Source organism: Pantoea sp. RIT413 (assembly GCF_003057675.2).
GTDB classification, from domain to species: domain Bacteria; phylum Pseudomonadota; class Gammaproteobacteria; order Enterobacterales; family Enterobacteriaceae; genus Pantoea; species Pantoea eucrina.
Genome location: NZ_QBJB02000002.1, coordinates 340,494 through 394,933 on the forward strand (window position 1 = coordinate 340,494; position 54,440 = coordinate 394,933).

Here is a 54,440-nt window from a genome sequence, read left to right on the forward strand (position 1 = left end):
ACGACCAATTGCGACAGGAGAAAGGCTGACATCATGCGTCAACATTCCATTGAGCTTCTACCCATAACTGTTGCGGGTGTTGAGGCTGTAAACGCTAACAGCGATATCTCATTCGGGCGGCATACTCACGACCAGTTCGGTATTGGTTTGATGGACAGCGGCGGGCAAAAATCCTTGAGTGGGCGCGGATATGTCGAGTCGAATGCGGGAGATGTCATCACTGTTAACCCGGGAGAAGTTCATGATGGGGCGCCTCTCGATGGCTCGCGAGCCTGGCGGATGCTTTATTTTGACACTGAGCTAATTAATCGATGCTTTATCGATATTTCCGAAGGTAAATTTGCCAGCGGCGAATTTGCGCTGCCTGTATCAACGAATGCCGGCATAGCAAAAATTTTTAATCAATTACATCAGGCAATTATCAGTGGTAATGGTGATATAAAAAAGCTGGCTGCGGATGAGGCATTGTTAATTCTGACTAACGCATTGGCCCAAATGCCCCGGTCTCAGATGAAAATGCCCATAAAAGGCGTGCTGTACGCGAAGGAAAAAATGGATGACGCACCGGGGAGTGCCATATCTCTTACTGAGCTGGCGTCAATTGCCGGACTCGGGCAGTTTACGTTTTTACGCGCTTTTGCGCGTTACTGTGGAATGACCCCGCATGCCTATCTTTTGCAGCGACGCCTGTCACTGGTTCGAAAGCTTATCAGGGGCGGCATGAACCTTGTTGATGCCGCCATTGCGGGCGGGTTTGCGGATCAAAGCCACATGACCCGTCTGTTTGTTCGCAGTTATGGCTATACGCCGGGCCTCTACGCGCAACAAAATCCGAAAATTTAGCCGCCTCTGCGTTGCAATTTTATTCAAGACAGAAAAAGCCTCTTAATCAAATACTGCAGCAATTAGTTCAGCTGCCGGTGAGGGGTAAAATTTTGATGCTTTATAATGATTTTCTAATGACATCTCTGCTGATTGTTATATCACCCGGTACTGGTGCCATCATTACGCTTTCTGCCGGCCTCAGGCAGGGAAAGCGTAGCGCAATAGTGGCTGCTGCCGGATGCACTCTCGGTGTGTTGCCTCATATGCTGGCTGCAATTACAGGCCTTGCTACCCTGCTACATGCCAGTCCGATACTATTTTCCATTGTGAAGTATACCGGCGTGGCTTACCTGCTCTTTATGGCGTGGCAAACGCTACGGGATAAGACACTTTTATCTGCAGAGTCTTCCAGGCCGGATTTATCTCATAGAGCCCTGATAATCCAGACGGTAGTTGCCAATATTCTCAATCCCAAACTTTCGCTATTTTTCTTAGCATTCCTTCCGCAGTTTATCGCTACCGGGGATGCACATCCCACACAGAGCATGTTGATTCTCTCAGCTATTTTTGCGGCCATGACTTTTGCTGTATTTGCTCTGTATGGCGCTTTTGCTTCGTCTGTTAGTCATTATGTATTAGGAAATCACAGAGTGGTGATCGGCATTCGTTTGGGCGTAGCACTGGCCTTTGGTGCAGTTGGGGTTCGACTGGCGATGGCGGTGCAATAGTAAAGACTCGTGTTAAATAACACCTGAAAGAAGAAGTATTGAACGTCCGCTTTTGGCACAAAGCGGGCCGATACTGGAGCAACGTCCGCTTTGAGCGAAAAACGGTCGCACTTTAGTCTTGTCTGGACGGAATTGTAACCGGCACTTTTATTACCCATTGTATCCATCCCTTTACGCTCTAACCCATTATGATAAATCTGTTTCTAAACCTGGAATGTTTCTCGTTTATCACGGGAAAAGATAATAAGGATCTTCCTCATGGCAATAAGTATACAAACCCCTCTTATACATTCACTGCCCTTAAGCCAGCATTGTGGATGCCTTGTCTGGCTTAAAATGGAATCTTCCCAGCCGACGGGATCGTTCAAGCTCAGAAGTGCAGAGAACATTTGTCGCCATTATGCGGAAAGGGGCGCAACAGCTTTCATCAGTTCATCGGGCGGCAATGCAGGCATAGCGGTGGCACATTGCGGCCGCAAACTGGGGCTGCCGGTCACTGTGGTTGTGCCGGAAACCACGTCTGACAGGGCAAAACAGCTTATTGAACAGGAGGGTGCAAGAGTTGTTGTGCACGGAAAAGTATGGAGTGAGGCGAACGACTACGCCCTGTCACTGGCGACGGATGACATTATCTGTGTACATCCCTTTGATCATCCACTTTTGTGGGAAGGTATCAGCACAATCGTGGATGAGGTCATCAGCGAAGGGGTAACGCCTGATGCGGTAATTCTTTCTGTTGGCGGCGGGAGCATGCTGTCCGGTATCGCTCAGGGACTGGTGAAACATCAGCTTGGTCATATTCCGGTTTACGCCGCAGAAACCCAGGGTACGGCCTCTCTTCGCGCCTCGCTTAATGCCGGCAGGCTGGTACGTCTTGATAAGGTCAGCGGCATAGCCACGACGCTGGCCGCAAGCCAGGTGTGCGAAAATGTTTTCAATGTGGCCAGCCGTATGGACGTCAGAAGTATGCTGGTTTCAGACCAGGAAGCGCTGAATGCCTGCCGGTGCTTTCTCGATGACCATCGGGTGCTCACTGAGCCTGCATGCGGTGTATCACTCTCACTTTTGTACGACAAAAAAGTCTTATTCAAGCCGGCTGATAATGTACTGGTCATCGTATGCGGCGGGGCCTCTGTCACGCTGGAAGGGATCGCGAGCTGACAGAAGAGCGTATTTATCCTGCCAAAGTTTATGAGCAAAAGGATGGGCGAACTGCCCGGTTAATTAACTTGTTTTAAAGTGAGTTATGCCCTCTTTGGCACAAACAGACTGGCGCGTGGGTCAGGTCCGCTATGAGCGAGCAGCGGACATTTCACTTATGACAGCTGAGTGGTTCTAATACGTTGAACATAACTGACCTATTGCGCTCTTGAAGTCAGGCCAGTGAAGTGTTCCCTCACCATATCCGTTAACTCGAAAATACAATCGAGATGTGTACTATCTGCCACAACCCGACTGCTTACATTCGGATTGCCGCAGTTCCTGAAAAATTCTTCCATACGGCTTACATCAAACAGTTCATCATGCTCAGCAAGCATGATTGTTACTGGAATAGAGATTTCTTTAAGTTGCCTTTCAGGATTACGAGGGGTAAGGGCGTTAGCCATATTAACGCTGTATGTCTGAACAAAGTCAGGCCTTGCATTAATAACCTCACAGGGGAAATTAAGCCTTACTCCTGCACGACGTCCACATAGAAAACCTGCACTCATAGCATTGATTATGAAGCTCAAACGGTTTATCGATGTAAAGGGAGAGGAAAACTCGCGGTTCAGAGCAGGAGGTGAAAAAGGACCTAATGCTGGGGCTAGCAAGATCAGGCTTTCAACAACCCTCGATAGAGAGTATCGGGTAAAGTAATTTATCAGCATACCGCCTCCACTGGAGTGCCCAAGCAAGTGAATTCTGGCATCAGGAAAAGAGGTTCGGACATAATCAATGACGACATCCACATCACGCCAGATTTGAACAGGACTGGAAGCTTCTCCCCGGACACCTACCGAACGACCGTGCCCACGGATATCGACGAGACAAACACAGACGGGCAGATCGTAACTCAACTGTCGTGCAAGAATGTCGTAGCCAGCGTCAGAGTTGACCCCGCCACCATGGTAGACAATAAGAACCTCATCAAGGGCTGCCATTGGCCTGTATACCCGGATATATAAATCATTGATCCGGCTTTCGGTGATGTTATCAGAAGGGAGTAATGAAGCGTTAAATTGCTCATAGCGTTCGACAAAACGGGTGAAGTCAATCACGTCCTGAATTCCTTATTCAATCGGATTCACTACCTGTGAATTTGTGTCATGAAGCATGCACGATTTACTGTATGTATGAGAGTCTTTTTTATATAAAAGTGCCTGATGCACCGCCTGAAAAGCCCTCAGCGCGGTTCTGCAGCCCGAAGGCTGTTTTCGGTATTTTTCCTGTCCGAAATACTGACAAATGCCCCTGATAATTCCTGTATATCTGTATGGTTATGCAGTGAAAGCTATTCTCCACGGCTTAGTGCATGCAGATGCCGGAAACGTCCACTTCTGGCACAAAGCGGACAGTATTTCCTGCCTCACGTATCGTGTTCCGATCAGCCAGAAATATCAGTTTCATTTTCCGGTACGCCAGCTCTGACACGGGTTGCCACCAGACTGGCCGCGAGTATAAAGACGAGGCATAACAGCGCCTGCACCCGAAGGGCAATATGGTTATCAATCAGAACGCCCATGATGACCGGAGAGGCACCACTGGCAAGCACGGTACCCGCCTCAACAGCCGAGCGCACCTTTGCCAGTTGCGCGGGGCCAAACAGCTGTACCCATAGCGCAGTCGCCAGTGTGGACGCAATGGCTGACGATATACCGGTCATGATGAGATAAAACGGCGTGACCCACACGCTGTTACTGAGCCACAGCGCCAGCATGCCAGCGCCCTGCGGCAGCAGAAACCACGGTAACAGACGGCGTGGCGTCAGCCGGTCTATCAGCGGACCAAATGATAACAGGGAAACCGCCTGCGTTATCGCGTAAGCAATAAACCACCCTGCAACCCACGACAGCGCCCATCCTTTCTCCTCTGCCAGACGCGCCTGATGGAAAAAGAACCCTGTGGTGATGAAAGGTGACGCCAGCACTGCGGGCAGAGCAAAAAGCAGATTCCGGTTCTTCCATACTGACGCTTCGCGAACCTTCTCTGCGCCCCGCTTTCTGAACGTCCGCAGCGGCTTTTCGGCAGCGCGCGGAAGGCAGCTGACAGCCAGCGCAACGCCGGCCACCAGAACCGCAGCGTTTATCAGCCAGGCAGTGCGCCATCCCGTCAGAGCGTTAATCTGCACGGCAGCCAACGGAAACAGCGCCTGTGCGAGCGACAGGCCCAGTGCGATAGCACCCAGTGCCTTGCCAGCATCAAGCGGAAACTGGCGCGCAGTCGCCGTCAGGGCGGTATGCACCATCAGGCCTTGTCCGCCGAGGCGAAGCAGGTAAAAGCCTGCACAGAGCGTCCATGCCGCCTGCGCACCGGAGACGAGCAGGCACGCCGTTATCAGCAGCAGGGTAACGGTCAGGGTGAATCGACGGGTAGTGGTGTAGTCAATCAGCCGGCCCGCCCATGTCAGGGTGACGGCACTCATCACGGTGCCCGCGGCATAAAGGCCGCCCAGTCCGCCGTCGCTGAGCCCGAATGCCTGACGCAGGTCCTGCCCGTAAAGCGATACGAAGTAAGTCTGTCCAAAACTCGACATGGCCATCAGTATCGCGCCAAAGGCGAGATGACTGCCGTGCTGATACATAAAGCGAAACAGCTGACGCATGGTATTCCCTGAGCACGGCTGACAAAGGCGCCGCACAAATGAACTGCTCCGGGACTTGTGTTCCGGAGGCTCGTTATGAAAAGGGTCTGCGATTGCAGGCCCGTAACGTTTACCGCAGCATCAGCAGCGGATAACGGCTTTCAGCCAGCATCGCCGTGGTGTGACTGCCGATAAAGAAGCGGCGCAGCCGGGAGTGTCCCCAGGCTCCCATCACGATCAGGTCCGTTCCGTTCTCCTGCGCGTAACGGCACAGCCCGCGCGAGACGGATTCATCCTGTATCAGCCGTGACTCTGCATCAATGCCGGCTGCCTGCAGGATGTGCTGCGCATCATGGAGTGAAGCATCGTCGCCGTTCACCATCACAACATGGCAGGCCAGGCCGCGAAGCAGCGGGCTCACGGTCAGCCGGGTCAGGTTTCGGCGGCTGGCCTCGCTGCCATCCCAGGCAAAAAGTACCCGGGATGGCGCAATAAACGTTTCCGGCACAACCAGCACGGGCGCTTTCTGCAGGCGGATGACGCTTTCCAGCTGGCTGCCCACCGTATGTTCTGCGCCCCGTCGTCCGAGCACCATCAGCCTGACGTCATCCAGCCCGGCAAGGATTTCGTCCAGTGCGCCGTGCATCTGCAGCTGGCGTACCTCCGGGCGTCCCGCCCGGGCCAGCCGTTCAGCACAGCCAGCCAGAATAGTTTTCCCCTGCGCCATAAGCAGGCGGCTGCGCTCACCCTCCACGCGCACAAGCGCTTCGGTCAGCAGCTCTTTGCTGTCGATGCCAATGCTGCCGCTCAGGTCAGAGACGGCCGGATGACCGTCTTTTTCCAGCACGTGCAGCAGGGCCAGCGGCGCGGAAAGGCCGGCGGCGGCCCACGCCGCGTAGTCACAGACTGGCCCGGTTGACGGCGAACCATCCACGCAGGCCACAACGGTATTGTTCATAGCTGTAACTCCTGTCAGTTAGTGACCGCCCATCAGTTTTTCCGCTTCTTCCGGCTTGTCATGCACGCCGAAGCGGTCAACGAGGGTACGGGTGGCGTCGTTCATGCCCGGTATTTCTACCTCAGCGCCTTCGCGGCGGAACTTAATTACCGCCCTGTCCAGTGCGCTAACGGCGGTGATGTCCCAGAAGTGGGCGTGCGTGACGTCAATGACCACGCGCTCTGCCGCTTCCCTGAAGTCAAAGTGGCTCATAAAGCGATCGGCGGAGGCAAAAAATACCTGGCCGGTCACGGTATAGATCCGTGTCTCACCCTCCCGTGACGATCTGACCGTCATAAAGCGCGCTACCTTAGTGGCAAAGTTCAGCGAAGCAATCAGCACCCCGGTCAGCACGCCGAAGGCCAGGTTGTCGGTGGCCACCACCACGACCACGGTTGCCAGCATGACCACGCTGGTCGAGAGCGGATGGCGGCGCAGGTCGGTGATGGATCGCCAGGAGAAGGTGCCGATGGAGACCATGATCATCACCGCGACCAGCGCCGCCATCGGGATCTGCGACACCTGATCGCGGAGGAAAATAATCAGACAGAGCAGCACCAGCCCGGCCGTCAGGGTGGAGAGACGCCCGCGCCCGCCGGATTTTACGTTAATCACCGACTGACCAATCATGGCGCAGCCCGCCATGCCGCCGATAAACGCCGTGCAGACGTTGGCGATGCCCTGCGCCTTGCACTCGCGGTTTTTATCGCTCGGGGTGTCGGTCATGTCGTCCACGATAGTGGCGGTCATCATCGACTCCAGCAGTCCCACCACGGCAAGGCCGGCGGAGTAAGGCAGGATAATCAGCAGCGTATCCAGGTTCAGCGGAATGTCCGGAATGAGGAACACCGGCAGGCTGTCGGGCAGCTTGCCCATGTCGCCCACGGTGCGCACGTCCAGATGCAGCCACATGGAGATGGCGGTCAGCACCACGATGCAGACCAGCGGGGAGGGAATAGTTTTATTGAGGTACGGAAAGAGGTAGATGATTGCCAGGCCTGCGGCGGTGAGCGCATACACGTGCCAGGTCACGTTGGTCAGCTCCGGCAACTGTGCCATAAAAATCAGAATGGCCAGCGCGTTGACGAAGCCCGTCACGACCGAGCGCGACACGTAGCGCATCAGGCTGCCAAGCTTCAGGTAGCCGGCGACCAGCTGCAGCAGGCCGGTTAGCACTGATGCCGCCAGCAGATACTGCAGGCCGTGATCTTTCACCAGCGTTATCATCAGCAGCGCCATGGCGCCGGTAGCCGATGAAATCATGGCGGGACGTCCGCCAAAGATGGCCATAACCACGGGAATACAGAAGGCCGAGTAGAGGCCGACCTGCGGGTCGACTCCGGCAATGATGGAAAACGCGATCGCTTCAGGAATGAGCGCGAGCGCGACGACAATACCGGCGAGCACGTCACCACGGACGTTGCCCAGCCAGTCCTTACGCGTCGAGGACAGCAGCATAGTAATTTCTCAGATTTTAGATACAGTCAGCCCGTGAGGGCAAAAAATTCAGGGACGAAAAAGCACATCCGCAGACGGGATGTTTTTGAGTGCGCGACTGAAACTACTCAGTGCGACAGGGAAGGGTGACGACTCAGGGTGGCGTAAGACGCATAATTTTTGAGTTCTCCTTTACGGCAAAAGGATGCCTTCAGGACTGCAATAAGCCAGCGAAACCCGGGGCGGGGCGCTGACGGCGAAGCCTGCCCCTCTCAGGACAGGCACTAAACTATAAACAAAAACGGTGAGAGGTCAACGTTTCAGCAAGCGGAACAGGGCTGCGAACAGCGGTACCAGCGTGTATATTAACCATGTCTGCGCATGTCACCGCAGAAACATACATGGAATCAGCCTGGTATTTATATATGAATTTATGCATATGTGTTGACGGCATTTGCGCGTAAAGTCACACTGGCTTTTTACGCCAGCTACCCGGAGTTATCATGCCTCAGCTTTTTCCTCTTCAGCTTTTCAAGGGGCTGTCTGACGAAACGCGTTTAAAGCTTGTCCTGCTTCTGCGTGAAAAAGGTGAACTCTGTGTATGCGAGCTGACGCTGATACTGAAAGAGAGCCAGCCCAAAGTATCCCGGCATCTTGCGCTACTCAGAGACAGCGGCCTGCTTATCGACAGGCGTGACGGCAAATGGATCCATTACCGGCTGTCCCCTCACATGCCCGCCTGGGCTGCAGCCGTGATTGAACAGGCTTATCTGTGTCAGCAGGATGACATCCAGCATCTTAGCCGGCAGGCTGAGCGGGACAACGCTACGACCAATGGCAAACCTGTCTGCATTTAAAAATTTACCTATACATATATGCTTTTCCATATTTAACGTTTCTGGTTGCGCTGTGCTTATTCTGTGAGGTGCAGTAGTGAAGGAGGGACTATGTTTCTGGCAGGTGCAATTTTTGTTCTGACGCTGGTGCTGGTTATCTGGCAGCCGAAAGGACTCAGTATTGGCTGGAGTGCTGTTATCGGGGCTGCGCTGGCGCTGCTGACGGGCGTGGTGCATATCGGGGATATTCCGGCGGTCTGGCAGATTGTCTGGAACGCCACGGCCACGTTTATCGCGGTTATCATCATCAGCCTGCTGCTGGATGCATCCGGCTTTTTTGAGTGGGCGGCACTGCATGTTTCCCGCTGGGGAGGCGGCAGAGGCAGGCTGCTGTTCACGTATATTGTTCTGCTGGGCGCGGCGGTGGCGGCGCTGTTCGCCAATGACGGCGCGGCGCTTATCCTCACGCCGATTGTCATCGCCATGCTGCTGGCGCTGGGCTTCAGCCCAGGTGCCACGCTGGCATTTGTGATGGCGGCTGGGTTTATCGCGGACACGTCCAGCCTGCCGCTCATCGTATCGAACCTGGTCAACATCGTAACGGCGGATTTCTTTACGCTGGGCTTTAGCGAATATGCGTCCGTTATGGTGCCGGTGAATATGGCTTCCGTAGTGGCTACGCTGGTAATGCTGCACCTGTTTTTCCGCAAAGATATTCCGGCAGGTTATGACCTGACAAAGCTAAAAATGCCCCGTGACGCTATCCGTGACAGGCGGACCTTCAAAACCGGCTGGCTGGTGCTGATTCTGCTGCTGGCCGGTTTTTTTGCGCTGGAGCCGCTTGGCGTACCGGTCAGCCTGGTTGCGGCAGCGGCGGCCTTCATTCTCTGGCTGGTTGCACGCCAAGGACACGTTATCGATACCCGTAAGGTGCTGAAAGGTGCACCCTGGCAAATCGTTATCTTCTCGCTGGGCATGTATCTGGTGGTATATGGTCTGCGTAATGCCGGCCTGACGGATGATCTCTCAGCCATTCTGAACCGCTTTGCAGAGCACGGCGTCTGGGGGGCAACGCTGGGTACGGGCTTTCTGACGGCATTTCTGTCATCGGTCATGAATAACATGCCCACCGTGCTGGTCGGGGCGCTCTCTATTGACGGCAGTACCGCTCAGGGCACGGTAAAAGAGGCAATGATTTACGCGAACATCATTGGCTGCGACCTCGGCCCGAAAATTACCCCGATTGGCAGCCTGGCAACCCTGCTGTGGCTGCACGTTCTGGCGCAAAAAAATATCACTGTTAGCTGGGGCTATTACTTTCGTGTTGGCATCGTGATGACCCTGCCGGTGCTTTTTGTGACGCTGGCCGCGCTGGCCCTGCGCCTGTCTGTTTAAACGTGATCCGGGCTGCGTGCATGCAGCGCCTGTATGGAGTATGACTGATGACTGACATTACTATTTACCACAACCCGGCCTGCGGCACGTCCCGTAACACCCTGGCGCTTATCCGCAATAGTGGCGTGGAGCCAGCAGTGATTTTATATCTGGAGACGCCGCCGACACGCGCTGAGCTGCAGACGCTGATTGCAGATATGGGAATCAGCGTGCGCGCACTGCTGCGCAAAAATACGGATCCGTTTGAGCAGCTGGGTCTGGCAGAGGATCGGTTCAGCGATGACGAACTGCTGGATGCTATGCTGGCTCACCCCATTCTCATTAACCGTCCGGTGGTGGTAACGCCGCTCGGTACAGCGCTCTGTCGTCCGTCTGAAGCCGTTCTGGATATTCTGCCTGATCCACAGAAAGGGGCATTGATGAAAGAAGATGGTGAACAGATTATCGATGAGCACGGAAACCGTATCGGCCACTGACACCCTGGCATTCCGCCAACAGAGCGGGAGAGGCAAAAACAGCTGGCCTTAAACGACGGCGGGAAGGGGTCAGTCTGTGCCTTCATCTTGCTTCCGACCAGAGCACCCGCACGCGCAGTTCTGCAACGGTCGGAGACGTGTTCGGAGCGTTATCAGCGTCAGAAGTTGGTTTTATCAATAACGGCGACGTTATGCTTTCGGATTAATTTCCGTCATCAGCCATTGCTCAAAAGCATGCAGCGCCGTTTCATTTATGCCTGTTGAAGCCGGTTTTATTAAATGAAACTTTTTGCTGAGTGAAGCAGACTCAGGCCAGGGAGCAATAAGCTCGCCGTTAGTTAACTCTTTTTCGACATATATCCGCGGCACCAGTGCAACGCCCTGTACTGACAGCGCTGCGGCGATAGACATTTCGTGCAGATCATAGCGGACTCCCTGCGCCGGGTTATCAAGTTCAATTCCGGTTTCCTGCGCATAGTACTGCCATGCCTGCGGATTCTGAAGACGGTGAATGCGAGGCAGCTCATTAAGCGGCACGCTCTCTTTTTTGTTCTTCAGAAGTGCCGGATGGCATACAGGCAGCAGCGTTTCCTGAAAAAGAAACTGCATATGCATACCTGCCCATGCCGGATGATCGAAATGTATTACCGCGTCAAAACCACTGCCAGCGAGAATAAAAGGATCTGTTCTGGCGGCGATGTTCACACTAATTTCCGGATACAGGGTATAAAAGCTTTTCAGACGCGGGATTAGCCAGCGGCATGAAAACGTTGGCAGGGCAGCAATCTCCAGAGTCTTACCGCCTTCTGGCACACCTATGACCGATTGCGTATCTCTTTCCAGCCGGTCAAGCGATTCGCGTATTTGATCTGCATAGCGGGCGCCAACTGAATTGAGCGTAACGCGACTTCCGCTGCGATCAAACAATCTGCAGTTTAACATGGACTCAAGGCGGGCTATTTGTCGACTGATTGCGCCTTCGGTAAGTGATAACTCCTGCGCTGCCCGCGCAAAATTTCCATGCCTTGCTGCGGCTTCAAAGGCAAGCATGGCTCGACTACTGGGAATTTTTCTTAGCATTAATACGGCCTGATTATTGATACAAAATTCTTTACAGTGACAAAATATCATTAATCAGTGAATTAATTTCGATTTAAATCGGGAAAACAGTTGCTTAGCATGATGAAAACACATCAGGCAAGCGGGCGCCTGCCAGCACTATTATGAGGTATGTATGCACGGTGATAGTTTCCCGACCTGTCAGGTTGGCGGTTATCAGGTTATTGCGCTGAGCGATGGCACTATGGCGGCCACGCTTGATCTTCTTTCAGGTATTGACGTCGCAAAGGCTGCAAGTATCCAGTGCGCTGCCGGGATTGAGAGACAGGGTGATATCCATATTAACGGTTATCTCATCCGTGGATATGGACACACTATTCTGGTAGATGCGGGCGCTGGCGGGCAAAACAACGTGGGTGGGAGGCTTAAGGAGAAGCTGACGATGCTCGGCATTCTGCCTGATGACGTAGACAGGATATTACTGACGCACGGTCATCCCGATCATATCGGCGGTCTGCTGCATGAAAACGGAGAGCCGGTATATAAAAAAGCTGATCTCTATATTCATCCCCTTGAAATTGCGCACTGGCAGGATAATGAAAAACTACAGAGAGCCAGTGAGCGCGGCAAACATAATTTTGCACTGTTCCGAAAAGTCCTGGCCGCCTATGCCGGGAAGATACGCCTGCTTGATGAAAATGAAGTTGTGCAGGGCATTCGCCCTGTATGGCTGCCAGGCCATACCCCAGGACACACCGGATTTCATATTCATTCCGATAAAAAAGCGGTGTTAATATGGGGAGATGTCGTTCATTTTCCCTATATTCAGTCAGCAGTTCCCGCTGTTTCAATCATGTTTGATGTCAATCCTCTACAGGCTGAAGAGACAAGGAAAAAAGCGCTGCAACAGGCCGTGGATGACAAACTGATTATTGCCGGTATGCATCTGAACCAGACAGGATTCTGCTGTTTCCAGCGGTCTGGAGATGGGTATCTGCTTTGCAGGTTACATCAGGAATAAAAGTATAGGTTTGTACGGAGGCGCTCATAAAAGAAGCAGAAGTTATCAATAATGGGTGCAATGCGAAACTCCGAAATAGCAGATTATTACAGTCGATACTTTCTATGCTGATTTTATTATCATTAAAATCATAAAGTTAAATATTGTTTTTGCGTAACTTTACATTAAATGAGATTTATTTACCTTAGCCAGGGTTTGTTGTTATATAAGCACTTCAAATGATTAACAGGACGTATTAGTCATGTATGACGTTGCAATTGTAGGGTTGGGGGCGACAGGAACATGCTTACTCAGCCAGCTACAGGATGAAATTTATAACATCAGAACGGCTCAACCGCGAATTGCCGTTTTCAATCCCCCAGCCAGCTTTGCAAAAGGAAAAGCCTTTGGTGATGCTGATGCCATGCATAAGGTCAATACCCCGCCGGGATTGATGTCGGTGACATCAACTGAACCGGAACTGTTTGGTCACTGGTTACATACCACTTTTAACTCCCGTGAACGCTGGCCATCGCGCCTCAGATACTCAGATTTTATCCGCCAGACTTACCGTGACGTTAAGCAGGCCGGGATACTGAAAATTGATGAATTCCACCACAGCGTGGTGAGCATCAGGAAGCAGGGAGAATTGTTCTCCCTGTGCGATGACAACGGTAACACACTCTTCGCTCGTAACGTTGTGATGTGCCTGGGGGCATTATCTGAAAGCGCCTTTCCGGCGTTCGCTGGAAAGCCAGGTTTTATTTCGCATTATACGCAGTTTGATCAGTCTTCTTCTGCGCCGCTAATCATCGCCGGTAGCGGTCTCACGGCTGTTGATGCGTTTCGCTATGCGTTCGGCAAAAGTCAGGTAAAAATCCATCTCTTTTCACGCAGCGGCTATGTTCCGACCTGCCTGACAAGCAGTGCTCGCTACATACCCGTTCACCTGACCTGGCGTAATATCATGTCTGCTACTGCGGAAAGTGAAGACATGCTGAACGTGTTTTCCCGCCTCCTCCGCAAAGAGTTTCACCTTCTAAGAGAAAAAGGGGAATTCCGGCCTGCTATGAACCTGTTACGTGAGGAGCGGCAGACCGGGTATTTCCGCATGCTGCTTACGCGTGCGGAGAATGGTGATCTGCCCTGGCAGGATGTTCTGGTTTCAACACGGCCGTATATGCACAAGCTCTGGAACGCATTCACATCCGAACAAAAGCTGCGATTTATGAAAATGTACGGTGCGGTGTGGGCCGCCTGGCGCCATCCGGTACCTCAGGAGGTGTTTGGTGAACTGATCGAGGCTTCTGCTCATGGGAGGGTAAGGTTTCATCAGGCGCTTGCTGCTCCGGAACATACTGACAGCCATTATGTATTGCAAACCCGGTCAGAAACGCTTTCATTCCGTCATTTTTGGGATGCAACAGGAGGCAGGCTTGATATTGGTCAAACAACACAGCCATTGTTGAATGACCTGCTTAGCCAGTCATTAATTGAAGAACATCCCTGCGGCGGCATTAATATCGACCCGCTGACGTTTCATTGCAGGGTAAACAACCGTAAGGTCTCTGGCTTGTTTAACATCGGGCCGCTCAATAAAGGAAGTTTGTTTTCAACCAATGCCTTTTGGTTCAACGCACGCTGTGCGGAGACCTGGGCTAAACAGTGGGCTATAGAATTCAGCTCAGCAGACGCAAAGGAAGCATTGTGACTATTTTCTTTCCCCTGATTTATCTATTAGCCGGCTGGCTTGTAGGACAAACTGCACTGGATTTCAAAACGGCGGCGTCGTGGATTCTGACGCGTGTTGCTATCCCCGTTGTGATCATTTTTAATATATCTACCCGATTTGATAGCATGAGTACCATTATCATTGCAGCGGCAGTATCTATGCTGTTTATGCTCTTTACTTGCCAGCGAATTTTGCGCGATCCGGTAAGAAGTCTTTGTTTCAGCTACCTCAATATTGGTTGGCTGGGGCTGCCTGTTGCCAGCGCACTGTTTGGTAATGACGCAGCGACCATAATCATTGCAGCCTACGTCGGCAGTTCAATCGTAGGAAATTCAGTGGGGGCCGGTATGCTATCAGGGAACCGGTTTAACCTACTGCAATTGGCTCAGACTCCTCCGGTGCTGGCGCTATTTATTGGCGCTGCGCTGATTCCCTTAAGTCACGACGTTAACCGCTGGGGAGCAGACCTCTATAGCGTAGCGAAATTTATGATGAGTTTTCTGGGTATGGCCGTGCTCGGGCTCTGGCTGTCAAAAATCAGGTTCTCGTTCAGCGATGTTTTGCAGGAGGTCAGGCCGTTTCTGCTCAGGTCGATCGTAATGGCCGTGCTGATATCGTTACTGTTTATCCTCGCAATATTACTTAACTTCAGGCTCATAGCTGATAATCCGGCAACGTTATATCTGTTTTGCCTGCTGCCACCCGCAGCAAATATTATCGTGCTGGAAACGCACTACCTGGGAACTGGCAATTCAGCAAAACCTATCACATACGGGACTTGTGTAAGCATTATTGCGATAAGTCTCTACGCGGCGGCTATTCTGGGTTTCAACGCCTGGAGCGCAGCAATAAATTAACGATGAGGGGTTGTCAGGACAGGATGCCAGGCTTATCGATACCTGCTTATCGTAGCCGGTTTCTGCTTCCTGCCCGCGATCTAACTGGCTAAGCGCTGGCACCCGACTTGCGCAAAGTTCAGGTCAAAAAACTGTGCGGAGTGACGCCCAGCACTGAACGAAATGCTGCCGTAAATGCAGCCGGGCAGGAGAATTGAAGCTGATAAGCGACCTGCTTAACAGGCGTACCCGCTGAGAGCAGATCCAGCGAGACGCAGATCCGCGCCCGCTGCTTCCAGTTTCTGAAGCTAAACCCGGTATCACGGATAAAAAGCCGGGAGAAGGTGCGCTCTGACATCGTCGCCAGATCCGCCATGTCGCTCATTGACGTTGCCCAGCGCTGGTTTACCAGCAGCTCGGTGGCGACCCGGGACAGGCGCTCGTCCTGCGGCATGGGCAGTTCGGTCATTTGATGCTCTGCTTCACTGAGGATTTCCATTAACAACAGCGCCATTGTCCGCTGGCTGCCAGCCTGGTAGCCGGTGCTGAACAGTCCGGCTATCAGCTCTTTAACCAGAGGCGTCGCTGTGATGACGTGGACGGCGTCACTTTTGGTAAAGCGGCTGCATGCATCAATAAGGCTGCGGCTGAAATAGAGCGTGCGGAGTTCGGTATGTGAAAGCAGGCTGTAGCTATGCTCCTGAAGCGCCGGGAGCCAGAGCGCCCGCTGCGGGGGAATTACCCAGTGTTTATCGCCCGTCTCAACCAGCATCACTCCCTGAGTTGCATACAGCAGCTGTCCCTCAACGTGGTAATGAGGCGGATCGGTATCTCCACGCTGGCAGCGTTTGGCAAGCGCAGACCATTCGATTGTCTTATCGTCTCCTGGCTTTTTATCTATATTGTCTGGCATTTCAGATTAAAGCCCTGCATGTATGATTATCCGTCTGGGCATCCTGACTGGCTAAACGCCGCTATTACGGCAAACTGTAGCAAAAACCAGACAATTAAAACCGACTTACCTTCACCCGCAAAGAGACATGACTATGGCTTCACACTCTACAGAATCTGAACCTTCTCCGGCGATCCCTGCCGCGGAAACAGCCAGTCCCGCTCAGGGGTTCCTGGTCAGTATCGTAGGCGCTACCGCGCTCGCGCACGGCTGTAATGATATGATTCAGGCCGTACTGCCTTCAATCTATCCCATGCTTAAGGCGAACTTTACGCTTACCTACGCGCAGATTGGCCTGATTTCTCTCGTCTATCAGATAACGGCGTCCCTGCTTCAGCCCTGGGTCGGGCTTTACACGGATAAACACCCCAGACCCTTTCTGCTGCCTGCGGGCATGGGCGTCACCTTGCTGGGGATCGGGCTGCTCGCGGTTGCCGGCAATTTTTTAGTGATTTTAGTTGCCGCTGCGCTGATTGGCGTTGGATCGTCCGTCTTTCATCCGGAAGCCTCGCGCATCGCCCGCATGGCGTCGGGAGGGCGGTTTGGCACCGCGCAGTCCGCTTTTCAGGTTGGCGGAAATGCGGGATCGGCGTTTGGCCCTCTGCTGGCCGCGCTGCTGATTATTCCTCATGGCCAGCTCTCTGTTGCCTGGCTAATGCTGTGTGCGCTGGTCGCGATTGTAATTCTGACCCGGCTTAGCCAGTGGTCCGCCCGCCACGGTCAGGCGCACATGAAGCGCCACGGCAGCGCCCCGCTGCAGACGTTTTCCCGGGCAAAAGTCTTTCAGGCGCTGGCCGTGGTCAGCGTTCTGATGTTCGCGAAATTTACTTATATCGCTTCGCTGAGTAACTATTTTACGTTTTATCTCGTCCACCGCTTCAGCATGCCGCTGGAGCACGCGCAGTTCTGCCTGTTTGCGTTTCTGGCGGCAGTGGCGGTCGGGACGTTTGCCGGCGGACCTATAGGCGATCGCATCGGTCGTAAGGCGGTGGTCTGGATCTCGTTCTTAGGCGTTATTCCGTTTTCACTGTTACTGCCACACGTTGGCCTGGTCTGGACCATTGTGTTCACCATCTTTATCGGCCTGATCCTCTCTTCAGCTTTCTCTGCGCTGGTGGTTTACGCTCAGGAAATTGTCCCGGGTCGTGCAGGGATGGTCGCCGGGATCATGTTTGGTACCATGTTTGGCGTCAGCGGGCTCGCCGCCGCCGGTCTTGGCAAAATGGCAGATATATACGGCATTGAGTGGGTTTATGGCCTGTGTGCTTTCCTGCCGCTGCTGGGCTTCGCTACGCTGTTTATGCCAGATACAAAACAACGCCGGTAAACATAATCCCGGTATATCGTTTAACACATAACGTGGTTGCGGCAAGGTGTATCTTCGGGTTTGTCAGAAAAGCCCGAAGATATATCAAAAGAGGAAGCGCTGAATTAACCCGCCGTAGAATTAAAACATTGTATTACCGTTGGCCGACTGCTCCGGTACATTCTGAATAATATCCCAGTGCTCTACTATTTTTCCTTCGCTGACCCGAAATATGTCAAGCACAGCCTGACCGCGATCGTGATTGTTATTGACCGAATGAACCTGCAACCATACCAGGTCGCCATCGACAGCGCTGCGTACAATGCGTGCATGCGACTGCGGATTGTCCCTGAAAAAACCGGTAAAATAGTCGACGAACGGTGCTTTCCCGTCCGGGACTTCCGGGTTGTGCTGACGGTAATTATCAGCCACGACTTTGGCTGCTTCCCTGGTCTCATGACGATTAAAAAACCGATCATAAAAATCTATTACCAGCCTGCGGTTTGCTTCTTCATCTGTACGTTCGGCTTCTGTCTGAGCCGACAGGGCAGAACCGGCCATAAGCATTCCGGTAATAAATACCACGGCCTGAATACGTTTCTTCATTATTGATCTCCTGTCAAAAACTCTTCTGGATGAATTGATATATAAAGGTGGTCACAAAAATAGACCGTAGAACAAATTCAGGTTACCTTGCTTTCTGGCCCTCAACAAGAGGTCACAATTTTCTTACCTGGTCACAGAAAAGTGACTGACAAATACGAGGCAATATCAAAAAATGGGAAATGAAAATGATGATGAAATTATCACTCAATACGGGCAGCTCTGTCCGATACGCGATGTGCTGGATCAGATAGGGGATCAGTGGAGTTTACTTATTCTCGAAGCGCTGGCAGAACGTACAATACGGTTTAATGAGCTGAATCGGGAAATTGAAGATATTTCACGGCAAATGCTTTCCCGAACGCTAAAACGTCTCGAAACAGATGGTTATATCAGCCGGACAGTATATGCAGAAATTCCTCCCCGCGTTGAGTATGCGCTGACGAACCTCGGAAGATCTTTTCTGGTACCGATGCAACAGCTTATTTACTGGGCAGAACAAAACCACGCCACTATCTGTCGATCCCGAAAAATGCACCGGCAGCGTAAGGTATAGCACGAGGCATACCTGTTTGCGACCTCAGGTATATCTGTATGCTGAACAGGATCTGTGTCGGGAGGAAACCCTGGCAACACAATGCTGGCAGGGAAGGTCTGCCGCATGAATCCTGAGCGCCCGATGGAGCGTCATTTCCGGCCGCTGTCATGCCCTGTTGTTGTAACGGCTCCTGGCTGTTGAACGCGCGTATGACTTTGCCTGGTACTGTTCCCCAGACAAGCAGCCGGCAATTTATCTACAGAGCACTGCGGCCACATCATCCAGTTCACGATCGTAACTTGCACGCTCAGCTGCACTCAGAAAACCTTGTTTCTGTACTAACCTGTCAGTATCACGCCGCACGACCTCAACACGCTGCCAGAGTTTATCGGCGCGCAACTGAGTCAGAACACGCGCTTTGCGGGCAGTACCGATATCTGCCTGCAGGATATTAGCGCGTACAGAGATATGAGCCTGCAGCGGGTCGGACATTGATCCTCCCGTTTCGCCTGTAATCTGACGCTGTACGTTGACATTGCAGCCAGGATAATCAGGTGCGGTCAGGGCAGCATTCGATATGAATGGAATGAAGAGCAGAGACATAACCAGCGTTTTCATCAGTACCTCTGATAATAAAAAGCGTTTGGCCTGCCGCATGCTTTTAATGCTGGCAGGCTGAATTAAAAACTGTTTAAAGCTTACGGCAAAATTCAAAAACGGCCTGACAAGAGAATTACACCTCCCTTATCCTGAGAAAAGCGAGCAGTCTGGCCATGCCGGGACTAAGCGATTGCAGCGTTTTATAACAAATGCAGATCCGCCGCTGCGCCCACGGGTCGGTGAGGGGTACTATGCGGTAAAGGAATTTGCTACTGAAACGTTCAGCAGTCAATAAAGGAAGAACCCCTGCGCCGATACCGTTACTGACCATTTCGCACATTCCCTCAAAATCGCTCATTCTGATGCGATAGTTCAGTGAGTGGCCAGATGCTCTGGCATGTCCGCTGATATGATCCTGCAACGCATTACCGGGGTATAAACCAATAAAAGGCTCATCATAGACGTCGGCGAGAGAGACATGCTCTCTCGAACCAGGCGCATGAGAGGATGGAACAATCAGAACAAGATTGTCATCTGCTACGGGTTCAAGCGTGAGGTTGCGCGCATCAACCGCATCTGAGACGAGGCCTGCTTCAGCGGTGCCATTATGTATGCTGTTAATGGTATCTGCGCTGCTCCGCTCTTCCAGCTCAATAGTCACATCCGGATATTCTGCCAGCCATCGCGCAAGCCTGCCGGGCAGAAACCCGGTCATGGCTGAGGTGTTGGCATACAACCCTATTTTTCCGGTTACGCCAGTAATGTAAGCGCCCAGCTCAGCTTTCAGCTTCTCCTGGCGGAAGAGTAGCTCACGTGCATGACAGATCAGGATTTCGCCAGCCTCAGTAAGAATGATCCCTCTCGGATGGCGGGTAAACAGCTTTGCCCCGATATCGGCTTCTATTGATCTGAGTCTTTCACTGGCTGAGCCGATTGCCAGGCAGGCATGCCGCGCCCCCTGGGTAATACTGCCTGCATCAGCAATGGAGACGACAAGTTTCAGGTCAGAAAAATCCAGCTTCATAGTGACCTCATTTTCAGCCTTCGGATTATCCGAAGCATGATGCGCTTAAACCAGATTGTCCACCGATCGCCGGGATGGTTGAATCACTGCAATCATCAGGCGGGGCGGTTTTATGAGCGAACAACTTTATCTCACTTTTTTTATCATTTTTATACTCGCCGGCTTTGTTAAAGGCGTAACCGGAATGGGCTTACCAACGGTGGCTATGGGATTACTTGGCCTGCTTATGTCTCCGCCAGCCGCAGCGGCTCTGCTGGTTATTCCTTCTTTTGTCACCAATGTGCTGCAGCTCTTTACCGGCCCTTCAGCGCTGCCGATTATCCGCCGTCTGTGGCTGATGATGCTGCTTAGTTTAACGGGCACAATCGCAGCTTCTTCGCTGCTTGTCAGCGTTGATCCCATCTGGTCAGCCTGCGGTCTGGGCGGGATGTTAATTATCTATGCTCTCTTTGCGCTGGCTTCACCTGCTTTTGCGGTTTCACTGACCACAGAGAAATGGCTGTCACCCATTATTGGAGGCATAACCGGCGTGATTACCGGCGCAACAGGCGTATTTGTTATGCCGGCCGTGCCATTTCTTCAGTCGCTTCACTTTAGTAAAGATGAGCTTGTCCAGGCGCTGGGCCTCTCATTCACCGTTTCGACGATAGGGCTCTCTGCAGGGCTTTATTTGCACAACACCTTTACAACGGAGCAGCTCTCACTCTCATTGACGTCCGTATTACCTGCGCTGGCGGGTATGTGGCTGGGACAGCAACTGCGGATGCATATCAGCGCGCGGCTTTTCAGACGCTGTTTTCTCCTGCTCCTGATGGTATTGGGAGCAGAGCTTATCTCCCGTTCCCTGGTCTGATTTACCACAAAGCAGATCTCATCAACATGATGACAACGCGCCGGCTATTTGCAGCATCCTCGTCACATTCACCCGGCAGGGATCTTAAGGTAAACGGCTCTGATAGCTGTCCATTTTTAAACGTCATCGGTTTGTCATTGCAGTTGCACATCAGCGTGCGCGTATTGCAGCAGAAGAGGGAGAGTTTTGATAATAAACTAAATGGCAATCAATATCATTTGCATTTACTATAGCGTATGCATGACCTGTTTCTGGCATATATATGCACTTAATGAATGGCATATAAGGCCGGTAAGTCAAAAGCATTAACTATAATAAATGAGGTATTTAATTGTCTTTCAAAGAGATTTCTACTATTCGCGCCATTGCCATGCCAGGCATGACCAAAACGTTTTGTTATTCACTATTGACGCTCGGTATTATTGAAGCCGTGACTCTTCAAAGCGCGTTTGCAGCAGAGAGCGATCTCCGCAACGAGCAGTCGCTGGTGGTCACCGCTGATACCAGTGATGACAGCACACCTGATCCCGCACGCGCTTATACTGTTCCGGCCACGCGCGCCGGAACCAAACTGAATCTGACTCAGCGTGATATACCGCAGTCGGTCAGCGTGCTGACCCGGCAGCGCATCAAAGATCAGAACCTGCAAAACGTGGGCGATGCGCTGGCGAACGTGACCGGTATTTCGGCGTCGCAGAATGACTCCGAGCGCGTGGATTTTTATTCCCGTGGCTTCTACATCAACAACTACACCTACGACGATATTCCTTCCACGCAAACCGGCGCGTGGAACTTTGGTGAAACCGATAGCGACACCGCGATCTATGAGCGTATCGATATCGTACGCGGCTCCACCGGATTAATGACCGGCACCGGCAATCCGGGGGCTGCCATAAACATGATCCGCAAGAAAGCTGACAGCAAAACCTTTGCCGGCGATCTCTCCGCCAGTTACGGGAGCTGGGACAATCAGCGCTATGTAGCCGACCTCTCCGGACCGCTGAATGATACCGGCACGCTGCGCGGCCGCGTGGTGACAGGGTATCAGGATCAGGATAGCTGGGTTGACCGCTACCATAAGCGTAAGAAGTTTCTGTATGCCACCGTGGCGGCAGATCTCACCGACCACACCACTCTGGAACTGGGGTATGACTATCAGTCACGCAATACTGATGGCCCGACCTGGGGCGGCCTGCCTCTCTGGTACAGCAACGGTAGCAAAATTCACTACGATCGGTCAGATAACCCTTCTGCCAACTGGACCCACTACAACATTCTGTCCCGTAAGGTCTTTGCAAACCTGACGACGAACTTTGATAACGGCTGGCAGGTGCGGGTGAACGGCACGCATACCGAATCCGATTTTGACAGCAAGCTGCTCTACATGACGGGATATCCGGACCAGACCACCGGTATATTTAACAGCACTGGTTACGGTTATGCGGGATGGTATAAGGGGCTTCGCACCCAGACGGCGGTAGACGCTTATGCAACCGGGCCGTTTGAAATGTTTGGTCGTCAACACCAGCTGGTGGCAGGGGTGGATTACAGCCGCCAGCGCAACCGCTATCTCTACTCAACGTCCATTCTCTCCCCTGCGGAAATTGGTGACTGGAACAGCTGGAGTGGCGATGTGGCTGAGCCCGACTGGCCAGCATGGGCGCTCTCTTCTGAAGATACCATCCGGCAGAAGGCGGGCTATGCTGCAGCGCGATTCTCGCTGACCGATCCGCTCTCGCTGATCGCAGGCGCACGCTACACTCAGTACAGCGCGCACGGCACCCTGGCGGATACGGAAAAGAATAACATCACGCCTTACGGCGGCCTGGTTTATGACATCAATGAAAATTACTCTGCTTTCGCCAGCTATACCTCCATTTTCCAGCCGCAGACGTATCGTGACCAGCAGGGAAATTACCTGAAGCCCGTTACGGGTAAGGATTACGAAGCGGGCATCAAAGGCGACTGGGATAACGGCGATATTACGGCGAGCCTGTCGGTGTTCCGTATTGAGCAGGAGAATCTCGGACAGGTACAGAGCAACAGATACGTAAACAATAGTAGTGAAAACGCCTATAAATCGTCCAAAGGCGTGGTCAGCCGCGGCGTGGACTTTGAGATCAATGGTGCGGTCACAGACAACCTGAAGTTAACGTTTGGTGCCACACGCTATGTGGCTAAGGATGCGGATGGCGATCGCACTAATCCTTATATGCCGCAGACAAGCCTGAAGCTGTTCACCAGCTACACTCTGCCAATGCTGTCTGACCTGACCGTCGGCGGGGGAATTAACTGGCAGAATCGTACCTATAAGGAAGCGATTAATCCTGCCGGCGAGACTGAGCGTGTCTATCAGGGAAGCTATCCGCTGGTCAACCTGTTTGCACGCTATCAGGTTACCCGCGAACTCTCTGTGCAGGGTAACGTTAAAAACCTGTTCGATCGTGAATACAACACCAACCCGGCGGGCGGTGTGGCGTTCAACGAGCCGGCAAATTATTCAGTCAGCTTTAATTACAGCTTCTGATTTCGGCTGGCCCTGCCGGGGCCAGCTTTTCGCATCATCACGCCTGTCTCAGACGTCATGCGTTTCGCCTGCCGCAGATGAGATCCTGCGCACCCGCCGCGTTATATCACAAAGCTGCAACGATCGCCGTCTCCATCTTTTCCGGTGAGGTGATGGGGGCAAAACGTTTTAACGGCTGGCCGTCGCGTCCGACGAGAAACTTCGTAAAGTTCCACTTGATTCGCCTGCCGGCGAGGCCAGGTAATTCCGTCTTAAGATAATCAAACAGCGGATGTGCTGCGGCTCCGTTAACCTCGGTTTTTTCAAACATCGGGAAGCTTACCCCGTAGTTAATATGGCACGTCTGCGCAATCTCACTGGCAGTGCCGGGCTCCTGCTTGCCAAACTGGTTGCAGGGGAAACCGAGTATCACCAGCCCCTGTGCCGCGTACTTCTGCCAGAGCGCTTCAAGGCCCGCATACTGGCGCGTAAACCCGCAGTGGCTGGCGGTATTCACCACCAGAACCAGCTTACCGGCGTAGTCAGACATTGCAACCGGCTCACCCTGCAGGCGGGTTGCGGAGAATTGGTAAAAAACGGTCATGCGGGTGGCCTCAGATCTCAACAGATTCTGCGATGATATCATCAACATCCTGCAGGGTTTACCGCTGTTAATGATAATCAGACGCCGCAACAGTAAAACAGGCATACTTCAGGTGCATTGTTGCACGAGGTGAGTGAATGGACAGGATCACAGCGCTTATCGTCTTTGCAGAGACGGCAAAGCGAGGCAGTATAACGGCGGCGGCAGAGCATCTGGGCCTGTCGCGGGCTATGGCATCACGCTACATTGCGCTGATGGAGGAGTGGACAGGTTCGCGTCTGCTGCACCGCACGACACGCAAACTCAGCCTGACCGTCGCCGGCGAGCAGGCACTGCTGCTGTGTCAGGAGATCAGGACGCTCACCGACGGACTTACCGCGATGGGGCCGGGGATCACTGCCGTACCGAGAGGTAAACTGAAAGTCACCGCTGACGCCCTGCTGGCCGAGTGCTGCCTGACGGGCATGCTGATCGATTTTCTGCAAATCTACCCGGAAATAGAGGTTAATCTGCAGGTTACAGGCAGGTCGCTTGATCTGGCAGAAGAGGGGATCGATCTGGCTATCCGCATCGCCGCCACACTCGCCCCGGCGCTTTACGCGCGTCACCTTGGATACTGCTCCTCAGTGCTGTGCGCCAGCAAAGCCTATCTGGATAAACAGGGCACCCCCGGCAGCCTGCGCGAGCTGCAGGATCATAACTGTCTGACCTATAGCTGTTTTGGTCATGCGTGGCGGTTTCATCATGAAAATGAAGTCATCGACCTGCCCGTAACAGGCAGTATCAGCACCAATGAAGCAGCGATTTTGCTGAAAGCGGTAAAAATGGGGGGCGGAATGGCTGTGCTCCCGCTGTTTGCCGTGCAGGAGGAGATTGCAGCGGGCAGGTTAGTCAGGCTGCTGCCGGAATATGAACCCGATCGGCTGGCGGTCAGTGCAGTCTATCTCACGCAGAAAAAGATGCCGCAGGCGCAGCGCGTATTGATCGACTATCTGGTCAGGCACCTCAGGCTGCCCTGAGGTGCGTCTCTGCGCTTCGACCATTAATAACCCACGGTAAAGCGCTGGTTAGCGTGCGCCGGGGTTTCAATCTCATCAGCCATCGCAATGGCGTAATCTTCAAACGAAATGCTGCTACCCTGCTCATTGGTCAGCAGCGTATCTTTCCCCAGGCGAAATTTACCGGTGCGTTCGCCCGCCGTGAACAGGGCGGATGGCGAAAGAAAGGTCCAGGTAAGGTCATGCTGCGCACGCAGTTTTTCCAGAAAGCGCACGCCCGCCTCAGCTTCCGTTTTGTACATTTCCGGGAAGGTGGGGGTATCGATCACTTTTACGCCTGGCGCAACTTCCAGGCTGCCTGCGCCGCCAACAACGTAATAGCGTTTTACACCTGACGCTTTTACCGCGTCGATCAGTTTATCGGGATCGCTGGCGCTGAAGTGTACTGAGCTGATCACGGCATCGTGCCCGGCCAGCACCTCTGCCAGCGCCTGCGGATCGTTGATATCACCCGCGGCCGGAATAACGCCTTCAGCTGGCGAAATCTTATCCGCATTGCGCGCAATAGCCGTTACGGTATGGCCGCGTGCAGTCAGTTCGTGAAGAATGCGGGAACCCGCCTGTCCGGATGCGCCAATCAATGCAATTTTCATTTTGCTGCTCCTGAGTGTTATCGGGCCTCTGAGGCCGTTGCTGATAACACACACTCTATCTGTACGCTGCAAAGTGATAAACAGCACGCCAGGAGACAAACTGTTGCATAAAATGAGCGAATCACCTGTTTATGCTTAAGCCGGGGCAGGGCGTTGCGGGCGATTAAACGAGAGTGTGAAATATCTGAAATTATCGAATCTGGTGACGATGTCTCAGGATAGTGATGCTGACGCCGCATAATTTGGTCAGCCGTTGCCAGCCGGGTTGAGGTCTGTCAGCTATGATTGTTTCACCGGTTTAAAAAGGGAGAAATAGCATGAAATGTCCGGCATGTGGCTCAGAAGCTTTTGTTTACGACACGCGAGATGTACCGCTCAATACAGGTAATCCTGATGACATCGTACCCGATGTTAAAGGCAGCCATTGCATGGCCTGCGCCCAGGTGATTATGGATAAGGCTGAGACTGATTCATATCTGGAAAAGGTTAATGCGCTGGAAGCTGCGGCAGCTGATACAAAGTGACAGAAGAGCCCGCACGCTGCGGGCGCTTCATGCCTTACAATCCTGTCAGCGTAATATGCTTTTTTATTGTCAGCGCTTTATAGAGGGCTGCAGCCAGGCCGCAGGGTTCAATTACGATAGTGCCAGCCAGCTTCTGTTCAGACGCCGTACTAAATGATTTGATGCGCAGCAGAGTATTAATCCCATTCACGCGCTCCAGCTCTAGCACAGCCAGCACCCGATGCTGCATTTCGCTTACCTCCGCCACTATTACGCTGACGCTGGGTGCCACGCTGTTATAGATGATGTGGCAGCGTACGCCGTTCAGATTAACGGTATCAATGATCTCATGATACAACGGCATGACTTCTTTGGTGCAGGGTACGGACGCAGCAAACATAACAGATCCCTCTAACGTGGAATTTTATTGTGCAGCCAGCATAGGCTATCTCTCCGGTGCGTAAAGGTACTGTTTTTGCAGGCAAAAAAAGCGTGCAGGCGTGATGATCACAAACGTTATCGCCGCCTTCATATTAGAGTGGTACTGATAAAAAGCGAAGCGTGGTGGCTTTATCGGGGATTAGTGCAAATTTGACTTAAAAAAACCCGCGCAGGGCGGGCAAATTATTCCAGAAATTACCATCTTCGTACGCGCGTGCATCGCATGTGCAGTGCGCACTCAACAGATTACAGTCTTAGTCTTAAGCTAACTTTAAGATTATTCTTTGCCCGAAACGATCGTGACTTTTATTGCGGCGCGTTTCTGAACGTTTCAGATATCAACGCAGAAGTGACGTAACCGCATCGCTCTGCCGCCATTGCCCGTCGTCGCGGGCAGGCGCCAGAGGAGATGAACAGGGCGCGCATCCGATCGCTGCAGAAACGGTTGCGCCGGTTTGCTCCCGTATTATGAAAAGGCGAATGCCGGTGCTGCGGCTGAGTCGCCGGTCGCTGCCGGGGCGGTTTCAGGCTCGGCGGTGAGAATAAATTTCGCCGCCAGCTGGCTGAGCATCTCTGCCTGATCCTGCAGGGACTGCGAGGCGGCAGAAGCCTGCTCCACCAGCGCGGCGTTCTGCTGCGTTACGTCATCCATCTGATTGACGGCCTGCTGAACCTGCATTATGCCCTGACTCTGCTCAACGGCGGCGGCGGCAATCTCGCCCATCAGAGCGCTGACCTGATGAATGGCATCATTCATTATCTGCATATTCTGGCTGACGTGGCTGGCCTGTGCGGCCCCGGCTTCAGTCAGGCGATGTGCGTTTTCAATCAGCACTTTAATTTCCCGTGCCGCAGACGTTGAACGCTGCGACAGGTTCCGCACTTCACCGGCAACAACGGCAAAGCCTTTGCCGTGTTCGCCGGCGCGAGCGGCTTCGACAGCAGCGTTCAGCGCCAGAATATTGGTCTGAAAAGCGATCCCTTCTATCAGCGAGACAATCTCGGTGACGCTGCGTGAGCTGCTGCGGATATCACCCATGGTGGTGAGCAGGGTAGTGAGTGACTGGCTACTCTGTTCCGACAGCGTACTGGCATGTTCTGCCAGACTGCTGGCCTGACGGGTATTATCAGCCGTCTGGCGTACGGTTTCGCCCAGCTCGGTCATGCTGGCAGCGGTCTGCTCCAGCGAAGCCGCCTGCTCTTCTGAACGTGCCGAGAGATCCTGATTACCGGCGCTGATTTCTGCCGCTGCTCCGCTGACCGAACGGGACGCGTGCTGCACCGCCGACAGCGAGGTGGCCACGTTACCTATCAGCGTGTTGAATGCCTGAGCCATATTACCCACCTCATCGCGGCGCGTAGCGTCAGCATTCAGAGTCAGATCGAGATTATCACTGGCGCGCAGCATGACCTGACCGGCGTGGCTCAGGCTGCGACGAATGCGCAGCACTGTCAGGGTCGCGAAGATACCAAAAACAACGACCGTCGCGACCACGCCGGCGATGGTGGCCCACAGGACATTATGGAATGTTGCGCGGTTGGCAGCGCGCAGCGTATTGCTGATAGTGATGTTCAGTTCCAGCTGCTGCTGATAGCCGCGGATAAGCTCCCGGATAGCGGCGCCGATCCCCTGTTCGCCTTCAATCAACGCCAGACTGACCGCGTTTTGATGCTGACGGGAGGCGCTGAGAAATGCCGGAAGGTGGTCGTTAACGCGTTGCAGGCTGGCGTAGGCGACTTCAGTAAGGCGCTTATCCTCCTCGCTCGATATCTCATGCGCGAGATAATAATCGGTATGCGTTTTCAGCAGCCCGAGCTGTTGATGAATGCTGCTTTCCACTACCGGGAGCGCGCGCTCATCAGGCTGAGACTGATGCTTATAGAGCAGCAGCGCCAGCTGATTGCTCTGATCCACCAGCTCACTGAGATCTTTTATTGAAGGGATGGCATTGTCCTGTACGAATTCAAAGCGCTCCTGAAAGCCTGAGAGCAGGGAGATAGCCAGAAGAGCCTGTAGAATAATCGCGCCGAACAGCATAGAAAACGTGAGCAGCAGGCGTTGCGAGATGGTCATATTATTATCCTTAATAGCGTTACACCCCGGCGCAAAGGCACACAAAAAGCAGGGTCGATGGAGGTTCATCGGCAGCAGGATAAAATAGTTAAGGATTTTTTCGTGACGGCGTTAACAGTTAGTGCATCAGGCGGGTAAAAATGCGGAGCCGGCGATCGGCTCCGCGGGGGAATGGGTTACGGACGGCGGAACAGCGCCAGGCTGCGCCCTTCCAGTTCGAAATCCTGCTCCTGAGTGATGACCAGGCCCTCATTGGCGGTCTCTGACGTGGTCAGCTCCAGCACCCAGCCGCCTTCACCAAACTGCGGAATGCGGAACGGCACATTGCCTTCAAACGGGTTAAACAGCATCAGCACGTCGTGCCAGATGCCTTCTTCCGGCTGCAGATCGGGACGGCCAATATAGACGCCCAGCGTGGAGCCTTCTTCCCACTGCTCCGACTGCTGGAAACCACCGCCGGCGTTAAACCATTTGATGTCCATGCCGTCGCGCCAGCTTTCGCGGCGCAGCAGCGGCTGTTTAGCACGCAGGGCAATGACGCGTTTGGTAAATTCACGCAGCGCGTCAGCCGACGGCGGCAGGTTTTCCCAGTGGAGCCAGGAGATATCACTATCCTGACAGTAGCCATTGTTATTGCCCATCTGGCTGCGACCAAACTCATCGCCTGCAAGCAGCATCGGCGTACCGTGGGAGAAGAGCAGCGTGGCGAGGAAGTTGCGTTTCTGACGTTCGCGCACGGCGATAATTCCCTCATCTTCGGTTGCGCCTTCAGCACCGTAGTTATATGAGCGGTTATCGTTATGACCGTCGTTGTTATCCTCGCCGTTATCGTCGTTGTGTTTCTCGTTGTAGGAAACCAGGTCATTCAGCGTGAACCCGTCATGGGCGGTAATAAAGTTGACGCTGGCCCACGGACGACGACCGCGCTGATCGTAGAGATCGCCGGAACCGAGCAGGCGCGCGGCGAAGTCCGTCGAGACGTTGTCACCTTTCCAGTATTCACGCACCGTATCGCGATATTTATCGTTCCACTCCGCCCAGCCCGGCGGGAAGCCACCAACCTGATAGCCGCCAGGGCCGATATCCCACGGCTCACCAATCAGCTTGAGTTTAGACAGCACCGGATCCTGCGTTACCGCGTCAAAGAAACCGCCGCGCTGATCGAAGCCCTCCGGCTCACGGCCGAGGATGGTGCCGAGATCGAAGCGGAAGCCATCAATATGCATCGATTCTGCCCAGTAGCGCAGCGAATCAGTCACCAGCTGCAGTACCCGCGGATGCGAGGTATTTACCGTGTTTCCGGTACCGGTGTCATTGATATAGTAACGATGCTGGTCCGGCAGGGTGCGATAGTAAGAGAAGTTATCGATCCCCTTGAAGGAGAGCGTCGGGCCAAGCTCGTTACCTTCAGCGGTATGGTTGTAGACCACATCGAGGATCACTTCGATGCCGGCATCATGGAAGCTGCGCACCATATCGCGAAAGCCCTGAATGCCGCGCGGACCAAAATAACGTGTAGCGGGTGCAAAAAACGCCAGCGAATTGTAGCCCCAGAAGTTTTTCAGGCCTCTGTCCAGCAGATGCTGATCGTCCGGGAACCAGTGTACCGGCAGCAGTTCTACTGACGTGATACCCAGGCTTTTGATGTAATCCACCGTGGCTTTATTACCCATGCCATCGTAGGTGCCGCGCATGTTTTCCGGGATTAGCGGGTTGAGCTGTGTGAAGCCCTTAACGTGGGTTTCATAGATCAGCGTCTGAGACCAGGGAATGGAAGGCCGGTTCTGATCCTGCCAGTCAAACTCATCCGGGTTTACCACCCGGCATTTAGGCGTAAACGGACCGCTGTCGCGGCTGTCAAACGTCAGATCTTTATCTTCATGCAACAGTTCGTAAGCAAAATGCGCTTCGTTCCAGTCGATATCGCCCTGCAGTTCCCGCGCATACGGGTCGATCAGCAGTTTATTCGGGTTAAAGCGATGACCGTTTTCCGGATCATAAGGTCCGTGCACGCGATAGCCATACAGCGCACCCGGCTGCAGGCCGGGCACATAGCCGTGCCATACTTCATGCGTATATTCCGGCAGATCAAAGCGGGCAATCTCATGCTGACCGCTCGGATCATACAGGCAGAGTTCAACCCGCTCAGCGTGTGCGGAGAAAAGGGCGAAGTTAACGCCTTTCCCATCAAAGTTAGCGCCGAGCTGATACCCTGTACCAGCCGTAATCTCAACAGGCTTACCGTTTGACATTTAATCCTCTCCATTCAGTGAACAGATATGCAGGCATAACTTCAGTTCCATCAGTCAGGGTTAGCTGCTGAGCAGGACCAGCGGTGCGCTGTAGTTCAGGTTTTCCAGCGCGATGCTGTCGGTGATAGCGTAGGTTTCTCCATTCAGAACGTTTAGCCACTTGCGGTGCGCCAGCGTTTCACTCAGCGCAACCGAGACGTCTGCCCACTGGGCATCAGCAAAGATCAGGCGCGGAGCAATTACAATCAGTGCACCTGTTTCAGACTGACGGGCATAGGCCACCACTTTTTCTGCATGTTCACCACTGGCGTCCAGCGCCTGATAGTCGCCAAAACGAAAGAGCGCAGCGTGGTCGCGGCGCAGGTGAAGCAGGCGCATAACCATCTGCTGTTTCAGGCTGCCGCTCAGCCAGCCCTGCTGACTGGTAAAGTCAGGGAAGGCGTCAGCATCAAGCTGGCTGACCAGAGTTGCAAAATCGGGTTCGCGGCGGTTGTCCGGATCGACCAGGCTGAAATCGAGCGCTTCACAGCCCTGATAGATATCAGGCACGCCGGGTGCGGTAAGTTTGATCACCGTCTGGGTAAAGCTGTTCACCAGTCCGGCGCGAATAAACGGCTGCAGCGCCTGGGAAAAATCAGTGAGAAACGCCACGTTCTCCGCAGAGAACAGATGACGCACGTAATCCAGTACCGCATTTTCATAGGCTTCGTTACTCTCTGCCCAGTCGGTACGCAGCTTCGCTTCGCGCAGCGCCTTTTCCACAAACGGAATAAAGCGTTCGCACAGCGCGTCCAGTCCGGTGCGATCGTCCGGCTGCAGCGTAGCGGGCCAGACGCCAGCCAGCGCCTGATAGAGCATCCACTCAACGGCGGGTTCCGGCGCGGGGCCATCCGCCAGCTCCTGTACGCGCTCCTGATTAAGCTGCTGCCAGCGCGTCACGTTCTCTGCCCACTCATCCGGCGCTTCGCTCAGGGTATAGAGCCGCGCGCGCGCATCCTCTCCGCGTTTGGTATCGTGCGTGGAAGTGCTGGAGATAGCGTCAGGCTGGTCCTGAAGACGGGTCTGCATCTCCTGATGAAAATGTGCCAGTGAGAACGCGTGCGGCAGCGGCTCTGCACCCACTTCATTAATCGCAAGCGCCACGTGATTGCGGAAAAACAGCGTATCTTCAACCGATTTCGCCATCAGCGGTCCGGTCAGCTGCTGGAAACGGGCGCGGAACTCCGCTGCCAGCACTTCACCCTCTTCACTGACTGCACCCAGCAGCAATGCCTGCAGGAAGCTCAGAGCAGCAGGGGACGCGCTATGTTTTACGCTCTCAAGCACGCTGAGCAGACGCTCCTCGCCCGCCAGCGGCATACCCGCTGCCTGACCATAAGTGCGATAGACCGGAAAGGCAATCAGCAGCTCGCGCAGCGCCACATGCAGCTCCGCCTCACCAAAATTGCGGTGCTCCAGTCCGGCAGCATCGGTTGCCAGCGAGAGCAGTCGGCTGAATTCGCCGGCAAAATTACGATCCACCATCAGCTCACGCGCCGCGCGCAGACCCGCTTCCACATCATTACGCTCACGCGTGGCTGACTCATAGGCGAGACGCAGCGTGTCGATTTTTGTATCGTCAATCAGCACATGCGAGAGCGCCGCAATAAACTCATAGCCGGTTGTACCGGAGACGGGCCACTCTTCCGGCAGCTGTTCACCGTCGGCCAGAATTTTCTCTACGGTGATGTAACACCCTTCACCGGCCGCCGTGCGGAGCTGCTGCAGATAACCCAGCGGATCGGCGAGGCCATCAACGTGATCGACACGCAGGCCGCTGACCGCGCCGCTGCGCACCAGCGACAGGATAAGACGGTGCGAATCCTCAAAGACCACCGGATCTTCGACGCGTACGCCTGCCAGCCCGGTGATCTCAAAAAAGCGGCGATAGGAGAGGGCGCTACGCGCTTCACGCCAGTTCATAAGCTGCCACGGCTGCTCCTCGTGCAGCTGAGTAATGGCGGCGGGGTCCGTCAGCGCCAGCAGTTCTGCTTCACGTCCCTGCCAGCTCGCAGGCGTCAGCGGATAGTAGCTGTCGAAATACGCCAGCGCCGGTTTACCGCTCTGCGGATCGGCTTTAATCGTGATCTCACCTTTTTCCAGTACGCGATCGAAATCGTCACCGAGAAACGGCAGCGTCAGTCTGCGCGACCAGTCGATATCAAAATAGCGCGCATACTGGCTCTCCTGTCCATGCTCAATCACATCACGCCACCAGGCATTCTCCAGTGAAGCCGCCATATGGTTAGGCACAATATCCAGGATCAGCTCCATGCCGGCGGCCTGCAGCGCTGCGCTCAGTCGATCAAAGCCCGCTCTGCCGCCGATAGCCGGATCGATTTCGTTGGCATCGGTGACGTCGTAGCCGTGCGTTGACTCTTTCGTCGCGGTAAAAATGGGTGAAGCATACAGATGGCTGATGCCCAGCTTCTGCAGGTAAGGCACCAGTTCCGTGGCACGATCAAAGGTCATGCCGTTGCGAAACTGAATGCGATAAGTGGAGGTCGGGATAGTCATGCTGCTGCTCCTGGTGCCAGACGGACAATAATGGCGTTCTGCGCGAGTTCATGTTGCTCCTGCGGCCAGGCAAACAGCGTTTCGCCTGGCATATCAGGAAGTGCCTGAGCACTATTGCCCAGATTAAAAGCCATAGAGAGCGTGCCCTGCGGGAAGCGCCACTGCACGGCGACGTAGCCATCACCGGTCGCCAGTACCTGACCGCTGTGACCCCCGGCCGTCGCCAGCAGCGGAACCAGATGCTGCTGACGCAGCGACAGCAGCGTGCGCGTCAGCGCCAGCCAGGCTTTGCCCTCGCAGCTGGTCGTCTTCGCCCAGTCGAGCTTTGAACGCCGGAATGTCTCTTCCGCGTTGGGATCCGGCACCTCATCGTCATGTCCGGCATGGCCGGTAAACTCGCGTGCACGTCCTTCACGCACCGCTTTCGCCAGATCGCCGTGAAAGTCGGTAAAAAACAGAAACGGATTAGTTTCACCATATTCTTCGCCCATAAACAGCAGCGGGATATGCGGTGACAGCAGCAGAGCCGAGTAGAGCACTTTGGTACGCGCCTCTCCGGCCAGCGTGATCAGGCGATCGCCCTGTGCCCGGTTGCCCACCTGATCGTGATTCTGAATAAAATCAACAAACGCCACCGGGGGCTGGCCTGCACTCGGTACGCCGCGCGTCTCACCGCTCTGGGCCGAGACCTCACCCTGATAGGCAAATCCCTCGGTCAGAATACGCGCGACTTTTTTCTCCGGCGCATCGGCAAAATCCTGATAGTAGGCGTGAGTTTCACCGGTTGCCAGCACATGAATAGCGTTATGGAAATCGTCGTTCCACTCTCCGCTGAAGAGCGGAGTATTGCCCTGTTCATCGCGCGGATGCAGGAAGATCACGTTTCGTGAATCTTCCGTGGTGAGGTGTGCCGGACGGTCCGGGATTTCATGACGAATGCGCTCTGCAATTTCAATCAGCACATGTTTATCTGAGCTGTCTTCAATCTGATCGATAGCGTCAAAACGCAGGCCGTCGAGGCGATACTCTTTCAGCCAGTAGAGCGGCGCCTCAGAGATGTAGCGGCGGGCCGCATCCACATCGTAGGCGATACCGGCCCCCCAGGGGGTCTGGCGCTCTTCATGGAAAAACTGCGGGGCCAGCAGCGGCAGATAGTTGCCTTCAGGACCGAAGTGATTCAGCACAATGTCCAGCACTACGGAGAGGTCAAGCGCATGCGCCGCGTCAACAAACGCTTTGAAATCATCCGGGCTGCCGTAAGCGGTGTGTGGCGCATAGAGCAGGACGCCGTCATAGCCCCAGCCGCGATTACCGCCAAACTGCGACACCGGCAGCACCTCAATCATGGTGATACCCAGCTCAGCCAGCTGCGGCAGTTTTTCAATAGCTGCACGAAAGGTCCCTTCAGGCGTAAAGGTTCCGATATGCAGCTCATACACCACCGTCTCCTGCCATGGACGTCCGCGCCACTCGGTCTGCTGCCAGCGGTAGCTTTGCGGATCGATGACCAGTGACGGACCGTTAACCTCTGCTTTTTGCGCCCGCGAAGCCGGGTCAGGCACCACGCTGCCATCGGCCAGCACGTAGTGATATTCTGCACCTGGCGTCACCCCTGACTGTGACAGGGTAAACCAGCCATCTTTTTCCGCCTGCATAGGATAATCGGTACCGTTCAGGCGCAGGGCTACCTGCTGCTGACCCGGTGCCCAGAGACGAAAACGCACGGTGCCGTCAGCCAGGATTTCAGCACCCCAGGATTTTTCCAACGTTGTGGATTCCATTCTATTGCCTCGTTAAGCCCCGCGCGGGGCAATGGACGACATCAAGCGATTCGCATTTCCGAAATCATTTACTCTATGAAATAAAAGGCTAATCACCCCGGTAATGAAGAAAGGTCTCAGGTAAAGTGCTGAGTACCCTGAAAATCATAGCCTATATTTGGAAATATAAGTCCGGGCGCACCGTAAAGTCGTTGCAGAAGTAAATTTTCCGATTTGTGCGGCAAAACATTTATTTTTTGCCGTCATAGGCTACGGTTATGGTTACGCATGTAAGCGATGCGCCAATAAAGCCAGACGGCTTTCACCGTCAAACAGGAGAGCACTTATGAACGAAGATCGCATCAGTGGAAACTGGAAGCAGTTCAAAGGAAAAGTGAAAGAGAAATGGGGTCAGCTGACTGACGACGATATGGACGTTGCCGACGGCAAACGCGATCAGCTGCTGGGCCGCATTCAGGAACGCTACGGCTACGGTAAAGACCAGGCAGAAAAAGAGCTGAAAGACTGGGAAGATAGCAACAAGTATCACTGGTAATTCTCAGCTTCCCGGCACGTTCGTGCCGGGATATTTTGTTTCAGCACATCGCCTTTTCCCGCTACGTTTATTTCTCTTCCGCTGCTATTTCTGCGCCGGCACTCGTTAGCCGTTATTATAATGGCCGCTTATGGTCGTCTTTATTTAAACTCAGCAGCGCGACAAAACTAATCAGTGCGGTAATCATCACGTACCACGCCGGAATATCCGGATTTCCGGTCTGTTTGATCAGCCCTGAAATAATCAGCCCGGCGCAGCCGGAAAATAACGCGTTTGAGAGGGCATAGGCGAAACCCAGGCCGGTATACCGCACCCGCGTGGGAAACATCTCTGCCAGCATGGCGGGTCCCGGGCCTGCCAGCATGCCGACCAGCGCACCAGCCACAAAGACCACCAGCGCTTTCGTTAACAGCCCGGAAGCGGGATTTTGCAACACCCCAAGCAGCGGAAGGGCGAAGATCAGCAGCATAAAGGTGGCAACCAGCATAATGGTACGCCTGCCGATGCGATCGCTCAGCCAGCCGGCGGGCAGAATAGTGGCGGCAAAACCGAGGTTTGAGATCACGGCAATCAGCAGCGCCTGATTAAAGCCGGTATGCAGCGTGGTTTGCAGATAGGTTGGCATAATCACCAGATAGGTGTAGCCCGCCGCTGACCAGACCATCAGGCGGCTGATGGCAAGCGCAATGGCGCGCAATGTGGCGGTGAAAGAAGCGCGTTCCGGCGCCGGAGCCTGCCGCGCAGCGTTAAACTGCGGCGACTCATCCAGCCCGGCCCGCAGCCAGAGTGCAGCGCCTCCCAGCGGCAGCGCCAGCAAAAACGGCAGTCGCCATCCCCAGGCGAACATCGCCTCTTCACCGATAAGCAGCGGGATCAGCGCGACGGTCGCCGCACCGGCCAGCAGGCCGCACGCCACCGTTAGCGACTGCCACGCACCATACAGGCCCCGGTTGCCTGGCGGGGCGGCTTCCGTCATCAGCGACACCGCGCCGCCATACTCGCCACCGGCAAACAGGCCCTGCAGAATACGCAACAGCGTCAGCATTAACGGCGCGGCAAGACCGATAGCCGCATAGTCCGGCACCAGCCCGATAGCAGCCGTCACCAGCGTCATCATGATCAGTACGCCGATAAGCACCGGTTTACGTCCGTGACGATCGCCCAGCCGGCCAAAAATAATCGCGCCGAGCGGACGGAAAAAGAACGCCACGGCGAAGGCGGCCCAGGTCAGGATGATACTGGTGCCGGCACGCTCATCCGGCAGCTGGAAAAAGTGCCTGGCAATAATCGGGGCCATAAAGCCATAAACGGCAAATTCATACCATTCGATAAAATTGCCAACCGAACCGGCGACGATAATACGTCGATGCGCTGGCATCATCTGAGCAGGCATAGCCTATCCTTATAGACAGAAGCGTAGAGAAGAGAGCTGTAAAGCGGCATTAAGGCATAGATTTCAATGCGGTGTCTGTGAGGCGCACGCAATTGCAGGCAAAAAAAAGGCCACCCGAAGGTGGCCAGCGTGACAGCGTATCAGGCAGGTTTTTGCTGCTTTTTGTGTTTGCGCTGCCGGCGCAGTTTATCAATCAGGCGATGCGCTTCCGCACGGGTGGCGACCGCAGGCGATGACCCCTTCAGTGGTTTACGCGCCGTTTCGCTCAGCGTCAGCACCGTCAGCAGGCCAATAACTCCGGCGCCCATCATGTAGTAAGCAGGCATCATTTTGTTGTGCGTGGTATCCACCAGCCAGGCTGTGATTAACGGCGTGGTGCCACCAAACAGTGAGACCGAAAGGTTGAAGCCAATCGCCAGCGCGCTATAACGGATATCGGTGACAAACAGTGCCGGCAGGGTGGCAGGCATGGTGCCGCTGAAGCAGGTATGCAGCAGACCAAGAATCGCCAGTCCGGCAAAAACCCAGTACATATTACCGGTACCCAGCAGCATAAACGCAGGGATAGCCAGCACAATCAGGCCCAGCGCGCCAAAGCCGATAACCGGCTTGCGGCCGAGACGATCGGTAAAGTAGCCCCACATCAGCGTCAGTGGCATCATGATAAACATCACCACCATCACCAGCAGCAGACCGGAGAGTTCGCTCAGGCCGAGGATCCCGGTAAGGTAGCTTGGCATATATGCGGTCAGCATATAGTTGGAGACGTTGAACAGCAGCACCAGCCCGATACACTTCAGCAGCGGTTTGCTCTGGGTACGCAGCATCTGCCACAGCGTCAGCGGCGGCTTGTTATGCTCCATCTCTTCACGCTGATCCATATGGTCTTTAAATGCCGGCGTCTCTTCCAGCTTCAGGCGAATATAGAGACCAAACAGACCGAGTGGTGCCGCGAGAAAGAACGGAATACGCCAGCCCCACGACATCATCTCATCATGCGGCAGGTACGCAATCATCCCGGTTACCAGGCTGGCACCCAGCAGATAGCCCGCCAGCGTGCCAAATTCCAGGAAGCTGCCCATAAAACCGCGGCGCTTATCGGTTGAATACTCGGCAATAAAGGTTGCTGCACCGCCATATTCGCCGCCGGTTGAGAAGCCCTGAACCAGACGGGCTACCAGCAGCAGAATCGGCGCCGCAATGCCGATACTGGCATAGCTCGGGATAAGACCAATACAGAAGGTGCCGATGGACATCATTACCATGGTAAAAGCGAGGACTTTCTGACGGCCAAAGCGATCGCCCAGCGGTCCGAACACCATACCGCCAATCGGACGCACGAGGAACGCGGCGGCAAAGGTACCAAATGAAGCGATAAGCTGCGCGGTATTACTGGCATCGGGGAAGAAGACCTGACCAATAATCACGGCCAGATAGCTGTATACGCCAAAATCGAACCACTCCATGGTATTACCAAGAGCAGCTGCGCCGACGGCGCGTTTTAAAAGTTTATTGTCGATGACGGTAATATCATCAACGGTCAGATCGGGTTTATTTACTGTTTCAGTGCTCATAGGCTTCCTTTGACAATGAAATAAAAGCGATCTTATAGCTTTCGCAGCCGGTTATTGCAGGGTGGAAAAGAAAGCTATAAGAGGCCGAAAGGCGAACACCTTAGGAGATAATTTTTCTTTACGCAACTTTGTGATGTATATCACTGGCAATAAGCGTAGCGCTGAAGTAAAGAACTGTCAAAAAGCGCGACGGCGGGATAACAGCTTATCGTGTTGAGACGGAATATTCGGCGGATTAACGCAATATTATGCTGGACAAGGAAAATACTCAGGCAGATATATCGTAAACGACCATTATCACTCTGTGATATACCAGAGTATAAAAAATCGCCGCCAGGGTTCACAGTGTCAATTCCTGTCAGTGCGCAGGCAAATCAGCCCGGTCCTTCGCTTGCTGCGGCCAGCAGCGGCACAATTACGTCACTCAGCGGAGTGGGAACGCCTTTTTCCCGGCCAAACCGCTGTATAACCCCGTTGCGGCACTGCCACTCCAGCGGTCGACCCGCCTGCCGGTCAGCGAGAATAGAGGTGCTCAGATCGGCTGGTGCGCTCTGCAACCCTGCCACTATTTCTTTTGTGACGTTGTCACTTAGAGTTGCCCCACAGGCGCGCGCCACGTTAAGTGCTTCACTGAGATAAGCCAGCGCCAGTTCAGCAATATCTCTCCGGTTAAACATGCCTGCCCGGCGATTTGCCAGCACCATCAGGCCCGCTACCGCATTCTGTAACAGCTTGCGCCATGCCACAGAGTGAAAATCAGCGCTGAGATCGGTGCTGCAGCGCGTGCCCGCCAGAGCAGCAACGATGCGTGCTGCGCCTGGCGTATCGGGCAGCGTCAGCCGCGGCCGGGCGCGCAGCCAGACAGAGGCGTCCGCTTCGCGCTGGGCCGGAAACCAGACCACCGAAGGAATAATTTGCGCGCCATTCACCAGCGGCTGCAGCTGCGTCTGCTGTTCAATGCCGTTTTGCAGCGCGCACACCACGGTATTCTCATTGCATAATGCCCGCAGCCAGCCTGCACACTGCGCCACCTGAGTGGTTTTGACCGCAACAAACAGTAGCGTAACCGCATGACGGATAGCGACAGGATCGGTCAGCACCGGACCCGGCACCCGGATTTCGCCGTCGTCATGACGCAGCCTCAGGCATGCATGGGGCGTACGGCCACAGAGCAGCGGCGGGTGCCCGGCTTCATACAGGGCAGCTGCAACGGTGGTGCCGATAGCGCCAGGGCCGAGCAGTGCGACAGAGGAGTAATCTGACATATAAAGACTCCGGTTCAGGCTGATATTCTGCTGATAACAGAAGAGGGAAGTGCTAAGTATTATTCACGTTCGCGCAGTTGGCCGCCTGAAGCGTAATAAAACAGGTTTCTGAATAATTCTCTATGGCGGTCGCCTTTTTTTATCGGACAATCAGTAACGTAATTGTTTCCACCGCTGCGCTGGCATCCTGATTCATATTAACTATGTTTATGACTCAAAGAATAAAAGGATGCTCTATGCGTAATCTTATATTGAGTGGATTCACCGTATTGTTGCTGTCAGGATGCGGCGCGAATAACAGTGCGTCACCGGTCAACGCTCCCGGTGCGCCCGTGGCGGGTAAAACCGCGCTGCTGGAGAGCGGCGCGGCCGCACTGCAGTCGCGCCCGCCGATTGATGCCATTAACACCTATCTGGATGGATTCCACTACTACTGTGGTGATAAACAGGGACAGATGGAAGCGCATCACTATGTCACCATTCTCAACGATGATGTGATGCAGGCAGTGATCTTCGACGGCAATAAAAAAGATGCCAAGCTGATGGGCGTTGAATATATCATCAGCGAGCGGCTGTTTAAGCAGCTTCCGGCGGGCGAGAAGAAGTACTGGCACAGCCACCGCTATGAAGTGAAATCAGGCTCTCTGATTGCGCCGGGCATCCCGGACGCCGCTGAACATGCGCTGATGGGCAAAATCGTCAATACCTACGGAAAAACCTGGCACACCTGGCATACTGACCGCGACAAAACCCTGCCGCTGGGCGAGCCAGCGCTGATGATGGGCTTTACCGCCGACGGAGAGATGAACCCGGCGCTGCTGCGCGATCGTGACCAGCGCTTTGGCGTCGACACGCAGAAAATTCGTGCGGCGCGCGCCGATCTCGACGCGCATCCGGTGGCCGCAGGCGCTGATAACTGCCAGCGCGTACATCAGGCGCACTGATCGCCACAAAATCTATCCGCAGCGTTCGCCCTGCGGATTTTTTTCGCCTGCCGCCCCCGAACCAGGTTAAAAAGAGAGTTCGTTTTTCTCTGCCGTAAGGAACCAGACGTATTATGACGCTCAAACGTTATTTCACCAGCGACCAGCTGACGCTTACCACCCGGGTATTACGCTGTGAACCGCAGGATGATGGCCGCTTTCGTCTCATACTCAGTGAAACGCTGTTTCATCCGCAGGGTGGCGGACAGCCCTCCGATCGCGGAACCCTTGCCGGCGCGGCGATGCTGCAGGCGCTGCAGGAGGGCGACGATGTCGCACACTATACCGATCGGCCGGTTGAACCAGGCGAGGTGGAGCTGGTGGTGGATGGCGAGCTGCGCGAGCTGCACTCGCGTTACCACTCCGCGGGTCATTTGATCGCTTATGCCGGAGAGTCATTTGGCTGGCGTGGATATAAAGCCAACCATCGGCCAGGGGAAGGTCGCATTGTTTTTACCGCGCTGGATCAGACTCAGCCGGTTACGGCAGAGGCGCTGATGCAGCGGGCTGCAGCGCTGGTGGCGGGCAACTATCCCCGCGTGCTGGGTGAAGAGGCGGGAAAACGTATGGTGAGCTGGGGTGAACTGACCCCCTATGCCTGCGGCGGCACGCATGTGCTCAGCACCGGGGAGATCGGTGACATTGTGATTGGCAAAGTAAAAGAAAAGAAGGGTGAGCTCACGGTACAGTATAGCCTGAGCCACTAAGCGGCATCAGGGGGGACTCCGTTCCCGCCCTCATGCCTGCGGCGTTAGCCTTTTCTCAGCCGTGATCCGTCAGCGACTGCGCCGCGCAAATCAGCGCCAGATGGCTCAGCCCCTGCGGCATGTTACCGCGCCACTCATCGGTGCGGACATCGAACATCTCATTAAAGGTTTCAACGTTGCCACGCTGACAAAGTTTGTTGAGGATCTCTTCCATCGCCTGCTCTGCCTGTGGAATATCACCCAGCGCGGCCAGCGCTTCCACCAGCCAGAAAGAGCAGGCAATAAAGGTACTCTCCTCCTGTTCCACACCGGAGTAGCGATAAACCATTGCGCTGTTGTGTCCCAGATCCTGACGGATAGCGCGATAGGTCGCGCGCATGCGCTCAGGATTCACCTGGTTGCCGTAACGGTGCATCAGCGCCAGCGCCGCATCCAGTTTATCTTCGCTGTCCGGGTAGAAGAGATAAGCCTGTCTGGCCTCGCTCCAGCAGTGCGCCTCCACCCACTCGCTGATGCGATCGCGTTCGCGCTGCCAGCGCTCAAGCCAGGTCGGCTCAATATGTTTCGCCTCTGCCAGCGCCACGGCGCGATCCAGCGCCAGCCAGCAGGCCATCTTGGAATGCGTATAGTGATGCTGATCGGGCAGCTCCCAGATCCCGCAATCCTGCTGACGCCATGAATCAGCGCAATGATTCGCCAGCTCACCCAGCATGCGCGAGGTAGAGAGATCGAGAATGTGACCAGCCTGTATAAACAAATCGGCGGTGGCGAGCATGTCGCCATACATACTGAGCTGGAGCTGATCGCGCGCATTATTGCCGATGCGTACCGGCTGTGAATGGTGGTACCCCCGCAGCGGCGGATAAGATTCAGCCGGGACTTCATCTCCTTCGAGCGTATAACAGGCGCGCAGCGCGGTGCCGTGACGAATAATCGTTTTCGACAGCCATGAGAAAGCAGCCTTACAATCTTCCAGCGCGCCCAGAAACACAAACGATTTGATAATCAGGCAGGCGTCGCGTACCCACGCATAGCGATAGTCATAATTTTTTTCGCCGCCGATACCTTCCGGCAGGGAAGTTGTGGCCGCCGCCGCCAGCGCGCCGGTAGGAGAGTACCAGAGAAATTTCAGCGACAGCGCTGAACGCCGCACGTGCTTTTCATAGCGCCCCTGATAACTCAGGCTGCGCGTCCAGTCGCACCAGGCGGTGTGGCTGGTTTCAATACGGGTATCGATAGCGCTTAAATCCGGCACCGCCAGCGGTTCGCGCTCGGTGACCAGCAGAGCAACCAGCGCGTGACTGCCGGGCGAGGTTTTGAGCGTGGCAGCGATACGTTCATCGTCCCGCTGCGTAATATGCCACGCGTCACTGGTGCGCAGCATCGCCATCAGATCGGCAATATGATAAACATCGCCCTGTTCAGTGCAGTCCCGCCACGGCGAGCAGGTCTCAGCCAGCGTACCAAAGCGTAACGTCAGCGTCAGCTCAACGTGGCCCTCGATCCCTTCAACGCGCCGCGCCAGCTCACTCCACGGCAGACGACCGGCCAGCGTGCTGTTTAATGATTCAGTCAGCATGACTGAACCCTCTGCGGTGATAAAGGTGGTTTCCAGCACGTTACTGTCAGCGCGATAAGCGCGTTCGGTGCGGAAGGGGGCTGCGGGTACAATCTGGAAAAACCCGCCAATCTCCGGATCGAGCAGGCGGTCAAACAGCGGGGCGGAGTCGAGATTAGGTGCACACCACCAGTCAATAGCCCCATCCGGTGCGATAAGCGCAACGGAACGGCCTTCCCCGATGGCAGCGTAATCTCCAAGGCGCGCAAACCCTTTCTCGCGCATCGGCGACTGCAAAATCTGGTTATTCATCATGCTTCCCTGTCAGCTGAAACGACAGCGTGGCTGCCACAGGGGCAGCCACGCTGATATCGGGCAGAATGTGTTATTACAGCGTGCCGGTACCGCCGTCTGAGCACCATACCTGGCCGGAAGTAAAGCCGTTCAGGTTTTCAGCAAAGGTGACATAGAGCGGCGCGATTTCCACCGGCTGGCCCGGACGGCCCATCGGTGCACCGGAACCAAACTGCTGCAGTTTCTCTTCCGGCTGACCACCGCACGCCTGAAGTGGCGTCCAGTATGGGCCCGGTGCCACAGCGTTAACGCGGATCTTCTGTTCCGCCAGCTGTTTAGCCAGCGCTTTAGTAAAGGCGGCAATTGAGGCTTTGGTCTGCGCATAATCCAGCAGAATAGCGCTTGGCTCATAAGCCTGAACGGAAGAGGTATTTATAATAGAGGCGCCCTCTGGCAGATATTCCAGCGCGGCTTTAGTGATCCAGAACATCGCATAGACGTTGGTCTTAAACGTTGCGTCAAAATCTTCCGTCGAGAGCGTGCGAATAGATTCATTAAACTGCTGACGTCCGGCATTATTAACCAGAATATCCAGGCCATCGAGTTTTTCAGCGGCTTCTTTAACCAGCTGCTGGCAAAACGATTCGGAACGGATATCACCCGGAATAGCGACGGCTTTACGTCCTTCAGCTTCGATCAGCTTAACCACTTCCTGCGCATCTGACTCTTCAGCAGGCAGATAGTTGATGGCAACGTCTGCACCTTCACGAGCGTAAGCGATAGCCACGGCGCGGCCGATACCTGAATCGCCGCCGGTGATTAGCGCTTTACGTCCGGTCAGGCGGCCTGAACCGCGATAGCTTGTTTCACCGTGATCGGGACGCGGATCCATTTTACTGGCTAAGCCGGGGAAATCCTGCGACGGCGTGTTAAACGGCGGCTGCGGATATTCATTAGCGATTAGCGTTTTGTTAGTGAACGAATTCATAACGGGCTCCTTGTACAGTGAACGTGTAGAAAATAAGCCTGGCAGAGATGTGATATTTGTCACGTAAAAAAATTACGAATGAATTTTATTTGTGCAATATCCATGCAGTGCGGGAAGTTATTTTTCCTTACAATTTCACTAACGTAATGATTATTTATCCCCTCTTAGTCCACATTTAAAAAATAAGCGAGTCGGCAACATTGCAGAGCAGAAAATTAGCTCTAAGCTCATTGAATAACTTTAATAAATTCCCGGCGTTTTACCGGGATAAACATAATGAGCACTGTCGTCAACGAGGCGAAAATGAGCGAAGCACTCTGTACCATTATTTATAACGGGGAACGGCTGAGTGGCGCAGCGGATCAACCGCTGATCGATTTTCTGCAGCAGCAGGGAAAAAAACTGCCGCACGTCTGCTACCACCCGGCGTTGCCGCCGCTGCAAAGCTGCGATGTCTGCTGGGTCAGGGCTGACGGAGAGCAGGTGCGTGGCTGTACCCTGCGGACTTATGAAGGCTTGCAGGTGGTCAGTGAAGGCGCCGACCTGGCTGCTGCACAGCAGGAAGGTATGGACCGTATTCTGAATCGCCATGAACTTTACTGCACGGTGTGTGAGCACAATACCGGCGACTGTACGCTGCATAATGCGGTAGCCGATATGCACATGCCGATTCAGTTCTATCCCTATGAACGTAAACCCTACACGAAAGATCACAGCAATCCGTTTTATACCTACGATCCCGACCAGTGCATTCTCTGCGGACGCTGCGTTGAGGCGTGTCAGAACATAGAAGTCAATGAGACACTCTCAATTGACTACAGCGCAGAACATCCGCGCGTATTGTGGGATGGCGGGACGGAGATTGCCGGATCGAGCTGCGTCAGCTGCGGTCACTGCGTCACGGTTTGCCCGTGTAACGCGCTTTTAGAAAAAACCATGCAGCCCGATGCCGGTCCGTTTACCCGCATGGATGAGGATTTAAAGCGGCCGTTTATTGATGCCATTAAAAAAATGGAGAAGAGCATCGGCATGGAGCCGATAACCGGCATCTCACTGATTGATGATGCTTTGCGCAAAACAGAAATTAAAAAAACCAAAACGGTCTGCACCTACTGCGGCGTTGGCTGCAGCTTTGAGGTCTGGACGCGCGATCGCCATATCCTGAAGGTGCAGCCGGTCGCTGAGGCGCCGGTAAACGGCATCTCCACCTGCGTAAAAGGCAAGTTTGGCTGGGATTTTGTTAACAGCCCGAATCGCCTGACCACGCCGCTTATCCGGGAAAACGGAGCATTCCGGCCTGCCAGCTGGGAAGAGGCGCTGAACCGGGTGGCGGAAGGGCTGCGTGCCGTAGCGCATCAGCACGGCGGCGCAGCAATTGGATTTATTGGCTCCAGTAAAGCCAGTAATGAAGAGGCCTATCTGACGCAAAAGATCGCGCGCCTGATTTTTGGTACCAACAATGTCGATAACTCTTCACGCTATTGTCAGAACCCGGCTACCCAGGGGCTGTTCCGCACCGTGGGTTATGGCGGCGATGCCGGCACGCTGCGCGATCTGCAGCAGACCGATCTGATTATCACCGTGGGCAGTAATCTTGCAGAAAACCATCCGGTATTCGCCTCGCACATCAAACAGAGCCATAAACATCACGGGCAGAAACTGCTGGTCGTGGATCCGCGTAAGCATGAAATGGCGGAGCGCGCCGACTGCTATCTGCGTATCCGGCCCGGTACCGATATGGTCTGGGCCTCTGCGATGGCGAAATATATGTTCGATCATCACTATGCAGACGACGCGTTTCTGGCTGAACGCGTTAATGATGTTGACGCCTACCGCGCCTCGCTCGCGCCGTTTACGCTTGAGATGGCGAGTGAAGTAACCGGTCTGAGCGTGGAGGCGCTCACCGAGGCAGCGGAGATGATCGGCCAGGCAAACAGCGCCTGTATTCTCTGGGCGATGGGTATCACGCAGCACAGCCACGGTGCCGATGCCAGCACGGCACTCTCTAACCTGCTGCTGGTGACCGGCAACTATGGTCGTCCCGGCACCGGTGGCTATCCGATGCGCGGCCATAACAACGTACAGGGGGCCAGCGACTTTGGCTGCCTGAGCAATGTTTACCCCGGCTATGAAAGCGTAACGGATGATGCGGTTCGCGAGAAGTGGGCGCGTGCCTGGCAGGTTGCGCCGGAAGCGCTCTCTGATGAAGAGGGGCTGGATAACTTCCTGATGATTGAGCACGCCCACGATAAGCAGCTGCGCGCAATGTACATCATCGGCGAAGATACCGCCTTTTCAGACGCTAACTCCACCAAAGTGGATGAAGCGTTCAGCCAGCTCGATTTTATGGTGGTGCAGGACATTTTCATGAGCAAAACCGCGCGCTACGCCGACGTGGTGCTGCCCGGCTGTCCGAGCCTGGAAAAAGAGGGCACATTCGTCAATACCGAGCGCCGTATACAGCACTTCTCCCCGGCGTTTGCTCCACTGGGTGAGAGCCGGCCTGACTGGCAGATTCTGACCGATCTCGCCGCGCGTCTCGGGCATCACTGGCGCTATCCAAACCCCGGCGCCATCATGGCGGAGGCGGCGGGCATTGCGGATCTGTTTGCCGGTGTGAGCTATGAACAGCTGGTAGGCTGGCAGTCACAGCTCTGGCCGGTGAAAGCAGATGGCAGCAGTACGCCGCTGCTCTATACCGACGCATTTGCGTTTCCGGATGGTAAAGCGCGTCTCTATGCGCTTGAGTGGCAGCCGCCAGAAGAGCAGCCGGACGCAGAGTACGATCTGCTGCTGAATAATGGCCGCATGCTGGAGCATTTCCAGTCCACAAACCAGACCGGGCAGGGCGGACGCATCATGTCGCTGTCACCCAACTGGTTTGTGGAGATCTCGCCGCAGCTGGCGGAAGCGCGTCAGCTGCAGGAGGGTGACTGGGTTGAAATCCGCTCGCGGCGCGGCGCGCTGGAGGTGCCGGTGGTGGTGACCGATCGTGCCGCAGGGAACGTGCTGTTTATCCCGATTCACTATGGCAAACCCGGCGTCAATGGTCTGACCGGTAACCACCACGATCCGGATGTGAATACGCCGGCTTACAAAGAGATTGCCGTCAGCCTGCGTAAACTGGCGCGTCAGCCTCAGCCGCATCCGCTGCCGTTGCATAACTTCCGTCACGGTCAGCGCACGCCGCTGGATCACCTGCCGGTTGAGGTGAAATGGCAGCAGCCGGAGTACCGTTTGCCCCCTGAACATGTTTCGCACCCGGAGAAAAGCTAATGGCCGAACCGCTGGACTACCAGCCTGAACCTGCGCGCACTGAACCCACCGCGCAGGAGTCACTCAATACGCTGCTGGAGAATCTGCATCAGCACGGCTTTCTGCGTCTCGCCAATGACGTGGTTAAAGCGAACAACGACATTGGTAAAATTCTTGCCGGCGGGCTGAATCGCCCCGGTACTCAGAACGCCATCCAGAACATTTCGCTGCTGTTTATGATGCTGAGCACTATTCCGCCCGAGCGGTTTAATCATGTACTGCTGGCGCTGCGCGATGCGCTGGTCGCGATGAAGCCAGCGAGCGAGTCTGTTCAGCAGGAGAAAGCTGCGCCCGGCATCAGAGGGGTAATGAAACTGCTGAATGATGAAGACCTGTGGCAGGGTGTGCGTCCGCTGCTGTCGGCGCTGGAAGTTTTTTCGCGCGAGATGCAGAAAGAGGAGGAGACCCCGATTACCCGCTACAGCGGTAAGCCGACCCGTGAATAGTCAGGAGTGGGTGCTGCTGATTGCCCGCAATCGGTCTATGCCGATCGCGGGCATACCCGCTGAGTTACGGCTGGTCAGCGGGTATATGCATAAACCAGGTTCCCTGCAGCGGCATGCGTAAAAAATCGCGAAACAGCGTTTCCAGCGTCTGCTGAGGATCGACGTCAGCGAAACGCTGCGGATAGAGCGTTTTAGCCATAAATTCTGCTGCAACGACGTGCCACGGGCTGAGATAAAAATTCATCCACAGCGCGCCCGCCTGACCGTTATGCAGCGCCTTCAGCCCGCGCAGCCCTTTCTGCTGTCCGGTCAGCTGCTGAAAACTCTGCAGTGCAACATCAGGCGCGATCTCCGGTCCGAGCTTCAGCCGGCCACTGCTCTGATTGTCGCTAAAACCGGTAGCAAAGTAGTAGTCAGGCTGCGCGGCAATCACGCTCTCTTCACTCAGGCGGGCAAACACACCCTGCCGGGTACGGGCGGCGATGTTGTCGCCTCCGGCCAGGCGCAGAAGCTCGCCCAGACTGCCGTTGATTGCCGTCACGCAGCACTCATTGCGGCGTCCCAGATGCAGGTGCAGCAGCACTTCAGGGCGCGCACCGTGAAAATCAGCAAGCCGCTCCTCAATGACCCGCATATGGGCGGCGTAAAACCGGTTAAATGCGGCTGCCCGCGCCTGCTGATTAATCACATCACCCAGGATCTCCACGCTGCGCCGGGTATTCTTCAGCAGCTGAACGCGCAGGTCGATCTTCACGACCGGAATGTGTGCCGCCTGCAGTACCGCAAGCAGACGCGCGTCAGCATCATCATAGCGTGCCAGACTGGGTAAAATGACGACGTCGGGGCGCAGCGCAATAACCTGTTCCGGGTTGATCGCCGCCGGGCCACCGCTGCCAAGTGACGGAACCGCCTCTATTTGCGGAAAACGTCGCGCAAAGCTGCGCCACATCTGCGCATCATATTTCTGCAGATCGCGTGGCCAGCCCACAATGTGCTGCAGCGGATTTTCAGGCGCCAGCAGCGCCAGCGTATAGAGCATACGGCTTTCGCCAAGCACAATGCGCTGCGGGCGATCGGGTATTGTCACCAAATGACCGTCAATATCGGTGAGCGTTTTTGCCTGCGCCAGCGGGCTGAGCAGCAGCCAGGCTAACAGCAGCAGGCTGGCGAAAAAGAGTGAATCAGAACGCAATGCTCGCCTCCGCCACCAGATTGCGGGTCTCGCCTTCGCGTACGCGCAGGTTGCCACCGCTGGAGGTGTAGTAGTGTTTATCAAACAGATTATTCAGGTTCAGCTGAAGCCGGGTTTTATGCCCGGAAAGGGTACTGTTCCAGGCAATAAAGGTGTCGGCTACCGTATAGTCAGGCAGGGTAAAGCTGTTCTCCGGATCGCCCGCGCGTGAACCGACATAGCGGGCACCCCCCCCGATGCGGAAATCACCCGGAATGCCGGGCAGCGCCAGCGTGTGGGTGAGCCAAAGTGCACCGGCGTGACGGGGAGCGTTCTGCAGCCGGTTGCCGTTATTGGCCCTGTTTACGCCATCGTCAGCGATCTCCGCTATATCATAGCTGTAACTGGCGCTGATCTCCCAGCCGGCAGCCACTTCCCCGTTAAGCTCCGCTTCAGCGCCTGTGGATCGCGCCCGGTTGATAGTGCGCGTGGTGCCATTGATGCTGAGTGACATATCGCGCTCATCAATGCGGTAAAGCGCCAGGCTGGCAAACAGCGTCGGCGTGATTTGCCACTTGCTGCCCGCTTCCCAGCTGGTGCCCTGTTCAGGTTTGCCCACCCGTCCCGCATCATCCACCTCGGTTGAGGGGGTGAACGATTTGCTGACGCTGGTGTAGAGCGAGATATCCGGTGTCAGTTTGTAGATCGCGCCTGCCTGCGGCAAAAATTTGTTGCCGCTGCTCTCCAGCGTCGGCACGATTGGGTCGGCTCCCTTTGAGGCGCGCTGTTCATAATGCTGATAGCGGCCGCCTGCCACCAGGGTCCAGCGATCGTTAATCGCTACGCTATCTTTGGCGTAAAGCGAGCGGCTGTGAATGCGGTTCAGCAGCCGCGCATTTGCGCGGCGCTCGGTAGTGGCATCCGTGACCGGCGCAAGCAGATCGTAATGCGGTTCGGCAAGCGTAAACCCGCGATTTGCTTTGCCCTGATACTGCCGCGCCCGCAAGGTCTGATTCATCTCATAATCGGTACCCGCCACCAGCGTGTGCGTCATGCCGGCAAGCTGCTGCGTACCGGTCAGATCCCAGGCGATATATTTTGTCTGATGATTAAAACCGCGATTGGCGTCAGCGCGACGCGTCACAACCCCGCTGTCCGGATCGATGGCGGTAACGCGCACTTCATTATTATCATACTGGCGCTGGTTCCAGCCCAGCGTCACACGCGTGCTCCAGTCGTCACTAAACTGCCAGTCGTAGTGGGTATTCAGCGTTTTATTATGGCCCCAGGCGTGGCCAGCTTTATCATCCAGCCGATCTTTGTAGCCGATATCAACCGGGCGGTTATGGATAAACGCCGTACCGCGATCGTAAGGAATATCATACTGGTAATCTTCGTAACTCAGCAGAAAGCTGGCTTTCTCGCCATACCACTGCAGCGAGGGTGCGATGAGCCGGTGTTTATCACGACCAAAATTGCGCCAGTAATCCTGGTTCTGCTGCTCTGCGACCAGCCGGAAAGCAAAACCGTTATCCAGTGGTCCGGTGATATCGAACGTACCGCTGCCGCCGCCGATGCTGACGGTCCGGCCGCTCAGCGCGGTACGCCATTCATAAAGCGGTTTTTTGCTGATGATATTGATGACGCCGCCCGGATTCTGGATGCCGTAGAGCAGTGAAGCGGATCCTTTCAGTACTTCAACCCGCTCCGTTGCTGCGTTGACATTGAGGCCCTGACTGCTGCGTATGCCATCGCGATAGATCGAACCGTCGCTGTTGCCGCCAAACCCGCGGCGCACAAAGCCATCTTCCGTGCCTGCCAGCGTATTACCTTCGCTTACGCCGCTGACAAAGCGCATCGCCTCCGTCAGGCGACTGACCTGGTAATCCTCCAGCTGTTGCGGCGTTACAATGCTGACTGACTGGATCTCATCAAGCCGCGCAACGGGCAGTTTGCTGCTGACGGTGCTGCTGCCGGCGCTGTAGCCGGACGCGGTTTCACTATCAGCCTGAACCGTGAGCGTGGTTTCCTGCTCTGCGGCATTGGCCGTAACGGAGACAGGGATAAGCCCCTGCAGCGCAACATATAACGCAGGGCGTAACGCCTTTGGCACAAAAGTAGAGGAAATAAGCATATCAGCAAACCTGGTAAAGACGGAGTGTTCCGTCATAAAGCCATCGGCAAAACCTGCCGCGCGCGGGCAGGCAGAATAATCATTCAGCGGCCATAATGCAGGCTTGAATGTAATTGAGAATCATTCAAACATGAAAGAATGTAGTAGTAAACGGATATAATGCAGGTAATACTACATTTATCCGGAATCTGTTTAATGACGGTATATTTAAATATTGATGTTATAAATCAATATATTAATCATTAAAATGCGAAGAGGTATCTCGTTCTGTGAGTAAAGTGAATAGGGCGCATCTCATTATCACGAGACCAGCCACTACAACATATCCGCCTTTCACAGCGGGTAATGTCAGGAGCCTCAGCCCATGGCGCTGAAAAAAAAGGGTGTCCGGACAGACATTTTTGGCGACCGCTGCCGGGCTCGTATCGCCAGTCTTTCCCCCCGGCTGCAGACGGTCGCCCGCTATATTGATGCGCATCGTGAGAGCGTGGCGGAAGCGACGGCTATCGATATTGCCGCCGCAACGGGAACGTCTGATGCGACGGTGATCCGTGCCGTACAGGCGCTGGGCTTTACGGGCCTGCGCGATCTTAAACTCACGCTGGCGGAGTGGGCGGGGCCGGCCATTAACTCTGCGGCAAAGATGAGCGCGACCGTTAGCGAACTGGCCTGCGATATTAATGCCAGCATCGATTTTGTGCTGCTGGGACACCAGCAGGCGTGTCACGCGCTGGCACAGCCCGAAAACCGTCAGGCGGTGGCACAGGCGGTGGCGTTGCTAAGCGAAGCGCGTCAGGTCGCCCTCTTTGGCATCAACGCGTCAGGTATTCTTGCGGACTACAGCGCCCGTATGTTCAGCCGTATCGGGCTGCCCGCCACAACCCTGAACCGCACCGGCATTGCGCTGGCAGAGCAGTTGCTGAGCCTGCAGCGTGGTGATGTACTGGTGATGATGGCGCAGAAATCGGCGCATCGTGAAGGGGTCACGGCGTTAAAGGAGGCGAGAAAGCTGGGCATTCCTGTCATTCTGCTGACGCATGCGATGGAGTCTGCCTTTGCGCGCGAGGCTGATATCGTGATCAATGTACCACGCGGCGGGGAGGGAGGACGCATGCCGCTGCACGGGACCGTGCTGGTCTGTCTTGAAATGCTTATCCTGTCGGTTGCCTCAGTCAATGCCGGACGCACGGTGAAAACCATGAAGCGGATTCAGGAGCTAAACCGATCGCTTAAGCCCGGTACTAAACGCTAAGTGTGAACCGATCGTGAATATCCGGCGCGCGCAAAATTCACGAAAAATAACACCTGCCGGTGCGGTTTTATCGCTATAAATGCAGGCAAAAGAAGGAGTTTTTGTGCGTGCATTTCTGACAACTATTACCCTGTTTATAACACTCGTTCTGACCAGCCCGGTTAGCCTGGCGGCAGACGCCATGGCGTTCTGGTCAGCATCGCGGCACGGGGCCAACAGTTTTAACCGGCTGCCGCCTGACAGCAAATATTTTACGGCTCTGCATGACTACGGTGCCAGCTGGGTACGGCTCTCCTGGGATAAGTGGCCCACGCAGCAACGCGATTTTTTGCTGGGTAACGCAGATGAGTATCGCGGGCTGGACGCCGGCGATCTGCAGACGCTTATCCACACCCTCGACCGCGCCTGGGCAGCGGGCCTGCGCGTGGTTATTACGCCTCTCTCTCTGCCCGGCATGCGCTGGGCGCAGAATAACGGGGGAAAATTTGACGATCGGCTCTGGCAGGATAAAGCCTGGTGGGAAGCCAGCGTGCGCTACTGGCACGATCTGGCTGCTGCTCTGCACCATCATCCCGCTATTGCCGCCTATAACCTGATCAATGAGCCCGCGCCGGAAAAAAATGGCGGACTGGCAGAGCACGCCAGCAGCGAGGCGATGGCGCGCTGGTATCAGCAGCAGCGTGGCGGAAGCCGCGATCTGCCGGCGTTTTATGCCGCGCTGATAGCCGCTATTCGTGAAGCAGATGCCGTTACACCGATAATGGTCGACAGCGGCTGGTATGCCGCCGCCGATGCGTTTGACTACTGGCCTGAGGCGCTGCACGACACGCGCATACTTTACAGCGTGCACATGTATGAACCCTATGCTGCGACCAGCGCACCCAACGCACGGCGTGAAAAGCCCTGGCCCTATCCGGGTTACGTACCTTTCGGCGAGGATATGCAGCAGTGGGATGCGGCGCGTGTCGCGGACTATCTGGCACGCCCTTTTGAATGGGCTGCGCGTAACGGGATCGATAAGCGGCAGCTGGTGGTTAGCGAGTTTGGCTGCGTGCGCACGCTGGCCGGTTGTACCCGGTACCTGGAAGATGTGCTGACGGTGCTGGACAGCCATGACGCGCACTGGGCATTTTATAGCTTTCGTGAAGATAGCTGGGACGGCATGGATTATGAACTGGGTCGTCAGAAAGTGCCGTGGCGCTACTGGCAGGCGGCAGAGAAAAATCTGCCCGATCCCCTGCCGCGCAGCGCCACAAAAGAGTTTGAGCCGATACGCAAGCGGCTCGCCGGTCAGTAAGGCGTGCCGGGGCATGCGGCCCCGCACGCCCCCCCCCACGCGGTAGGTTTTCGGTTGCTGGGGAGATCTTTTACGCCCTCTGCTACCCCCCTGCCCCCCCGGGAAAAGGGATCCGGATTGTAATAATCCCCTTCGCCGTAGCGCCCCGCCACATGGGTAATTTTCGGGGGCAGCCAGCT

46 protein-coding genes (1 of these 46 only partly in view) are annotated in these 54,440 nt (G+C 54.9%); 23 read left to right on the forward strand and 23 right to left on the reverse strand.

Going from position 1 to position 54,440, the window contains the following annotated elements; translation table 11 throughout:
- The 4 genes from DBY66_RS05250 to DBY66_RS05265 form a co-directional block, all read left to right on the forward strand.
- Positions 1–29 carry the final stretch of a chorismate mutase gene (locus DBY66_RS05250; RefSeq protein ID WP_108569765.1) on the forward strand. It extends 268 nt beyond the left edge of the window, so 29 of the gene's 297 nt are visible here — the last part of the coding sequence; its start codon lies beyond the left edge, outside the window; its stop codon occupies positions 27–29.
- Between the two features lie 4 nt (positions 30–33).
- Positions 34–843: an AraC family transcriptional regulator gene (locus DBY66_RS05255; protein ID WP_071668186.1), complete on the forward strand. Its 810-nt coding sequence runs from the start codon at positions 34–36 to the stop codon at positions 841–843.
- 95 nt (positions 844–938) lie between these two features.
- Positions 939–1,553 carry a LysE family translocator gene (locus DBY66_RS05260; protein ID WP_108569764.1) on the forward strand — a complete coding sequence of 205 codons (615 nt, stop codon included), beginning with the start codon at positions 939–941 and terminating at the stop codon, positions 1,551–1,553.
- Between the two features lie 258 nt (positions 1,554–1,811).
- On the forward strand, positions 1,812–2,714 hold the full coding sequence (locus DBY66_RS05265) for a pyridoxal-phosphate dependent enzyme (protein ID WP_094110839.1): 903 nt from the start codon (positions 1,812–1,814) through the stop codon (positions 2,712–2,714).
- Between the two features lie 197 nt (positions 2,715–2,911).
- Here DBY66_RS05265 and DBY66_RS05270 read toward each other — a convergent pair whose 3' ends face one another.
- From DBY66_RS05270 to DBY66_RS05290, 4 genes are all read right to left on the reverse strand, one after another.
- Complete coding sequence (locus DBY66_RS05270; RefSeq protein ID WP_108569763.1) at positions 2,912–3,814, reverse strand: alpha/beta fold hydrolase; 903 nt, start codon at positions 3,812–3,814, stop codon at positions 2,912–2,914.
- Positions 3,815–4,140: 326 nt separating this feature from the next.
- Positions 4,141–5,358: an MFS transporter gene (locus tag DBY66_RS05280; RefSeq protein WP_108569761.1), complete on the reverse strand. Its 1,218-nt coding sequence runs from the start codon at positions 5,356–5,358 to the stop codon at positions 4,141–4,143.
- A gap of 109 nt (positions 5,359–5,467) precedes the next feature.
- The gene (locus DBY66_RS05285; protein WP_104085711.1) at positions 5,468–6,295 is read right to left on the reverse strand and encodes a universal stress protein; all 828 of its coding nucleotides are present in this window, start codon (positions 6,293–6,295) and stop codon (positions 5,468–5,470) included.
- An 18-nt stretch (positions 6,296–6,313) separates the two neighbouring features.
- Positions 6,314–7,792, reverse strand: a complete 1,479-nt coding sequence (locus DBY66_RS05290; RefSeq protein ID WP_186368991.1) for a SulP family inorganic anion transporter — start codon at positions 7,790–7,792, stop codon at positions 6,314–6,316.
- Between the two features lie 482 nt (positions 7,793–8,274).
- On the opposite strand from DBY66_RS05290, the gene DBY66_RS05295 reads away from it, so the two are divergent.
- From DBY66_RS05295 to arsC, 3 genes are all read left to right on the forward strand, one after another.
- Complete coding sequence (locus tag DBY66_RS05295) at positions 8,275–8,628, forward strand: metalloregulator ArsR/SmtB family transcription factor (RefSeq protein WP_065647628.1); 354 nt, start codon at positions 8,275–8,277, stop codon at positions 8,626–8,628.
- 90 nt (positions 8,629–8,718) lie between these two features.
- Complete coding sequence (locus DBY66_RS05300; protein ID WP_108569760.1) at positions 8,719–10,002, forward strand: arsenic transporter; 1,284 nt, start codon at positions 8,719–8,721, stop codon at positions 10,000–10,002.
- 47 nt (positions 10,003–10,049) lie between these two features.
- The gene (gene arsC / locus DBY66_RS05305) at positions 10,050–10,478 is read left to right on the forward strand and encodes a glutaredoxin-dependent arsenate reductase (RefSeq protein ID WP_104085709.1); all 429 of its coding nucleotides are present in this window, start codon (positions 10,050–10,052) and stop codon (positions 10,476–10,478) included.
- 189 nt (positions 10,479–10,667) lie between these two features.
- On the opposite strand, the gene DBY66_RS05310 is transcribed toward arsC, so the two are convergent.
- Positions 10,668–11,558: a LysR substrate-binding domain-containing protein gene (locus tag DBY66_RS05310; protein WP_065647631.1), complete on the reverse strand. Its 891-nt coding sequence runs from the start codon at positions 11,556–11,558 to the stop codon at positions 10,668–10,670.
- A 154-nt stretch (positions 11,559–11,712) separates the two neighbouring features.
- Between DBY66_RS05310 and DBY66_RS05315 the strand changes: the two genes are divergently transcribed.
- The 3 genes from DBY66_RS05315 to DBY66_RS05325 all read left to right on the forward strand — a co-directional run bounded on the left by DBY66_RS05315 (position 11,713) and on the right by DBY66_RS05325 (position 15,126).
- Positions 11,713–12,558 carry an MBL fold metallo-hydrolase gene (locus DBY66_RS05315; protein ID WP_071668282.1) on the forward strand — a complete coding sequence of 282 codons (846 nt, stop codon included), beginning with the start codon at positions 11,713–11,715 and terminating at the stop codon, positions 12,556–12,558.
- A gap of 241 nt (positions 12,559–12,799) precedes the next feature.
- The gene (locus DBY66_RS05320; protein ID WP_108569759.1) at positions 12,800–14,248 is read left to right on the forward strand and encodes an FAD/NAD(P)-binding protein; all 1,449 of its coding nucleotides are present in this window, start codon (positions 12,800–12,802) and stop codon (positions 14,246–14,248) included.
- Positions 14,245–15,126, forward strand: coding sequence for a permease (locus DBY66_RS05325; RefSeq protein ID WP_108569758.1), 882 nt, complete (start codon positions 14,245–14,247; stop codon positions 15,124–15,126). Before DBY66_RS05320 ends, DBY66_RS05325 begins: the two co-directional genes overlap by 4 nt.
- A 118-nt stretch (positions 15,127–15,244) precedes the next feature.
- Here the strand turns inward: DBY66_RS05325 and DBY66_RS05330 are convergent, their stop codons facing one another.
- Positions 15,245–16,018 (reverse strand): helix-turn-helix transcriptional regulator, encoded by a 774-nt coding sequence (locus DBY66_RS05330; protein WP_108569757.1) that lies wholly within the window; start codon positions 16,016–16,018, stop codon positions 15,245–15,247.
- A 133-nt stretch (positions 16,019–16,151) separates the two neighbouring features.
- Between DBY66_RS05330 and DBY66_RS05335 the strand changes: the two genes are divergently transcribed.
- On the forward strand, positions 16,152–17,384 hold the full coding sequence (locus tag DBY66_RS05335; protein ID WP_108569885.1) for an MFS transporter: 1,233 nt from the start codon (positions 16,152–16,154) through the stop codon (positions 17,382–17,384).
- 120 nt (positions 17,385–17,504) lie between these two features.
- Here the strand turns inward: DBY66_RS05335 and DBY66_RS05340 are convergent, their stop codons facing one another.
- Complete coding sequence (locus tag DBY66_RS05340; protein ID WP_108569756.1) at positions 17,505–17,969, reverse strand: ester cyclase; 465 nt, start codon at positions 17,967–17,969, stop codon at positions 17,505–17,507.
- Positions 17,970–18,141: 172 nt separating this feature from the next.
- On the opposite strand from DBY66_RS05340, the gene DBY66_RS05345 reads away from it, so the two are divergent.
- Entirely contained in the window at positions 18,142–18,522 is a 381-nt protein-coding gene (locus tag DBY66_RS05345) for a helix-turn-helix domain-containing protein (protein WP_108569755.1), read from the forward strand.
- A gap of 234 nt (positions 18,523–18,756) precedes the next feature.
- On the opposite strand, the gene DBY66_RS05350 is transcribed toward DBY66_RS05345, so the two are convergent.
- Together DBY66_RS05350 and DBY66_RS05355 are read right to left on the reverse strand one after the other, a co-directional pair.
- Complete coding sequence (locus tag DBY66_RS05350; protein ID WP_233499571.1) at positions 18,757–18,996, reverse strand: hypothetical protein; 240 nt, start codon at positions 18,994–18,996, stop codon at positions 18,757–18,759.
- A 241-nt stretch (positions 18,997–19,237) separates the two neighbouring features.
- A complete protein-coding gene (locus DBY66_RS05355) occupies positions 19,238–20,128 on the reverse strand; it encodes a LysR family transcriptional regulator (RefSeq protein WP_108569754.1) in 891 nt (296 codons plus the stop codon).
- Positions 20,129–20,240: 112 nt separating this feature from the next.
- Between DBY66_RS05355 and DBY66_RS05360 the strand changes: the two genes are divergently transcribed.
- Positions 20,241–20,981, forward strand: a complete 741-nt coding sequence (locus DBY66_RS05360) for a sulfite exporter TauE/SafE family protein (protein ID WP_108569753.1) — start codon at positions 20,241–20,243, stop codon at positions 20,979–20,981.
- Between the two features lie 370 nt (positions 20,982–21,351).
- Positions 21,352–23,508, forward strand: a complete 2,157-nt coding sequence (gene fhuE / locus DBY66_RS05365) for a ferric-rhodotorulic acid/ferric-coprogen receptor FhuE (protein ID WP_108569883.1) — start codon at positions 21,352–21,354, stop codon at positions 23,506–23,508.
- A 106-nt stretch (positions 23,509–23,614) separates the two neighbouring features.
- Here fhuE and DBY66_RS05370 read toward each other — a convergent pair whose 3' ends face one another.
- On the reverse strand, positions 23,615–24,091 hold the full coding sequence (locus DBY66_RS05370; protein ID WP_108569882.1) for a glutathione peroxidase: 477 nt from the start codon (positions 24,089–24,091) through the stop codon (positions 23,615–23,617).
- Positions 24,092–24,228: 137 nt separating this feature from the next.
- Here DBY66_RS05370 and DBY66_RS05375 point away from each other — a divergent pair, with 137 nt between their 5' ends.
- Positions 24,229–25,110: a LysR family transcriptional regulator gene (locus DBY66_RS05375; protein WP_108569752.1), complete on the forward strand. Its 882-nt coding sequence runs from the start codon at positions 24,229–24,231 to the stop codon at positions 25,108–25,110.
- A gap of 23 nt (positions 25,111–25,133) precedes the next feature.
- On the opposite strand, the gene DBY66_RS05380 is transcribed toward DBY66_RS05375, so the two are convergent.
- On the reverse strand, positions 25,134–25,742 hold the full coding sequence (locus DBY66_RS05380) for an NAD(P)-dependent oxidoreductase (RefSeq protein WP_108569751.1): 609 nt from the start codon (positions 25,740–25,742) through the stop codon (positions 25,134–25,136).
- 317 nt (positions 25,743–26,059) lie between these two features.
- Here DBY66_RS05380 and DBY66_RS05385 point away from each other — a divergent pair, with 317 nt between their 5' ends.
- Positions 26,060–26,266: a type II toxin-antitoxin system MqsA family antitoxin gene (locus tag DBY66_RS05385; protein WP_108569750.1), complete on the forward strand. Its 207-nt coding sequence runs from the start codon at positions 26,060–26,062 to the stop codon at positions 26,264–26,266.
- A gap of 34 nt (positions 26,267–26,300) precedes the next feature.
- Here DBY66_RS05385 and DBY66_RS05390 read toward each other — a convergent pair whose 3' ends face one another.
- From DBY66_RS05390 to treZ, 5 genes are all read right to left on the reverse strand, one after another.
- On the reverse strand, positions 26,301–26,645 hold the full coding sequence (locus DBY66_RS05390; protein ID WP_071668292.1) for a hypothetical protein: 345 nt from the start codon (positions 26,643–26,645) through the stop codon (positions 26,301–26,303).
- 507 nt (positions 26,646–27,152) lie between these two features.
- Complete coding sequence (locus tag DBY66_RS05395) at positions 27,153–28,760, reverse strand: methyl-accepting chemotaxis protein (protein WP_108569749.1); 1,608 nt, start codon at positions 28,758–28,760, stop codon at positions 27,153–27,155.
- A 176-nt stretch (positions 28,761–28,936) separates the two neighbouring features.
- A complete protein-coding gene (glgX, locus tag DBY66_RS05400) occupies positions 28,937–31,012 on the reverse strand; it encodes a glycogen debranching protein GlgX (protein WP_108569748.1) in 2,076 nt (691 codons plus the stop codon).
- A 60-nt stretch (positions 31,013–31,072) separates the two neighbouring features.
- Entirely contained in the window at positions 31,073–33,568 is a 2,496-nt protein-coding gene (gene treY, locus DBY66_RS05405; RefSeq protein ID WP_108569747.1) for a malto-oligosyltrehalose synthase, read from the reverse strand.
- Complete coding sequence (gene treZ, locus DBY66_RS05410; protein WP_108569746.1) at positions 33,565–35,349, reverse strand: malto-oligosyltrehalose trehalohydrolase; 1,785 nt, start codon at positions 35,347–35,349, stop codon at positions 33,565–33,567. Before treZ ends, treY begins: the two co-directional genes overlap by 4 nt.
- 325 nt (positions 35,350–35,674) lie before the next feature.
- Here treZ and DBY66_RS05415 point away from each other — a divergent pair, with 325 nt between their 5' ends.
- A complete protein-coding gene (locus DBY66_RS05415) occupies positions 35,675–35,884 on the forward strand; it encodes a CsbD family protein (protein WP_065647325.1) in 210 nt (69 codons plus the stop codon).
- Between the two features lie 115 nt (positions 35,885–35,999).
- On the opposite strand, the gene DBY66_RS05420 is transcribed toward DBY66_RS05415, so the two are convergent.
- The 3 genes from DBY66_RS05420 to DBY66_RS05430 form a co-directional block, all read right to left on the reverse strand.
- Positions 36,000–37,277: an MFS transporter gene (locus tag DBY66_RS05420; protein WP_108569745.1), complete on the reverse strand. Its 1,278-nt coding sequence runs from the start codon at positions 37,275–37,277 to the stop codon at positions 36,000–36,002.
- 140 nt (positions 37,278–37,417) lie between these two features.
- Positions 37,418–38,851: a glycine betaine/L-proline transporter ProP gene (gene proP, locus DBY66_RS05425; RefSeq protein ID WP_071668296.1), complete on the reverse strand. Its 1,434-nt coding sequence runs from the start codon at positions 38,849–38,851 to the stop codon at positions 37,418–37,420.
- 374 nt (positions 38,852–39,225) lie between these two features.
- Positions 39,226–40,116: an oxidoreductase gene (locus tag DBY66_RS05430; RefSeq protein WP_108569744.1), complete on the reverse strand. Its 891-nt coding sequence runs from the start codon at positions 40,114–40,116 to the stop codon at positions 39,226–39,228.
- Between the two features lie 236 nt (positions 40,117–40,352).
- Between DBY66_RS05430 and DBY66_RS05435 the strand changes: the two genes are divergently transcribed.
- Together DBY66_RS05435 and DBY66_RS05440 are read left to right on the forward strand one after the other, a co-directional pair.
- Positions 40,353–41,060: an OBAP family protein gene (locus DBY66_RS05435; RefSeq protein ID WP_108569743.1), complete on the forward strand. Its 708-nt coding sequence runs from the start codon at positions 40,353–40,355 to the stop codon at positions 41,058–41,060.
- Positions 41,061–41,173: 113 nt separating this feature from the next.
- Positions 41,174–41,806, forward strand: a complete 633-nt coding sequence (locus DBY66_RS05440; RefSeq protein WP_040113851.1) for a serine-tRNA(Ala) deacylase AlaX — start codon at positions 41,174–41,176, stop codon at positions 41,804–41,806.
- A 55-nt stretch (positions 41,807–41,861) separates the two neighbouring features.
- On the opposite strand, the gene DBY66_RS05445 is transcribed toward DBY66_RS05440, so the two are convergent.
- Both DBY66_RS05445 and DBY66_RS05450 read right to left on the reverse strand, forming a co-directional pair.
- Positions 41,862–43,676: a glycoside hydrolase family 15 protein gene (locus DBY66_RS05445; RefSeq protein WP_108569742.1), complete on the reverse strand. Its 1,815-nt coding sequence runs from the start codon at positions 43,674–43,676 to the stop codon at positions 41,862–41,864.
- 76 nt (positions 43,677–43,752) lie between these two features.
- Positions 43,753–44,646, reverse strand: a complete 894-nt coding sequence (locus tag DBY66_RS05450) for an SDR family oxidoreductase (protein ID WP_040113858.1) — start codon at positions 44,644–44,646, stop codon at positions 43,753–43,755.
- Between the two features lie 303 nt (positions 44,647–44,949).
- Here DBY66_RS05450 and fdhF point away from each other — a divergent pair, with 303 nt between their 5' ends.
- Positions 44,950–47,922 (forward strand): formate dehydrogenase subunit alpha, encoded by a 2,973-nt coding sequence (fdhF, locus tag DBY66_RS05455; protein ID WP_094110888.1) that lies wholly within the window; start codon positions 44,950–44,952, stop codon positions 47,920–47,922.
- Positions 47,922–48,407 carry a DUF1641 domain-containing protein gene (locus tag DBY66_RS05460; protein ID WP_040113859.1) on the forward strand — a complete coding sequence of 162 codons (486 nt, stop codon included), beginning with the start codon at positions 47,922–47,924 and terminating at the stop codon, positions 48,405–48,407. The genes fdhF and DBY66_RS05460 overlap by 1 nt, the downstream gene beginning before the upstream one ends.
- A gap of 64 nt (positions 48,408–48,471) precedes the next feature.
- On the opposite strand, the gene DBY66_RS05465 is transcribed toward DBY66_RS05460, so the two are convergent.
- Together DBY66_RS05465 and DBY66_RS05470 are read right to left on the reverse strand one after the other, a co-directional pair.
- On the reverse strand, positions 48,472–49,599 hold the full coding sequence (locus DBY66_RS05465) for an ABC transporter substrate-binding protein (RefSeq protein ID WP_233499572.1): 1,128 nt from the start codon (positions 49,597–49,599) through the stop codon (positions 48,472–48,474).
- Positions 49,589–51,712, reverse strand: coding sequence for a TonB-dependent siderophore receptor (locus tag DBY66_RS05470; protein ID WP_108569880.1), 2,124 nt, complete (start codon positions 51,710–51,712; stop codon positions 49,589–49,591). The genes DBY66_RS05465 and DBY66_RS05470 overlap by 11 nt, the downstream gene beginning before the upstream one ends.
- Before the next feature lie 364 nt (positions 51,713–52,076).
- Between DBY66_RS05470 and DBY66_RS05475 the strand changes: the two genes are divergently transcribed.
- Together DBY66_RS05475 and DBY66_RS05480 are read left to right on the forward strand one after the other, a co-directional pair.
- Positions 52,077–52,964, forward strand: coding sequence for a MurR/RpiR family transcriptional regulator (locus tag DBY66_RS05475; protein WP_108569741.1), 888 nt, complete (start codon positions 52,077–52,079; stop codon positions 52,962–52,964).
- A 103-nt stretch (positions 52,965–53,067) separates the two neighbouring features.
- Entirely contained in the window at positions 53,068–54,261 is a 1,194-nt protein-coding gene (locus DBY66_RS05480) for a cellulase family glycosylhydrolase (RefSeq protein WP_223811795.1), read from the forward strand.
- Positions 54,262–54,440 lie beyond the last annotated feature (179 nt).

Excerpts from the sequence above, each read along its gene's own strand:
- DBY66_RS05255 (WP_071668186.1), top strand. The coding sequence starts at position 34 with ATGCGTCAACATTCCATTGAGCTTCTACCCATAACTGTTGCGGGTGTT.
- DBY66_RS05260 (WP_108569764.1), top strand. The coding sequence starts at position 939 with ATGCTTTATAATGATTTTCTAATGACATCTCTGCTGATTGTTATATCA.
- DBY66_RS05265 (WP_094110839.1), top strand. The coding sequence starts at position 1,812 with ATGGCAATAAGTATACAAACCCCTCTTATACATTCACTGCCCTTAAGC.
- DBY66_RS05280 (WP_108569761.1), bottom strand. The coding sequence starts at position 5,358 with ATGCGTCAGCTGTTTCGCTTTATGTATCAGCACGGCAGTCATCTCGCC.
- DBY66_RS05285 (WP_104085711.1), bottom strand. The coding sequence starts at position 6,295 with ATGAACAATACCGTTGTGGCCTGCGTGGATGGTTCGCCGTCAACCGGG.
- DBY66_RS05290 (WP_186368991.1), bottom strand. The coding sequence starts at position 7,792 with ATGCTGCTGTCCTCGACGCGTAAGGACTGGCTGGGCAACGTCCGTGGT.
- DBY66_RS05295 (WP_065647628.1), top strand. The coding sequence starts at position 8,275 with ATGCCTCAGCTTTTTCCTCTTCAGCTTTTCAAGGGGCTGTCTGACGAA.
- DBY66_RS05300 (WP_108569760.1), top strand. The coding sequence starts at position 8,719 with ATGTTTCTGGCAGGTGCAATTTTTGTTCTGACGCTGGTGCTGGTTATC.
- arsC (WP_104085709.1), top strand. The coding sequence starts at position 10,050 with ATGACTGACATTACTATTTACCACAACCCGGCCTGCGGCACGTCCCGT.
- DBY66_RS05310 (WP_065647631.1), bottom strand. The coding sequence starts at position 11,558 with ATGCTAAGAAAAATTCCCAGTAGTCGAGCCATGCTTGCCTTTGAAGCC.
- DBY66_RS05315 (WP_071668282.1), top strand. The coding sequence starts at position 11,713 with ATGCACGGTGATAGTTTCCCGACCTGTCAGGTTGGCGGTTATCAGGTT.
- DBY66_RS05320 (WP_108569759.1), top strand. The coding sequence starts at position 12,800 with ATGTATGACGTTGCAATTGTAGGGTTGGGGGCGACAGGAACATGCTTA.
- DBY66_RS05330 (WP_108569757.1), bottom strand. The coding sequence starts at position 16,018 with ATGCCAGACAATATAGATAAAAAGCCAGGAGACGATAAGACAATCGAA.
- DBY66_RS05335 (WP_108569885.1), top strand. The coding sequence starts at position 16,152 with ATGGCTTCACACTCTACAGAATCTGAACCTTCTCCGGCGATCCCTGCC.
- DBY66_RS05340 (WP_108569756.1), bottom strand. The coding sequence starts at position 17,969 with ATGAAGAAACGTATTCAGGCCGTGGTATTTATTACCGGAATGCTTATG.
- DBY66_RS05345 (WP_108569755.1), top strand. The coding sequence starts at position 18,142 with ATGGGAAATGAAAATGATGATGAAATTATCACTCAATACGGGCAGCTC.
- DBY66_RS05350 (WP_233499571.1), bottom strand. The coding sequence starts at position 18,996 with ATGTCCGACCCGCTGCAGGCTCATATCTCTGTACGCGCTAATATCCTG.
- DBY66_RS05355 (WP_108569754.1), bottom strand. The coding sequence starts at position 20,128 with ATGAAGCTGGATTTTTCTGACCTGAAACTTGTCGTCTCCATTGCTGAT.
- DBY66_RS05360 (WP_108569753.1), top strand. The coding sequence starts at position 20,241 with ATGAGCGAACAACTTTATCTCACTTTTTTTATCATTTTTATACTCGCC.
- fhuE (WP_108569883.1), top strand. The coding sequence starts at position 21,352 with ATGCCAGGCATGACCAAAACGTTTTGTTATTCACTATTGACGCTCGGT.
- DBY66_RS05370 (WP_108569882.1), bottom strand. The coding sequence starts at position 24,091 with ATGACCGTTTTTTACCAATTCTCCGCAACCCGCCTGCAGGGTGAGCCG.
- DBY66_RS05375 (WP_108569752.1), top strand. The coding sequence starts at position 24,229 with ATGGACAGGATCACAGCGCTTATCGTCTTTGCAGAGACGGCAAAGCGA.
- DBY66_RS05380 (WP_108569751.1), bottom strand. The coding sequence starts at position 25,742 with ATGAAAATTGCATTGATTGGCGCATCCGGACAGGCGGGTTCCCGCATT.
- DBY66_RS05385 (WP_108569750.1), top strand. The coding sequence starts at position 26,060 with ATGAAATGTCCGGCATGTGGCTCAGAAGCTTTTGTTTACGACACGCGA.
- DBY66_RS05390 (WP_071668292.1), bottom strand. The coding sequence starts at position 26,645 with ATGTTTGCTGCGTCCGTACCCTGCACCAAAGAAGTCATGCCGTTGTAT.
- DBY66_RS05395 (WP_108569749.1), bottom strand. The coding sequence starts at position 28,760 with ATGACCATCTCGCAACGCCTGCTGCTCACGTTTTCTATGCTGTTCGGC.
- glgX (WP_108569748.1), bottom strand. The coding sequence starts at position 31,012 with ATGTCAAACGGTAAGCCTGTTGAGATTACGGCTGGTACAGGGTATCAG.
- treY (WP_108569747.1), bottom strand. The coding sequence starts at position 33,568 with ATGACTATCCCGACCTCCACTTATCGCATTCAGTTTCGCAACGGCATG.
- treZ (WP_108569746.1), bottom strand. The coding sequence starts at position 35,349 with ATGGAATCCACAACGTTGGAAAAATCCTGGGGTGCTGAAATCCTGGCT.
- DBY66_RS05415 (WP_065647325.1), top strand. The coding sequence starts at position 35,675 with ATGAACGAAGATCGCATCAGTGGAAACTGGAAGCAGTTCAAAGGAAAA.
- DBY66_RS05420 (WP_108569745.1), bottom strand. The coding sequence starts at position 37,277 with ATGCCTGCTCAGATGATGCCAGCGCATCGACGTATTATCGTCGCCGGT.
- proP (WP_071668296.1), bottom strand. The coding sequence starts at position 38,851 with ATGAGCACTGAAACAGTAAATAAACCCGATCTGACCGTTGATGATATT.
- DBY66_RS05430 (WP_108569744.1), bottom strand. The coding sequence starts at position 40,116 with ATGTCAGATTACTCCTCTGTCGCACTGCTCGGCCCTGGCGCTATCGGC.
- DBY66_RS05435 (WP_108569743.1), top strand. The coding sequence starts at position 40,353 with ATGCGTAATCTTATATTGAGTGGATTCACCGTATTGTTGCTGTCAGGA.
- DBY66_RS05440 (WP_040113851.1), top strand. The coding sequence starts at position 41,174 with ATGACGCTCAAACGTTATTTCACCAGCGACCAGCTGACGCTTACCACC.
- DBY66_RS05445 (WP_108569742.1), bottom strand. The coding sequence starts at position 43,676 with ATGAATAACCAGATTTTGCAGTCGCCGATGCGCGAGAAAGGGTTTGCG.
- DBY66_RS05450 (WP_040113858.1), bottom strand. The coding sequence starts at position 44,646 with ATGAATTCGTTCACTAACAAAACGCTAATCGCTAATGAATATCCGCAG.
- fdhF (WP_094110888.1), top strand. The coding sequence starts at position 44,950 with ATGAGCGAAGCACTCTGTACCATTATTTATAACGGGGAACGGCTGAGT.
- DBY66_RS05460 (WP_040113859.1), top strand. The coding sequence starts at position 47,922 with ATGGCCGAACCGCTGGACTACCAGCCTGAACCTGCGCGCACTGAACCC.
- DBY66_RS05470 (WP_108569880.1), bottom strand. The coding sequence starts at position 51,712 with ATGCTTATTTCCTCTACTTTTGTGCCAAAGGCGTTACGCCCTGCGTTA.
- DBY66_RS05475 (WP_108569741.1), top strand. The coding sequence starts at position 52,077 with ATGGCGCTGAAAAAAAAGGGTGTCCGGACAGACATTTTTGGCGACCGC.